This is a genomic window from Providencia alcalifaciens (genome assembly GCF_020271745.1).
GTDB lineage: Bacteria > Pseudomonadota > Gammaproteobacteria > Enterobacterales > Enterobacteriaceae > Providencia > Providencia alcalifaciens_B.
In genome coordinates, this window is sequence record NZ_CP084296.1 from 3574090 (window position 1) to 3631760 (window position 57671).

56 protein-coding genes and 1 riboswitch (2 of these 57 only partly in view) are annotated in these 57671 nt (G+C 41.8%); of the genes, 27 read left to right on the forward strand and 29 right to left on the reverse strand.

Annotation, left to right across the window (positions count from 1 at the left end; all coding sequences use genetic code 11):
• The 6 genes from LDO51_RS16425 to LDO51_RS16450 form a co-directional block, all read right to left on the reverse strand.
• A protein-coding gene (locus tag LDO51_RS16425) for a M20 family metallopeptidase (RefSeq protein WP_225575437.1) crosses the window boundary here: on the reverse strand, window positions 1-431 show its 5' end (the start). The gene continues 700 nt to the left of window position 1, outside the view; 431 of the gene's 1131 nt are visible here — the first part of the coding sequence; the start codon lies at window positions 429-431; its stop codon lies beyond the left edge, outside the window.
• Between the two features lie 876 nt (window positions 432-1307).
• Window positions 1308-2192, reverse strand: a complete 885-nt coding sequence (htpX, locus tag LDO51_RS16430; RefSeq protein WP_211885751.1) for a protease HtpX — start codon at window positions 2190-2192, stop codon at window positions 1308-1310.
• A gap of 190 nt (window positions 2193-2382) precedes the next feature.
• Window positions 2383-3186, reverse strand: coding sequence for a cell envelope biogenesis protein TolA (locus LDO51_RS16435; RefSeq protein ID WP_225575438.1), 804 nt, complete (start codon window positions 3184-3186; stop codon window positions 2383-2385).
• Window positions 3187-3400: 214 nt separating this feature from the next.
• Window positions 3401-5446 (reverse strand): carboxy terminal-processing peptidase, encoded by a 2046-nt coding sequence (gene prc / locus LDO51_RS16440; protein ID WP_225575439.1) that lies wholly within the window; start codon window positions 5444-5446, stop codon window positions 3401-3403.
• A gap of 19 nt (window positions 5447-5465) precedes the next feature.
• Window positions 5466-6152, reverse strand: a complete 687-nt coding sequence (gene proQ / locus LDO51_RS16445) for an RNA chaperone ProQ (RefSeq protein WP_225575440.1) — start codon at window positions 6150-6152, stop codon at window positions 5466-5468.
• A 110-nt stretch (window positions 6153-6262) separates the two neighbouring features.
• On the reverse strand, window positions 6263-6745 hold the full coding sequence (locus LDO51_RS16450) for a GAF domain-containing protein (RefSeq protein WP_225575441.1): 483 nt from the start codon (window positions 6743-6745) through the stop codon (window positions 6263-6265).
• Between the two features lie 131 nt (window positions 6746-6876).
• On the opposite strand from LDO51_RS16450, the gene yebS reads away from it, so the two are divergent.
• The 3 genes from yebS (at window position 6877) to LDO51_RS16465 (ending at window position 10801) form a co-directional block, all read left to right on the forward strand.
• On the forward strand, window positions 6877-8103 hold the full coding sequence (gene yebS / locus LDO51_RS16455) for a membrane integrity lipid transport subunit YebS (protein ID WP_225575442.1): 1227 nt from the start codon (window positions 6877-6879) through the stop codon (window positions 8101-8103).
• Window positions 8078-10417, forward strand: a complete 2340-nt coding sequence (locus tag LDO51_RS16460; RefSeq protein ID WP_225575443.1) for an MlaD family protein — start codon at window positions 8078-8080, stop codon at window positions 10415-10417. Before yebS ends, LDO51_RS16460 begins: the two co-directional genes overlap by 26 nt.
• Before the next feature lie 150 nt (window positions 10418-10567).
• Window positions 10568-10801, forward strand: coding sequence for a DUF1480 family protein (locus tag LDO51_RS16465; RefSeq protein WP_006658787.1), 234 nt, complete (start codon window positions 10568-10570; stop codon window positions 10799-10801).
• Window positions 10802-11135: 334 nt separating this feature from the next.
• On the opposite strand, the gene LDO51_RS16470 is transcribed toward LDO51_RS16465, so the two are convergent.
• From LDO51_RS16470 to ftnA, 4 genes are all read right to left on the reverse strand, one after another.
• Entirely contained in the window at window positions 11136-11483 is a 348-nt protein-coding gene (locus LDO51_RS16470; RefSeq protein WP_225575444.1) for a DUF2511 domain-containing protein, read from the reverse strand.
• A gap of 45 nt (window positions 11484-11528) precedes the next feature.
• Window positions 11529-12425: a copper homeostasis membrane protein CopD gene (gene copD, locus LDO51_RS16475; protein WP_225575445.1), complete on the reverse strand. Its 897-nt coding sequence runs from the start codon at window positions 12423-12425 to the stop codon at window positions 11529-11531.
• A gap of 1 nt (window position 12426) precedes the next feature.
• Window positions 12427-12813 carry a copper homeostasis periplasmic binding protein CopC gene (copC, locus tag LDO51_RS16480; protein ID WP_225575446.1) on the reverse strand — a complete coding sequence of 129 codons (387 nt, stop codon included), beginning with the start codon at window positions 12811-12813 and terminating at the stop codon, window positions 12427-12429.
• A gap of 216 nt (window positions 12814-13029) precedes the next feature.
• Window positions 13030-13533, reverse strand: a complete 504-nt coding sequence (gene ftnA, locus LDO51_RS16485; RefSeq protein WP_225575447.1) for a non-heme ferritin — start codon at window positions 13531-13533, stop codon at window positions 13030-13032.
• Window positions 13534-13824: 291 nt separating this feature from the next.
• Here ftnA and LDO51_RS16490 point away from each other — a divergent pair, with 291 nt between their 5' ends.
• On the forward strand, window positions 13825-14055 hold the full coding sequence (locus LDO51_RS16490; protein ID WP_225575448.1) for a DNA polymerase III subunit theta: 231 nt from the start codon (window positions 13825-13827) through the stop codon (window positions 14053-14055).
• Between the two features lie 66 nt (window positions 14056-14121).
• Here LDO51_RS16490 and yebF read toward each other — a convergent pair whose 3' ends face one another.
• Together yebF and LDO51_RS16500 are read right to left on the reverse strand one after the other, a co-directional pair.
• The gene (gene yebF / locus LDO51_RS16495) at window positions 14122-14493 is read right to left on the reverse strand and encodes a protein YebF (RefSeq protein WP_225575449.1); all 372 of its coding nucleotides are present in this window, start codon (window positions 14491-14493) and stop codon (window positions 14122-14124) included.
• Window positions 14494-14696: 203 nt separating this feature from the next.
• Window positions 14697-14876, reverse strand: coding sequence for a YoaH family protein (locus LDO51_RS16500; protein ID WP_036954826.1), 180 nt, complete (start codon window positions 14874-14876; stop codon window positions 14697-14699).
• Between the two features lie 138 nt (window positions 14877-15014).
• Between LDO51_RS16500 and pabB the strand changes: the two genes are divergently transcribed.
• The 8 genes from pabB (at window position 15015) to mntP (ending at window position 23364) form a co-directional block, all read left to right on the forward strand.
• On the forward strand, window positions 15015-16385 hold the full coding sequence (gene pabB / locus LDO51_RS16505) for an aminodeoxychorismate synthase component 1 (RefSeq protein WP_225575450.1): 1371 nt from the start codon (window positions 15015-15017) through the stop codon (window positions 16383-16385).
• Entirely contained in the window at window positions 16378-16938 is a 561-nt protein-coding gene (locus LDO51_RS16510) for a CoA pyrophosphatase (RefSeq protein ID WP_225575451.1), read from the forward strand. Before pabB ends, LDO51_RS16510 begins: the two co-directional genes overlap by 8 nt.
• 204 nt (window positions 16939-17142) lie before the next feature.
• Window positions 17143-18507: an L-serine ammonia-lyase gene (locus LDO51_RS16515; RefSeq protein WP_225575452.1), complete on the forward strand. Its 1365-nt coding sequence runs from the start codon at window positions 17143-17145 to the stop codon at window positions 18505-18507.
• Between the two features lie 676 nt (window positions 18508-19183).
• On the forward strand, window positions 19184-20149 hold the full coding sequence (gene manX / locus LDO51_RS16520) for a PTS mannose transporter subunit IIAB (RefSeq protein WP_225575453.1): 966 nt from the start codon (window positions 19184-19186) through the stop codon (window positions 20147-20149).
• Window positions 20150-20226: 77 nt separating this feature from the next.
• Window positions 20227-21027, forward strand: coding sequence for a PTS mannose/fructose/sorbose transporter subunit IIC (locus LDO51_RS16525; RefSeq protein ID WP_225575454.1), 801 nt, complete (start codon window positions 20227-20229; stop codon window positions 21025-21027).
• Window positions 21028-21040: 13 nt separating this feature from the next.
• Window positions 21041-21892, forward strand: a complete 852-nt coding sequence (locus tag LDO51_RS16530; RefSeq protein WP_225575455.1) for a PTS mannose transporter subunit IID — start codon at window positions 21041-21043, stop codon at window positions 21890-21892.
• 89 nt (window positions 21893-21981) lie between these two features.
• Window positions 21982-22440: a DUF986 family protein gene (locus tag LDO51_RS16535; protein WP_225575456.1), complete on the forward strand. Its 459-nt coding sequence runs from the start codon at window positions 21982-21984 to the stop codon at window positions 22438-22440.
• 151 nt (window positions 22441-22591) lie between these two features.
• Window positions 22592-22776: riboswitch (yybP-ykoY riboswitch) on the forward strand.
• 6 nt (window positions 22777-22782) lie between these two features.
• The gene (mntP, locus tag LDO51_RS16540) at window positions 22783-23364 is read left to right on the forward strand and encodes a manganese efflux pump MntP (RefSeq protein ID WP_225577295.1); all 582 of its coding nucleotides are present in this window, start codon (window positions 22783-22785) and stop codon (window positions 23362-23364) included.
• An 85-nt stretch (window positions 23365-23449) separates the two neighbouring features.
• Here mntP and rlmA read toward each other — a convergent pair whose 3' ends face one another.
• The 4 genes from rlmA to alr form a co-directional block, all read right to left on the reverse strand.
• Window positions 23450-24271 (reverse strand): 23S rRNA (guanine(745)-N(1))-methyltransferase, encoded by an 822-nt coding sequence (gene rlmA / locus LDO51_RS16545; protein ID WP_225575457.1) that lies wholly within the window; start codon window positions 24269-24271, stop codon window positions 23450-23452.
• 111 nt (window positions 24272-24382) lie between these two features.
• A complete protein-coding gene (locus LDO51_RS16550; protein ID WP_225575458.1) occupies window positions 24383-24595 on the reverse strand; it encodes an acid-shock protein in 213 nt (70 codons plus the stop codon).
• A gap of 476 nt (window positions 24596-25071) precedes the next feature.
• Complete coding sequence (locus tag LDO51_RS16555; RefSeq protein WP_225575459.1) at window positions 25072-25809, reverse strand: phosphatase; 738 nt, start codon at window positions 25807-25809, stop codon at window positions 25072-25074.
• Between the two features lie 210 nt (window positions 25810-26019).
• Complete coding sequence (gene alr, locus LDO51_RS16560; protein WP_225577296.1) at window positions 26020-27243, reverse strand: alanine racemase; 1224 nt, start codon at window positions 27241-27243, stop codon at window positions 26020-26022.
• A 612-nt stretch (window positions 27244-27855) separates the two neighbouring features.
• Here alr and LDO51_RS16565 point away from each other — a divergent pair.
• The 4 genes from LDO51_RS16565 (at window position 27856) to LDO51_RS16580 (ending at window position 30305) form a co-directional block, all read left to right on the forward strand.
• Window positions 27856-28188: a hypothetical protein gene (locus LDO51_RS16565; protein ID WP_225575460.1), complete on the forward strand. Its 333-nt coding sequence runs from the start codon at window positions 27856-27858 to the stop codon at window positions 28186-28188.
• A gap of 152 nt (window positions 28189-28340) precedes the next feature.
• Window positions 28341-28676, forward strand: a complete 336-nt coding sequence (locus tag LDO51_RS16570; protein WP_225575461.1) for a helix-turn-helix transcriptional regulator — start codon at window positions 28341-28343, stop codon at window positions 28674-28676.
• Window positions 28670-29986: a type II toxin-antitoxin system HipA family toxin gene (locus tag LDO51_RS16575; RefSeq protein ID WP_225575462.1), complete on the forward strand. Its 1317-nt coding sequence runs from the start codon at window positions 28670-28672 to the stop codon at window positions 29984-29986. Before LDO51_RS16570 ends, LDO51_RS16575 begins: the two co-directional genes overlap by 7 nt.
• Before the next feature lie 97 nt (window positions 29987-30083).
• Entirely contained in the window at window positions 30084-30305 is a 222-nt protein-coding gene (locus tag LDO51_RS16580) for a hypothetical protein (protein ID WP_225575463.1), read from the forward strand.
• A gap of 164 nt (window positions 30306-30469) precedes the next feature.
• On the opposite strand, the gene guaA is transcribed toward LDO51_RS16580, so the two are convergent.
• Together guaA and guaB are read right to left on the reverse strand one after the other, a co-directional pair.
• Complete coding sequence (guaA, locus tag LDO51_RS16585) at window positions 30470-32047, reverse strand: glutamine-hydrolyzing GMP synthase (RefSeq protein WP_036953431.1); 1578 nt, start codon at window positions 32045-32047, stop codon at window positions 30470-30472.
• A 137-nt stretch (window positions 32048-32184) separates the two neighbouring features.
• Window positions 32185-33651 carry an IMP dehydrogenase gene (gene guaB, locus LDO51_RS16590; protein WP_225575464.1) on the reverse strand — a complete coding sequence of 489 codons (1467 nt, stop codon included), beginning with the start codon at window positions 33649-33651 and terminating at the stop codon, window positions 32185-32187.
• 169 nt (window positions 33652-33820) lie between these two features.
• Here guaB and xseA point away from each other — a divergent pair, with 169 nt between their 5' ends.
• Window positions 33821-35188 (forward strand): exodeoxyribonuclease VII large subunit, encoded by a 1368-nt coding sequence (gene xseA / locus LDO51_RS16595; RefSeq protein ID WP_225575465.1) that lies wholly within the window; start codon window positions 33821-33823, stop codon window positions 35186-35188.
• 62 nt (window positions 35189-35250) lie between these two features.
• Here xseA and LDO51_RS16600 read toward each other — a convergent pair whose 3' ends face one another.
• From LDO51_RS16600 to maeB, 5 genes are all read right to left on the reverse strand, one after another.
• A complete protein-coding gene (locus tag LDO51_RS16600; protein WP_225575466.1) occupies window positions 35251-37512 on the reverse strand; it encodes a TonB-dependent receptor domain-containing protein in 2262 nt (753 codons plus the stop codon).
• A 154-nt stretch (window positions 37513-37666) separates the two neighbouring features.
• Entirely contained in the window at window positions 37667-39799 is a 2133-nt protein-coding gene (locus LDO51_RS16605) for a S9 family peptidase (protein ID WP_225577297.1), read from the reverse strand.
• A gap of 27 nt (window positions 39800-39826) precedes the next feature.
• Window positions 39827-40636: an energy transducer TonB gene (locus LDO51_RS16610; protein WP_336432172.1), complete on the reverse strand. Its 810-nt coding sequence runs from the start codon at window positions 40634-40636 to the stop codon at window positions 39827-39829.
• A 130-nt stretch (window positions 40637-40766) separates the two neighbouring features.
• Window positions 40767-41660 (reverse strand): ChaN family lipoprotein, encoded by an 894-nt coding sequence (locus LDO51_RS16615; RefSeq protein ID WP_225575467.1) that lies wholly within the window; start codon window positions 41658-41660, stop codon window positions 40767-40769.
• Window positions 41661-41813: 153 nt separating this feature from the next.
• Window positions 41814-44093: an NADP-dependent oxaloacetate-decarboxylating malate dehydrogenase gene (gene maeB / locus LDO51_RS16620; RefSeq protein WP_225575468.1), complete on the reverse strand. Its 2280-nt coding sequence runs from the start codon at window positions 44091-44093 to the stop codon at window positions 41814-41816.
• Window positions 44094-44542: 449 nt separating this feature from the next.
• Between maeB and LDO51_RS16625 the strand changes: the two genes are divergently transcribed.
• The 4 genes from LDO51_RS16625 (at window position 44543) to LDO51_RS16640 (ending at window position 47552) form a co-directional block, all read left to right on the forward strand.
• The gene (locus tag LDO51_RS16625) at window positions 44543-45163 is read left to right on the forward strand and encodes a LuxR C-terminal-related transcriptional regulator (RefSeq protein WP_187129243.1); all 621 of its coding nucleotides are present in this window, start codon (window positions 44543-44545) and stop codon (window positions 45161-45163) included.
• A gap of 207 nt (window positions 45164-45370) precedes the next feature.
• A complete protein-coding gene (locus LDO51_RS16630) occupies window positions 45371-45742 on the forward strand; it encodes an ArsC family reductase (protein WP_225575469.1) in 372 nt (123 codons plus the stop codon).
• 11 nt (window positions 45743-45753) lie between these two features.
• Window positions 45754-46884 carry a succinyl-diaminopimelate desuccinylase gene (gene dapE / locus LDO51_RS16635; protein WP_225575470.1) on the forward strand — a complete coding sequence of 377 codons (1131 nt, stop codon included), beginning with the start codon at window positions 45754-45756 and terminating at the stop codon, window positions 46882-46884.
• Window positions 46881-47552, forward strand: a complete 672-nt coding sequence (locus LDO51_RS16640) for a M15 family metallopeptidase (protein ID WP_225575471.1) — start codon at window positions 46881-46883, stop codon at window positions 47550-47552. Before dapE ends, LDO51_RS16640 begins: the two co-directional genes overlap by 4 nt.
• Window positions 47553-47612: 60 nt before the next feature.
• On the opposite strand, the gene LDO51_RS16645 is transcribed toward LDO51_RS16640, so the two are convergent.
• On the reverse strand, window positions 47613-48005 hold the full coding sequence (locus LDO51_RS16645; protein WP_225577299.1) for a DUF454 family protein: 393 nt from the start codon (window positions 48003-48005) through the stop codon (window positions 47613-47615).
• 118 nt (window positions 48006-48123) lie between these two features.
• On the opposite strand from LDO51_RS16645, the gene LDO51_RS16650 reads away from it, so the two are divergent.
• Window positions 48124-48318, forward strand: coding sequence for a YpfN family protein (locus tag LDO51_RS16650; RefSeq protein ID WP_036953252.1), 195 nt, complete (start codon window positions 48124-48126; stop codon window positions 48316-48318).
• On the opposite strand, the gene LDO51_RS16655 is transcribed toward LDO51_RS16650, so the two are convergent.
• A complete protein-coding gene (locus LDO51_RS16655; RefSeq protein WP_225575472.1) occupies window positions 48299-50362 on the reverse strand; it encodes a tRNA(Met) cytidine acetyltransferase TmcA in 2064 nt (687 codons plus the stop codon). The genes LDO51_RS16650 and LDO51_RS16655 overlap by 20 nt on opposite strands.
• An 8-nt stretch (window positions 50363-50370) precedes the next feature.
• Complete coding sequence (locus tag LDO51_RS16660; protein ID WP_225575473.1) at window positions 50371-50823, reverse strand: DUF441 domain-containing protein; 453 nt, start codon at window positions 50821-50823, stop codon at window positions 50371-50373.
• A gap of 389 nt (window positions 50824-51212) precedes the next feature.
• Between LDO51_RS16660 and LDO51_RS16665 the strand changes: the two genes are divergently transcribed.
• The 5 genes from LDO51_RS16665 (at window position 51213) to LDO51_RS16685 (ending at window position 54640) form a co-directional block, all read left to right on the forward strand.
• Window positions 51213-51638 carry a PPC domain-containing DNA-binding protein gene (locus tag LDO51_RS16665; protein WP_225575474.1) on the forward strand — a complete coding sequence of 142 codons (426 nt, stop codon included), beginning with the start codon at window positions 51213-51215 and terminating at the stop codon, window positions 51636-51638.
• A gap of 63 nt (window positions 51639-51701) precedes the next feature.
• Window positions 51702-52283 (forward strand): membrane protein, encoded by a 582-nt coding sequence (locus LDO51_RS16670; RefSeq protein WP_036953246.1) that lies wholly within the window; start codon window positions 51702-51704, stop codon window positions 52281-52283.
• An 8-nt stretch (window positions 52284-52291) separates the two neighbouring features.
• The gene (locus tag LDO51_RS16675; protein WP_225575475.1) at window positions 52292-52996 is read left to right on the forward strand and encodes an energy-coupling factor transporter transmembrane component T; all 705 of its coding nucleotides are present in this window, start codon (window positions 52292-52294) and stop codon (window positions 52994-52996) included.
• On the forward strand, window positions 52987-53853 hold the full coding sequence (locus LDO51_RS16680) for an energy-coupling factor ABC transporter ATP-binding protein (RefSeq protein ID WP_225575476.1): 867 nt from the start codon (window positions 52987-52989) through the stop codon (window positions 53851-53853). Before LDO51_RS16675 ends, LDO51_RS16680 begins: the two co-directional genes overlap by 10 nt.
• Window positions 53840-54640 carry an energy-coupling factor ABC transporter ATP-binding protein gene (locus tag LDO51_RS16685; protein ID WP_225575477.1) on the forward strand — a complete coding sequence of 267 codons (801 nt, stop codon included), beginning with the start codon at window positions 53840-53842 and terminating at the stop codon, window positions 54638-54640. Before LDO51_RS16680 ends, LDO51_RS16685 begins: the two co-directional genes overlap by 14 nt.
• A gap of 231 nt (window positions 54641-54871) precedes the next feature.
• Here the strand turns inward: LDO51_RS16685 and purC are convergent, their stop codons facing one another.
• From purC to bamC, 3 genes are all read right to left on the reverse strand, one after another.
• Window positions 54872-55585 carry a phosphoribosylaminoimidazolesuccinocarboxamide synthase gene (gene purC, locus LDO51_RS16690; protein WP_224057777.1) on the reverse strand — a complete coding sequence of 238 codons (714 nt, stop codon included), beginning with the start codon at window positions 55583-55585 and terminating at the stop codon, window positions 54872-54874.
• 309 nt (window positions 55586-55894) lie between these two features.
• Window positions 55895-56572 carry a hypothetical protein gene (locus LDO51_RS16695; RefSeq protein ID WP_225575478.1) on the reverse strand — a complete coding sequence of 226 codons (678 nt, stop codon included), beginning with the start codon at window positions 56570-56572 and terminating at the stop codon, window positions 55895-55897.
• A gap of 160 nt (window positions 56573-56732) precedes the next feature.
• Window positions 56733-57671: the 3' portion of an outer membrane protein assembly factor BamC gene (bamC, locus tag LDO51_RS16700; protein WP_225575479.1), read on the reverse strand. It continues 114 nt past the right edge of the window; only the last 939 of its 1053 coding nucleotides appear in the window; its start codon lies off the right edge, out of view; it ends in the stop codon at window positions 56733-56735.

A 57671-nucleotide genomic window follows, 5' to 3' on the forward strand; every position in this document is an offset into this window, starting at 1 on the left:
CCAATCTCTTCATCACAATTCAGAAGCACTTCAATTTTTTTATAGCGTTCGTCATTCGTGGTATAAAGCTGTTTGATCACCTGATGCACCATGACATGGCTGCCTTTCATATCGATAACACCGGGACCATAGGCTCTGTCCCCTTCAATACTAAACGGCCTTTCTGCTACGGTGCCTTTGGGAAATACGGTATCAAGATGCAGTAAAATCAAAATTTCAGGTGTGGTAGATGGGTAATAAATGCGATAGTTATTACCCAATTTTTCATTTGGGATTATCTCGACCGAAAAACCCATCGATTTGTAGCATTCACACCAAAATGCGGCGTGATTATCAACCCCCTCTTTATCGTATGAGCCGGATTCGGTATTAACCACTTGCTTTAATAAGTCCAGCATTTCTGCTTCGTGTGCTAAAAATTCATTGTGCATGTTGAGTTCCTATTATTTATTATTTTATGGCGAGATATTTCAATGAGAAAATTGACTCCCGCGCGATAAGATTTTTATTCCAAACAAAATGAAATGTTTATTACTCATAGGTGATGGTATTATCGAATATTCCATTTAACGCGCAAAAATATAGCGATATCTATGCACATTTAATGCATATACAACAATGGTGCGTAACAGAGGATTTAACCCGAGGAGAAACAACCCTATGATAATGCGACATTAACCTTGATTTAAAAGGATACTTTCGCACCATAACATAATGCATCAATAAATTACAAATAATTATTAATGCATAAGTATGCGTTATTTTTTGAATCTTTAAAAAAGTAATAGTTACGAAAATTAATGATATAAATATATAAAATCAATATATTAATTATGGTAAATAATCTTCAGGCGTTAATGGCATATTATTAATTTTAGCTAACCACAAATATGCAGCATTACACGTGGCATTTATTTTTTCGCTCGAATGATTTAACGCAAATATAGTGTATTTATCTATTTGACTTTATTTAAATTCAAATAACCATATAGGAGTATTTAGTCTATTTACTCAACATTTCCCCGATAAATAAACATCAATATCTATAAAATAGTCGTAGTTTTTAAACTGAGAGTTTAATGCCATTCAATTTGAGAGCGGTTTTCTTTCTGTATATTTATTTAACTCTCTTCGGCATAAAATGCCTTATGCCTTTCTTCTACTGGCGCACTACTTTACTGGCACTATTCGCTGAAATAGTTAGATAAAATGATAAATTACATACAGCAGGGATAGAGGTAGGATGAGGAAATAAAAAAGGGAAACATGACGTTTCCCTTTCATTTTTATCGCATTAACATTGTAGGCTATTTCAGATACTGGCCTGAACGTAATGCTTCAATACGTTTATCTAATGGAGGGTGAGATAAAAACAGTTCGCTAAATGCTTTACCACGGCCATTGATACAAAATGCCATCAAGCGCCCTTCTTCTTGCGGCTCATAGCTTGTTTTCAGGCGTTGCAGTGCAGCGATCATTTTCTCTCTACCGACTAATTTGGCTGAGCCTGCATCCGCATGGAACTCACGGTGACGAGAGAACCACATCGTAATGATGCTTGCTAAAATACCAAACACGATTTCTAATACCATCGAAACGGCAAAGTAAACCATTGGATTACCATTGCTGCTTTCACTTTCATTGTCATTATTATTTGACATAAAGCCAGCTGCAACTTGTGCCAAAATACGTGAAATAAAGATAACAAAGGTATTCACAACGCCTTGCAATAAGGTCATTGTAACCATATCACCGTTAGCGACATGACTGATTTCATGAGCAATAACTGCTTCAGCCTCATCACGGCTCATGTTTTCCAATAACCCCGTACTTACCGCAACTAAAGAAGCATCACGGCGTGCACCCGTTGCAAATGCGTTGATATCCGGTGCATGGTAAATTGCCACTTGTGGCATTTTGATACCCACTTGTTGGGATTGACGGCTGACAGTGTTAACAAGCCATTGTTCCATCTCATTACGTGGGTGTTCGATAACTTCACCACCAACAGACTTCAGCGCCATCCATTTGGACATAAGTAGCGACACAAATGCACCACCAAAACCAAACAGTGCTGCCATGATCAACAGCCCCTGTGCACTACTTCCACGTATACCGGTTAAACTTAAAATAATCCCGAACACAAACATAACAGCTAAGTTTGTGAGCAAGAATAAAGCAATTCTCATCATTTTTTATAGGTTCCTTGGTCAAAACAAACATCACGACAAATTTACTTTATAAATAAGGTTTTTTCACACCATTTCAAGCCCATTAACAGGAAAAAGTCATAAAATAACATATCTTTACACACAGGAATAAAAAATGCCGTTTTAATAAACGGCATTTTAATGATAACGATAAGACACTACGGGAAAATGGTCAGCTAACTTTGCCTTTGCTTGGTTTGTCTTTAGAGACTTTTGCTGTTGCCTTAGCGGCTGCTTTCGCTTTCTCTGCTTTGTCTTTTGCTGCTTTGGTTTTGTCTTTTTCTACCGCTTTAGCTTTGTCGGTTTTTTCCTTCACCGCTTTAGAGGTTTCTTTCTCTTTAGCCTTGGCTTTATCTGCTTTTTCTTTCACTGCTTTTGCAGATTCTTTGTCGGCAGCCTTAGCTTTATCTGCTTTCTCTTTTACAGCCTTAGAGGTTTCTTTGTCCGCAGCCTTAGCTTTATCTACTTTCTCTTTTACTACCTTAGAGGCTTCTTTGTCGGAGGATTTGGCTTTATCTACTTTCTCTTTTATCGCTTTAGAGGTCTCTTTCTCTGTTGCTTTTACCTTATCCGCTTTATCCTTCACAGCTTTATCCTTCACAGCTTTCGATGTTTCTTTATCAACTGCCTTAGCCTTATCCGTTGCTTTTGATGCTTTATCTTTTGCAGTTTTACTCATGTTGTCACCTGTCTCTTTGATAGAATCTACCGCAGATGGTTTGCTGGACTGCTTTACCACACCCGCCCCAATACCCGCACCAATACCTGCATTTTTATTGATTGAGTTTTTTAGCTCATTTGTACAGACTTGCTCCGAACGACTGGTTGTTCCGTCATTACAGATAAATTGCCCACCATCACAACGAGCAATTCCACCTTTAGCGCCTGAACAAGGGTAGTTACTTGCATTCGCAAAACCCATTGACGACATCATGACCGCCATGACAGTTAATAAACCTACAGATAATTTACGCATTGTATTGCCTCATTTATAAGGGGTATTACTAACTGAAGTGTAGGATATTTTTGAAAAAGAGAAAGAAAACCTAATATTTTTTAAAGAAAATTTAGGTTTAGTTAAAGTTAGTCTATGGATAGAATAACAGAAAAAAATAAATCACTTATAAATCAAAAAGATCAATAAATATAAAAAAGCCAGCTTGCGCTGGCTCTAGACATACTTTTTATTTTTACTGCTTGGCACCAGAAAGCATCTTAGTGTTTTGATTCGAAAGGTCTATTGCCATTTTCACCGTTTCATCTAAATACGGATCTGGCGCTTCGTAATCTTTCGGTAAATCATCAATTGATTTCAATAATGGTTTGCCAAGTTTTGTATTGCGCTCATTAATGCGTTTCAGTTTGATCGCATCAATTTCATTATCTTCTTTCTGACGCTGAGCATAGTTCAGAGAAATCAGATTCTTAGTTGCTTTCAATGATTTGTAACGCGCAATATCTTCATCGATATATTTGAATTCAGGATCAACACTGATACGGGCTAAATGCTTAGTTTTAATCGGAGATAAATCAGCATTAATGTCCCCAGATTTTGTGTAATTCGCAGCTGGGATGCTATCCCAAGGTAATGCGTTATCTTCAAAGCTTTCACCTGTTTCTGCTGGATCTTGCCCTGTTGGCATTACCACATCTGGAGTCACGCCTTCACGCTGAGTACTTCCACCATTTACACGATAGAACTTCTGGATAGTGTATTGTACTGAACCTAATGATGGCCATTCTGGTTTAAGCATTTGGTCATAAACACGACTTAAACTTCTGTGCTGCTGTACCGTTCCTTTACCAAAAGTCGGTTCACCCACAATTAAAGCACGACCATAATCTTGCATTGCTGCGGCAAAAATTTCTGATGCGGAAGCACTAAAGCGATCAACCAAAACAACTAATGGACCTTTGTAATAGATAACATCATCGTCATCCGCATCTTGGCGAACTTGACCATTATTATCACGAACTTGAACAACAGGCCCTTTGTTAATAAACAGTCCAGATAATGCAACCGCTTCTGTTAATGCCCCACCGCCATTACCACGCAGGTCAATAACGAGGGCAGAAACATTCTCTTTCGCCATTTTTTGCAGTTCAGTTTTGACATCATTGGTCAATCCAACATAGAAACCCGGAATATCTAATACTCCAACTTTCTCTTTACCTTGCTGTTTGATAGTCAGTTTTACAGCTCTATCTTCCAGTCGGATCTGTTCGCGAACAATTGTCACGATACGTGGTTTAGCACCTTTTGAATCTGAAACGACTTCTAAACGAACTTGGCTACCTTTTGGTCCCTTGATTAACGCGACGACATCATCTAAACGCCAGCCCACGACATCAACAATAGGCTTCCCAACTTGACCAACACCAATGATTTTGTCGCCGACTTTTAGCTCTTTACTTTTAGCCGCAGGCCCCCCTGCAACTAAAGAATTAATTGTCGTATTATCATCATCTTGTTGTAATACAGCACCAATCCCTTCAAGGGATAAACTCATTTCTGAGTTAAATTGCTCTGTGCTACGAGGTGATAAATAACTGGTATGTGGGTCAATTTCGCGAGCAAACGCATTCATGATTAACTGGAATACGTCCTCGCTTTGCGCCTGAGATAAACGTTTCAATGCAAAATTGTAGCGCTTAGTCAGCTTGTCTTTGATCTCTTTGTCATCTTTGCCAGTTAATTTCAAACTTAACCAATCATAGCGGACTTTTTGGTCCCATAAACGGTCTAGCTCTTCTTTATCTTTCGGCCAAGGTGCTTTAGTGCGATCAACTTCAATAGAATCCGTCGCGTTTAAATCAATCGGTTGATCTAAACGCGCCAGTGCATATTTGAAACGTTCAAAGCGACGTTGCTGAGAAAGGTTATACAGGTCATAGAACTTATCTAACTTGCCATCTTCAAGCCATTCACCCGTTTTTGCTTTATCTTTTGCATACTGGTCAACATCGGATTGAAGTAAAACATTATGTCCGTAATCAATCATATTGAGATAACGGTCAAATATTTTCCCAGAAAACTCTTTGTCTAAATCGAATTGGCGATAATGAGAACGCGTAAAACGCGATGTCACTCGCTCACTCACGGTACCGTGCTGTGTATTCTGCTTTAAAAGAGGTAACTGAGCAGCAGTGACCGGAGTCACTGCCTGAGTATTAGCCATTGCAGTGCCGAAAGTCGCTAGACTCACAACAAATGCAACTTTGAGTAATTTGTTCATGACCTGAGTGACCTCCGTATCAGAACTTTAAATGTTCCGCGCGCACAATCATTGCCAGACCAGATGGCAATTGAACCCTAACACCATCTTTGGCAATTTCCAGCACAGAGGCATCCATCATACTGCTACCCACTTTCACTTTCAGAGTTTGACCGACTTTCAGTGTGTGGATATCAGTAACTGATTTCAAATTCTCTTCAGCTGGGTTGCTACGAGGTTTTTTCGGAGCTGTATTTTGTGGGCGTTCTTTTTTGTCTGATGGACGGCGACGAGATGCGCTTTCTTTGTTCGCATCATTTTGACGAGGTGCTTTGTCGCTAGGCTTTTTCGCAGCAGGACGCTTTTGCGTTTTTTGTTGCTCTGCGCGTTGCGCTTGAACTCTCGCTTTCGCTTCAGCTAATTGTTGACGCGCATGGGCAATATGCTCTGCATCTAATTCACCGCAGTCATCTCCATTTAAGTCAACACGTTTTGCGCCTTCTTTAACACCGTAAAGATAACGCCAACTAGAGGTATACATGCGTAACGCAGATCGTAATTGCGTTTTGCTGATACCATCCTCTTCGGTCAAGTTCCCTACGATATCTTGAAAAATTCCGACTTTAAGCGGACGTGCTTCGCCTTCAGCGATAAAACAGCGTGGAAAACGCTCGGCCAAAAATGCGATAACTTCTTTACTACTATTCAACTTAGGTTGATTTTCCATGAAATTTCCTGATAACAACGATTTTGCCAACCTCACGGGCATGAACAAGCGGACATTATAATCGTGTTGCTGACAATTGCCACGTTCCTATTGATTTTACATACCAATATTTAATAATATTTTGGTATAGAACACATCGCCAAGTGCTGGCATAACTGGTCTGTAAGGTATTGAAGCCCTATTTCATCTTCTTCATCGAATTGACCGATATTTGGGCTATCGATGTCTAAAACCCCAATTATCTTGCCATTTACATTCAGAGGGAAGACGATTTCCGAGTTACTTGCCGCATCACACGCGATGTGACCTGGAAAAGCATGCACATCTTCCACACGCTGAACTCGCGCTTCGGAAAATGCGGCACCACAGACGCCTTTATCGAACGGGATCCGTACACAAGCGACTTTACCTTGGAAGGGGCCGAGAACCAGTTCCTTTCCATCACTCAAGTAAAAACCGACCCAGTTAATACCGGATAAACGTTCAAATAATAACGCGCTGCTATTTGCCAAACTGGCAATTAAATCATACTCTCCAGCGAGAAGTGCAGATAAACTATCTGAAAGTTCGAGATAATACTTCTTTTTAGCCATATTTATTTTCAATTATACATAAACAAGTAAAAAATATTAGTAAGCGTAGACCGTAGGTTAGCAAGTTGTCACTTTTACGTAAATTTTTTTACACTAGATTACAAGCAAATTAATTCATACAATGAATATATATGACCCACATTAATCATACTGCCATGAATTTGCAACGTTGTTGCCATTGTAACCAAAAAATAGTGACTCCACCTTTTCAACCACGGCAAGTCATTGTTTGTCCAAGATGTTCTACTCAGTTAAATGATGGGCGCTCATGGTCACTCCGTCGTCTTGCTCTATTATCTATCACTTTGTTGCTTCTTGCTCCCATCGCTTTTTGGCAGCCATTGATTTCTATTCATCTATTTGGCACCCAAATCAATGCCAACGTGCTTGATGGAATCCGCTTAATTAGCGAGCAAGGTGACCCTTTTACCGCCAGCATTGTGGCTTTTTGTGCGATAGCTGCACCGCTGCTTTTACCTATTTCGATTTTATCTTTGGTATTAGCGCGTTACCTGGCCATCAACATGCGCCCCATTTTGCTGATGATGAAGCATCTCAAAGAATGGGTCATGCTGGATGTCTATCTTGTCGGTTTGGGTATCGCCGCAATTAAAATGCAAGATTACGCAACAGTTTATGTCGGACATGGATTGATTGCGTTTAGTACTATGTCTGTGATTAGTATTATTATTTTAATCCACATTAATTTCGATGAACTGTGGCGACGCCTTTATCCTTTAGAGGAACATACAGATGTTCCTCATGCAGAAACCTGCCTAGCCTGCCATTTTACTGGTGCCCCCAATAAGAAAGGCAAATGTCAGCGCTGCCACCGCCCACTTCACCATCGTGAACCTTTAAGCTTACAAAAAACATGGGCCGCACTGATTGCTGCCATGGTGTTGTTAATCCCTGCTAACCTACTGCCCATTTCGACGTTTTACTTAAATGGGCGACGTCTAGAAGACACGATATACTCCGGTGTTGTTTCCTTAATTGACTCAGGAAATTGGCCGATTGCCATTATCGTTTTTATTGCCAGTATTTTGGTGCCCTTCGTAAAAATTATCATCATGATACTGTTACTATTTTCAATTCAACTTAAAAGCCATACAGACCCCGTGTTACGGATGAAATTACTGAAATTCGTTTCATGGATTGGGCGCTGGTCGATGTTAGATTTATTCGTCATCGCCTTAATGATGACCTTAGTTAACCGCGATATGCTGATGTCATTTACTATGGGGCCTGCGGCTTTATATTTTGGTACTGCTGTTATTTTAACTATCCTTGCTGTTGAGTGGTTAGACAGTCGATTAATTTGGGATTCTTATGGAAAATCAAAACCATCAAAGTGAAACTTCAGATGAAGTTTCGGAGGCTATCCGCCGTAAAAGGACGACAATTTCGCCCTTTTGGCTGCTTCCCATCATCGCGATCATGATCGCAGGCTGGCTACTATTCCAACAATGGGTGGAACGTGGCACGCAAATTACCATTCAATTTTCATCTGCCTCTGGCGTTGTCGCGGGTCGAACACCAATTCGCTACCAAGGTGTGGATGTCGGTATGGTGCAAACCGTCTCTATCAGTGGCGATATGAAAAATGTGATTGTCACCGCCAATGTGAATAAAGATATGCGGTCTGCACTCACTTCAGGAACTCGCTTTTGGCTGGTGACGCCTAAAGCCTCTCTAGCTGGTGTATCAGGCTTAGATGCTCTGGTAGGTGGGAACTATATTGGCATGCAGCCAAGCACTGGCTCACCAAAATCTCAATTTGTGGCGCTCGAAACACCACCACAGCGAAACTTAAACGAAGGTGAATTACTCATTTACCTCACTGCGAAAGATTTAGGCGCATTAAACGAAAACTCCCCAGTTTATTACCGTAAAGTTCCGGTCGGTTATATTTCTGATTATTCCTTATTACCTGAAAATAAAGGCGTATCCATCGCGGTTATTATCAAAAAACGCTACGTTAATCTCGTACGCTCGGATAGCCAATTTTGGAATATCTCAGGTATTGAAGGTGGATTCGACCTGAATACTGGCGCCAGTATCAAAATGGAAAGCCTGTCGGCGGTGATCAATGGCGCAGTAGCCTTTGATTCGCCAGAAAACAGCCTACCTGCACAAACAGGGCAACAATATGAATTGCAGCCAAGTAAAGAAGATGTCAAACCTCTCGATCAACAAGGTAACCTAGACTTGCAACTTACCCTCACCGCATTGGATACCTTTGGGGTGAATGTTGGGCAACCGGTTATCTATCGCGGAATAAAAATCGGTGAAGTGTTACAACGTCACTTAACAGATGACAATGTTCAGTTCCAAATTGCCGTATTTAATGAATTTAAACATTTGGTTAAACAAGACAGTAAATTTGTTGCCAATAGCCGTGTCGATGTACAGTTAGGTATGAGCGGAGTGCAATTCCAAGGCGCGACACCTCAAGAATGGCTGGAAGGTGGCTTACATATCATTCCTGGAAAAGGGAAAGATGCATTACCAGAATCATTCCCGTTATATCGTACTGATGAAAATGCCAAAGCGGGTATTTTAGGCTCCGCACCACCGACCACCATTACGCTAAACACCAATACCCTTCCCGACATCCAACAAGGCTCAGTTGTGTTATATCGCCAATTTGAAGTCGGTAAAATCGTTTCGATTAAACCAAACAGTGACGGCTTTGCAGTGAATGTGTATATCTCAGGTCAATACCGTAACTTATTGACCCCACAAAGCGTATTCTGGGCAGAAGGTGGTGCCAAAGTTCAGTTAAATGCTGGAGGTTTAACGGTTCAAGCATCCCCACTTAGCCGTGCGTTTAGTGGTGCGATTAGCTTTGACAATATTCAAACTGGCTCATTAGATACTTCACGTCAACATACACTTTACCCATCCGAAACGGCGGCAAAAGCAATTGGTAGTGCGGTAACGCTGACAACCTTTGATGCGTCTAAGCTATCCGAAGGCATGCCTATTCGTTATTTAGGTATTAACATCGGACAAATCGAATCGCTGAAGCTGTCTGCGGATAACCGCGAAGTGAAAGCGAAAGCGATTCTGTATCCTGAATATGTGGAAAACTTCACCAAAATTGGTAGCCGTTTCGCCATTGTAACCCCAGAGCTTTCGCCATCGGGGGTTAACAACCTCGATACACTGATCCAACCGTATATCAGTGCTGAGCCTGGGCGCAGTAATAAGAGCCGTTTCCAATTTGAACTGCAAACTGCCAACATTACAGACTCTCGTTATCTTGATGGTCTCACCATTATCCTTGATGCCAGTGAGGCGGGTTCTATCCAGGTAGGAACGCCAATTCTGTTTAGAGGATTAGAAATCGGAACCGTGACTGGGCTTTATTTGGGAGAGCTTTCCGATCGCGTTTATGTTGCAACACGGATAGGCAAAGAATACCAATATCTGATCCGTGATAATACCCAGTTCTGGTTATCTTCCGGTTATAACCTCGCCTTTGGCTTAACAGGCGGCGTAGTGAAAAGCGGTACATTCAAGCAGTTTGTTCGTGGTGGAATTTCGCTGGCAACCCCGCCAACAGTGCCTTTAGCACCTAAAGCCAAACCTGACCAGCATTTCATTCTGAAATTAGAGCCACCAGCGGACTGGTTAGACTGGGGAACACCTATCCCCAAAAAATAATCCCTAACAAGGCGTCATGTTTCTCAGCATGACGCCTTTTTTATCCCCTACTACTGAAAATATATTTTGGAAATGAATTCCATTTATACTATGCTTAATTTCGTTGGGCTGATTTTTTATTGTAAAAATAAAGAGTAAAGAGGAAATATTATGAGCATAGTTAAATTGAAAATCTCTTCCTATGAAATCAATGATGCAGTCATGGCTGATAAGCGTAGTGATACTGTGAGTATTCCTTGCGATTCCGATTCTGAATTTTGCATGCAATTGGATGGTTGGGATGAACACACGAGTATCCCTGCGACACTGAATGAAAAACCCGTTCTGCTCTATCGCCAGCGTTATGATAAAGAAAATCATCATTGGCTAATGAGAATTGCTTGATGAATATGGTGGTATTAAATAGAACAGTCAGATGGGAAATAACACAAAAAAAAGAGGCCTGGTAGATTCCGATTACCGGGCCTTGGGAAAGGGCTCTGGCAGAGCCGTGCGCTAAAATTGCCATTGAGGCGTAACAAAGTACTCCCTTATACTAGCTTTCAGCTTACGTTCTTACCACTTAAATTATCAATTAATTTACATATTTTTAACACAATTTATTGCTTAATTTTCTAAGATTGAACTATTTGCATGATAAGTTAAACCTATCTAAGCAATCAGTAAAACCTTTCAATTGCCATCTAATTGATATTTCTAACTAAAAACTAACTATACCCTATTTACTCTCACACAGTTTCTCTGCGGCTTGCTTCAACGGCAATACTCGCTCTTCAACTGATTTAGTGGTTTCGATAGGCGCTAATAACACATCAATCGGTTGTGCTTGGATTTCTTTCTTTTTCATTTGTGCCGTTGCAATATCATTCAATGGATGCTGCATTAACGTAGACGGATTGATGACCACTAATGCGCCATTAGCACGACACTCTAACATCACTTCTTCACGTTTAAGCGGCCAATCATCGCCAAACTGTTTTTTACTGACACTCGCCAATGGTGCTGCCATCGCCGTACTGAATGTTCCACCCAGTACTAACGCACAAATTATAAATTTGAATTTCATTTAAAATGACCTTGTCAAACGGGGGTTATACAAAGATATGCGCCATTATACAGGTTGATAGGTAGCAAAAATAGCCACCGTAAGGATAGCAATAGTACCGAGCAGTAATTCAGCCCAACTATTTATAATCAAATAACTGATCCGCCCTTGTTGTTGAATACGTGGTACCACCCAATAACGATTAATTAATGCCAATAGCACCATCAATCCAACCAACGCAATTTTTAGCCATAGCCAAGATTGATATTCAGATAGTGTCGCGATAAATGGCCAGTCTGGCAATAAAATCAGGCTATTAATAATTCCTGTTATTAGCACACAAACTACGGCAATATGTCCTAGCTGTGAGTAACGCTTCATCGATACGACAACTTGAGTCTCTAACCCTGCTTTTAACTTATCTTTACTACGTAAAAATTGAATGCAAATAAGGAAAGGCCACAAGCCACCAAACCAATACGCGCAACTCATTAGATGAATAAACTGATTGGTTTGATGAGCAATGCCCAGCCACCCTTCATGCATCGCCGCATGACCAATAAATGCATGCAGGCCCAGAATAATAACGGAGAAACCAAGAATGAGGTGAAGTTTTAAGGTGATCGGACGTATAAATAGAACGGCAAACAAACCGACAGCACTGAGGATTTCCCAACGCCAGATTTGACCGAAGGTAGTGCCAAGCACGCCTTGCCAAATATCCATATTCAGCGCATCCTCCCAACCATCTCCCATCAAACCAGATTGTGCAATCATCCAGCAAAATGTGGTGACTATCGAGATAACCGCGCTAAAGATAATACTTTTTTTCAGTGCACCTTGAAGTAATACGCGAAATTGCCCATAGGAAACTATCACCGCAAACATTGACATTCCACACATCAACATTGCAGCGATAAAGTGAGCAAATCGCGTTAAGGTATAAAACGCTTCCAGTGACATATTATTTCACAGTGAAGCTATAGTTCCCTTTGGTTTTGTGTCCGTCAACAGAGACAACACTCCATTGAACATCGTACTTACCTGCGGCTAGTTTGCTTTCAACAGGAATAATGACTTTTGTATTATTGCTAGGATCTAATGCAGCTTTACCCGTCTTGATAACTTGATTGTTCTCATCCGTTACATTGACTTTAGTAAAGTTAACTTCAATACCTTCAGAAAAGTTTAACGTGATAGATTCTGGTGCCTGTTCTAATGCAGCACCCTCAGCTGGTAGTTGATCTTTAAGATGCGCATGAGCAAATGCTTGTTGAAATGACATGCCTAAGAACAATACAGCGATCGCGCTTAATTTACGCCAAGAAGATTTTATTTGGTTGATTGGCATAGTAACCTCTTAATTTGCAGGTGAATTTAGATATATTACCAATCATTATACGGAAAATAATACGATACGCAGCGATAAAATCAGATTTTATCATTCAGCTTGTGAGGCTCGGCACAAAATGCGAATAAAACTCACTCGCAAAAACAGAACAAGCGCCATTCATCTCTGAATTGGCGCTTGGTAAGTAACACAAAATCGAGTTATTAAAAAGAATGATTAAACGTGCGCAGCTGCCGCTAAACCTTTTAGATCTTTATCCAGCAGGAATAATGATTTACCAGATTCACCCACCATACCCAGTTTATCCAGTACAGATTTGAACAGTTTTTCTTCTTCATGCTGCTCTGCAACATACCATTGCAGGAAGTTGAATGTTGAGTAATCCTGGGTTGTCATTGCTAAATGCGCGAGTTTATTGATTTCTGAAGTAATTAATTGCTCATGTTCGTACGTTTTATTGAACACATCAGCGATAGAATCAAAATCTTCTGGTGGTGCAGCAATCGCACCTAAGCGTGGTAATGCACCGGTATCGCTAAGATAATTAAATAAACGCTGCATATGCTCCATTTCTTCTTGTGAGTGTGCTTTCAAAAATGCAGCTGCACCTTCAAAACCTTTATCACTACACCAAGCGCTCATTTGCAAATACAGATTAGCGGAGAAAAACTCAAGATTCAGTTGTTTATTTAACGCTTCAATCATGTCAGCTTTTAACATATTTTTACCTTAATGATGATGATTTTATAAAGTTATATCTCACAGTAACATAATAAATGCATTCAGAAAACATTCTTCCCATAAAAATTAATTTATTGATTAACAATGGTTTTTTGTAAAAATAACACGAATCAGTCGCATTAGCTTTTATTCCTCATGATAATCCTAATTGCTAACTATTATCATGTTTGAATTTAATTTTATTTGCTAACCATCTCATTATTTCATCAAGATTTTCTGGATTTCAATTGCTACAATTCATGCTGATGTTGTTAACTGCTAGGATTTAAAATGAGCCATAATCTTGCCACCCTCCCAAAAGAAGAGATGGACAAAATTAACGTTGACCTGCTGGCTTCCGGTGTCGCTTTCAAGGAACGTTATAATATTCCCATTATTCCTGAAGCCATCGAACGTGAACAGCCCGAACATTTGCGGGACTATTTTCGTGAAAGGCTGGCCCACTATCGCCAGTTATCGATGAATTTCGCTCGTATGCCTTATGAGCCAAGAAATCGCTAAAAATCGAATTTTAGACGCAAAAAAAGGAGAATAAAATTCTCCTTTTTCATTCTATATACCCACAAATTATTTGTTGGTGTTATAGGTGATGGTATTGTTTTTACAATCTACAGTGACACGATAATGCAGATCGGATTTCGATCCTCTGACCACTAAAGGCAGCGAGTAGCCATCTTCTGTTTTAGTCACTTCACTGTCGTTGATCCAGGCAACTGCTTTTTTACCCACGGCCGCTTTTTCATCTGCCCAACGTGGTAACCGGCTATTCATAAAATCATTTTTAACCTGCGCCGCAATTTGTGGCTCAGTAAGATTGCCACAGCTCACAAATGCCGCTGCTTTACCTTCTTCCTTGTTAGCACTGAATGCAAACGAACTTAATGCAAGCGCACAGCTGCCTAAAACCACTGCCATTTTTTTAGTAATATTCATATTCATACCATCCTCCGGCATCTACGAGATGTAGATGAAATTGAGATCCATTTTACTCACCAAAATTACAGCATCATTAACAACGCAGTGCATATATGCCATTGTCTATCTAGTTGCAGTTGTAAAAGTAAAACCTATGAGCAAAATGACTTAACTGATATGAATTTATCAGAAATATTTTTAAATGTTAATAGGATGTTTATTAATTATTAATTTTCGTCATCAAATCGAGCTACAATTTGCTCTTTACCTTGATGGTTTTCCCTGATTTCTTGAGCGACCAGCGCAATAGCTTCTCCGCTACTCATGCCTTCTGCCATCAGTTGGTGAATGCGTTCAACCGCTTCTTGTTGCTCTGCGTGGGAAAGTGCTGGCATACCTGAAAACATAATCAACCTCTTTAAATTGCAGACTTATTTACTACGTTAAGATTTTCAGCAAATTTTAACAGCTCTTGCCTTAATAAGGTAAGATTATATGGTAATCTGGCATTATTCACTTGTGGAACCTGATTTTAATTGATTGATATGGCTATTAATAAAATACAACTCCCTTACAGCCCCAATGCGGCATTAGATTATTTTTCACCGTTATCGCACCAACCATGGGCCATGCTGCTTCATTCCGGTCAAGCTGAACACTCCCATAACCGTTACGATATGATTGTTGCTGACCCAGCTGTCACCCTATTAACTCGCGGTTTGCAAACTGAAATTCAAGTGCAAAATCAGCCCGTTCAGTTTTCAGAAAAAGATCCTTTTGCCCTCTTACAGCAATACATGGACCAATACCAAGTTACCAAATTTTCTGATGAAGCTCTGCCATTCCAAGGTGGCGCAATGGGAATTTGGAGCTATGACTTAGGTCATCGTATCGAAAAACTCCCTGAACTTGCCACCACTGAGCTGCAATTTCCTGATATGGCGGTAGGTATCTATTTATGGGTCCTTATTGTTGACCATCATGAACAGCGTGTGACTTTATTCAGTCACCAAGATGCTGAACAGCGACTCGCTTGGTTACAAGCACAAAAAACCTCTCGTAAACGTGCTTTCTCATTGATGTCCCCATGGCACGCCAACATGACCGAAGCGCAATACCATGAAAACATTGCCCGTATTCATCAATATTTACGTGAGGGGGATTGCTACCAAATCAACCTAGCACAACGCTTTAAAGCCAAATATAAGGGTAGTGAATGGGATGCATTTTTAACGCTAAATGAAAGCAATCTCGCCCCATTCTCCTCGTTTATTCGCTTACCTGATAACGCGGTTATCAGTGTTTCTCCTGAACGCTTTATTTTATTAGAGAAAGGTGAAATTCAAACTCGCCCGATCAAAGGCACACTTCCTCGCTTAGACTCACCAGAGGAAGACCAACTCCAAGCAGAAAAATTAGCCAATTCACCAAAAGATCGTGCTGAAAACTTGATGATTGTGGATTTGCTGCGCAATGATATTGGACGCGTTGCTAAGCCGGGTACAGTACGCGTTCCTGAACTTTTCAAAGTCGAGTCTTTTCCAGCGGTTCACCACCTCGTTAGCACCATCACCGCCACATTAGATAGCCAATACCAAGCCACCGACTTACTACGCGCCTGTTTCCCCGGCGGTTCCATTACGGGCGCACCGAAAATTCGTGCAATGCAGATTATTGAAGAATTAGAACCCAATCGTCGACATGGATATTGTGGCGCAATCGGCTATATTAGTTTCTGTGGAAATATGGATACGAACATCACAATCCGTACGCTGATAACTGACAAAAAACAGATTTATTGCTGGGCAGGCGGTGGTATTGTTGCTGATAGCCAAGCTGATAAAGAGTACCAAGAGACTTTTGACAAATTACACCTGATTTTGCCAAAACTAGGAAAACTGGATAGCGATGACTGAGCTGAATAGCTTTATTAACCGTTTTCAATTTACACTCCCGCTTTCTCGCCAACCCGCCACATCGGCGGGTAAAGCAGCTGCGGTCCTATTGCCGATTATTAATAAATCCAATCCGACATTATTGCTCACACAACGGTCACCGCTTTTACGTTCTCATGCTGGTCAAGTGGCATTTCCGGGTGGCTCTCGCGACCCTGAAGATTCAAACTTAATTGCGACCGCATTGCGAGAAGCCTACGAAGAAGTCGCTATTCCACCTGAAAAAGTGCAGGTCTTAGGGCAACTTTCACCTATCTCCAGTATTGGTGGCTATCAAGTCACCCCTATTGTGGGCCTTGTACCCGATAATATTCGATATCAGGCGAATCCAAGCGAAGTTTCCTCTATTTTTGAAATTCCCCTATTTGATGCGTTATCCCTACAAAAACATAAATATGTGGATATCAACCGCTCTGGTCGCGAAAATCGGGTCTTTTTCTACTGGTATAACAATCACTTAGTTTGGGGGCTCACTGCATCCATCCTGCATCAACTCGCCCTACAACTGGATTAGTCTTCACAGTAAATAATCTTTTTATTCAATCATTTTTCCACTATCCAAAATACAATTAGTGCTATTTATAACCAATCCACTTTATGTAACTACCTTATTTCAAAAAATACTTTAAACTTACTGGTTAACACTACTAAATAACAGTAAAGTAGCGCCCTTTAAAATAAATCACTATATCTTCATCTTTTGTTTAAGGAGTCCTGCGTGATAAGCGTTTTCGACATGTTTAAAGTGGGCATTGGCCCTTCAAGCTCTCATACCGTCGGTCCGATGAAAGCTGGGAAAGAATTTGTCGATGATTTGGTCAATAAGCAATTATTGCCATCCGTCACCCGTATCGCAGTAGACGTTTATGGCTCTTTATCCCTAACAGGTAAAGGTCACCATACCGATATCGCCATTATTATGGGTTTAGCAGGCAACCTCCCTGCTACCGTTGACATTGAATCAATCCCATCCTTTATCAAGAATGTGGAAGAAACAGAAAAGCTGCTGTTAGCTAATGGCACTCATACTGTTGATTTCCCACGTGAGGGTGGCATGAATTTCCGTCAAGATAACTTACCGTTACATGAAAACGGTATGACTATCCACGCCTTCGCTGGCGACGAGGAAATTTACACTAAAACCTATTATTCCATCGGCGGTGGTTTCATTGTTGATGAAGAACATTTTGGTCAAACATCGTCAGACAGCAAACCCGTCTCTTATCCGTTTAATTCCGCGAGTGAATTACTCCTCAAATGTAAAGAATCGGGCTTATCCATTTCTAGCCTGATGATGAAAAACGAGCTGGATTTACATCCTCGCGAAGAGATTGATGCTTACTTTGCCGATGTATGGAAAACCATGCAAGCCTGTATTGAGCGCGGTCTGAACACTGAAGGTGTCCTTCCGGGTCCCTTGCGCGTTCCTCGTCGTGCACCGGCACTGAACCGCTTAGTGACTTCTGCGAGTAAACTGTCTAATGACCCAATGAACGTGGTTGATTTAATCAATATGTACGCATTGGCCGTTAACGAAGAAAACGCAGCAGGTGGTCGTGTTGTTACTGCACCAACCAACGGTGCTTGTGGTATCGTTCCTGCCGTTTTGGCGTATTACAACCATTGCGTTGAACCCGTTACCCCAGAACTTTACTTGCGCTATTTCTTAGCGTCTGGCGCCGTTGGCATTCTGTACAAAATGAATGCGTCTATTTCTGGCGCAGAAGTAGGTTGCCAAGGCGAAGTCGGTGTTGCCTGCTCAATGGCAGCGGCAGGTTTAGCGGAATTATTTGGTGCAAGCCCAGAGCAAGTCTGCATTGCAGCTGAAATTGGTATGGAGCACAACTTAGGTTTAACCTGTGATCCTGTTGCTGGACAAGTTCAAGTACCTTGTATTGAACGTAACGCAATCGCCTCTGTTAAAGCTATCAATGCCGCACGCATGGCTTTACGTAGAACCAGCGAGCCTCGCGTTTCTCTCGATAAAGTTATCGAAACCATGTACGAAACGGGTAAAGATATGAATGCCAAATACCGCGAAACATCTCGCGGTGGCTTAGCTATCAAAGTCCAGTGTGATTAATCAGTAATATTAAGCTTCCCTCTTCATTGCCCATTTAAGTGGTGAAGAGGGAGTTTTATCCTCACTCTTCCTACGCTTATTTAATTTTTTTAATTAAGTCTATTGAACTCCAATACGCTCATCAAAATAACACCGCCCTACTTTGTGCTTTTCTCGTTTCAGCTTTCGATTTTTATCGTCTATGACCGTTTTATTTCTTCAGTTCTCTCACGCTGCTTTCTCTTTTTTGAATGGCTATTTTCATTCTGTTATTCCTTTAAATTCTATTGCACACTTCAATTTTTGCTCACTTTTCGCTCTTCTTGATGAATTTTTTATAAAATTAACTAATTTTTTGTTACCGATAACAGAGCATTACTCCAACATAATTGAATTATCAAAGTTATATACTGAGAATATTTATATATCCAGAATTATAGGATTATTTATCATGGATATTTGGACCTGTTTTTATTTTTCTGACGCGAAACAAGTTTTTTAGATTAATCCTAGTGATATGATCAGACTGACCATTCAGCTAATAATTGTACTTAACTAATTATTAGCTAGCCACTTAGTTTGAATTTATTCAGCTACTATTTAAGGTGCAGGGGAAACACATAGAGAAGGAGTCCAGTTTCTAACTTCTATTCTATCGTCGATGATGTTTCGATTTATCTGTTAAGAGGGAAAAATAGTGAGTATAGCTATTATGATTGGTACCCACGGAGTTGCTGCCGAACAGCTACTCCGAACCACCGAGATGTTAATAGGCGAGCAAGAAAACGTCTCGTTTATTGACTTTGTCCCTGGGGAAAATGCTGACACCCTATTTGAAAAATACACACAAAAGCTGACCACTCTTGATACCTCAGCGGGTGTGCTATTTCTTGTTGATACGTGGGGAGGTAGTCCATTTAATGCTGCTACACGCATTGCCAATGAGCATGACAATTACGAAATCATTACAGGCGTAAATGTCCCAATGCTCGTCGAGACCTTTATGTGCCGCGATGACAACCCATCCATGGATGAGTTGATCACCGTCGCACTCGAAACAGGTCGCGGTGGCATCCGTCCATTCAAATTTAAAGAAGTTGTTGCTGAAATTCCTGCGCCCGTCGCTGTCAGTGCACCTGCTCCACAACCAGTTATTGCAGGTCCGGGTGAACACATGATTATCGCTTTAGCGCGTGTTGATGACCGATTGATCCATGGTCAGGTGGCAACTCGCTGGACAAAAGAGATGCGCGTTAAACGCATTATTGTTGTCAGTGATGAAGTGTCCAAAGACACCGTTCGCTCCACCCTACTGAAGCAAGTTGCTCCTCCCGGTGTTACCGCCCACGTTGTTGACGTAGACAAATGTGTTCGTGTTTACAACAACCCGAAATATTCCGGCGAGCGCGTGATGCTGTTATTCACCAACCCAACAGATGTGCAGCGCATTGTTGAGCAAGGCGTTGAAATTGACTCGGTCAATATTGGTGGAATGGCCTATACCGAAGGTAAAACTATGGTCACCAATGCCGTATCAATTAACCAAAAAGATATCGATGCATTCAATTATCTGAATGACAAAAATATTGAGTTAGAAGTCCGTAAAGTCGCTTCAGACAGTAAAGTCCACATGATGGATTTAATTAATAAACTCAAAAAATAATGTTTTAGAAATTAGTTCTTATTGAACCGTTACTCAAAAACAGTCTTAGAAACTTGTTGGTTACAGGAGATTAAACAATGGAACTTACCGTTGTTCAAATAGTAATGGTCTTCGTTGTGGCTTGTATCGCCGGTATGGGATCGATCCTCGATGAATTCCAGTTCCACCGCCCTCTCATTGCCTGTACGCTTATTGGTATTGTTCTGGGTGATATGAAAACCGGTATTATTATCGGTGGTACGCTGGAAATGATCGCGTTAGGTTGGATGAACATTGGTGCGGCCGTTGCACCAGATGCTGCATTAGCCTCCATCATTTCAACCATTCTGGTTATTGCGGGTGGGCAAAGCATTGGTGCTGGTATTGCACTGGCTATCCCACTGGCAGCAGCTGGACAAGTACTGACCATCATCGTCCGTACTATCACCGTTGCATTCCAACATGCTGCTGACCGTGCTGCGGTCTCCGGTAATTTAACCTCCCTAAGCATCATCCACATTTCTGCGTTATTACTGCAAGCAATGCGTATTGCAATCCCTGCGCTGATCGTAGCAATTTCTGTGGGAACTTCAGAAGTCCAGCAACTGCTGAACTCTATCCCTGAAGTCGTTACCAACGGCTTGAACATTGCGGGTGGTATGATTGTTGTGGTCGGTTATGCGATGGTTATCAATATGATGCGCGCTGGCTACCTGATGCCGTTCTTCTATTTAGGCTTCGTGACTGCGGCCTTTACTAACTTCAACCTTGTTGCACTTGGTGTGATTGGTGTTGTGATGGCAATTCTGTACATCCAACTGAGCCCGAAATACAACAAATCCCAAGTTGTTGTCAGCCAATCAAACAGTAACAACAATCTTGATAACGAATTAGACTAGAAGGAACGTGAAAATGGTTGAACAAACTCAATCTACTGAAAAACGGCTGACAAAAAGCGATATTCGTGGGGTTTTCTTGCGTTCCAACTTATTCCAAGGTTCTTGGAACTTCGAACGTATGCAGGCTCTAGGTTTCTGTTTCTCAATGGTTCCCGTGATCCGTCGCTTATACCCAGAAAACAATGATGACCGTAAACAAGCGATTAAACGTCACTTAGAGTTCTTCAATACCCACCCTTACGTTGCAGCCCCAATTTTGGGTGTAACGATGGCGATGGAAGAAGAACGTGCTAATGGTGCGGACATCGACGACGGTGCAATCAACGGTATCAAAGTCGGTCTAATGGGACCATTAGCAGGTGTGGGTGACCCAATATTCTGGGGAACCGTGCGCCCAGTATTTGCTGCTCTGGGTGCAGGTATCGCGATGACAGGTAGCTTGTTAGGTCCTGTACTCTTCTTCGTTCTGTTTAACCTTGTACGTCTGTTAACTCGCTATTACGGCGTGGCTTATGGCTACAAGAAAGGGATTGATATCGTTCAAGATATGGGCGGTGGATTCCTGCAAAAACTGACAGAAGGGGCATCGATTCTGGGTCTGTTTGTTATGGGGGCGTTGGTCAATAAATGGACCCATGTCGACATTCCACTCGAAGTTTCGCGGATCAAAAACCAAACCACGGGTGTGGAAGATATCACTACCGTTCAGATGATCCTCGACCAGTTAATGCCAGGATTGGTTCCACTATTGCTGACCTTCGCCTGTATGTGGCTGTTACGCCGTAAAGTGAATGCTTTATGGATCATTATTGGATTCTTCGGTTTAGGTATTCTTGGTGCTTGGTTGAATTTCTTAGCGCCATAATTCCTGTTAAATATCAAAAAAGGGAGGTTGCAGCCTCCCTTTTTTACTTTTAAGCTTGGTAGCTCGTCCACTTAGTCATGGGTACTCAAATGACCTTAAATGATGTCGTTTTAGCCATTATCATTTTGATCATGCTTGTATACGCAATCTATGATGAATTTATTCAAGGAACACTGAAAGGCAAAACTCTATTAAAAGTTAACTTAAAACGTAAACATCGAGTGGATGCCATCATTTTTATTGTTCTCATTTGTATAGTCATTTATACAAATATTGTTCGACATGGTAGTTTATTAACCACTTATTTATTAATGATTACTATTTTTATGGCTATTTATTTAGCTTTTATTCGTCGACCAAAAGTGTTTTTTAAACAAACTGGCTTTTATTTCGCTAATACATTTATTTTATATGAGCGAATTAAAACAATGAATTTATCTGAAGATGGTATTTTAATGATTGGATTAGAGCAAAAGAAAGTCCACATTCAAGTTAACCATCTTGATGATTTACAAAGAATTTATGATTTCTTTATTAATCATAAATAACTGTTTTATATATTGGTATAAATATTAAGGTTAATTAAATGTTTAATTAACCTTAGCTTTGTTAATATCGCAAATGAAAATTATTATCACTTAAGTGTAACGGCGTTAATAATTAATATTTTGCCTTTATTAAAATCTATGATATCTTTCGTCCCACGTCATTGGGGAGTAGCCTGTTCTGGAAATATATTCGTTCCAGAAAATCCGTGTCAACATACTCGTTTGTTTTTAAACGTGGTGCGGATACCATTTATTGGTTGGCAAGACCATAGACACATAAATACGCCTTTTGGTTGGGGGTAATTTATGTGTATATGGAAACACCCAACCGAGATTATTGTTATGAGCTTTTACGCAACTCTCATCCTCGCCCTCGCGCTCTCTATGGATGCTTTCGCTGTCGCTATTTGTAAAGGTGCAGTGCTCCATAAACCCCGTTTTCGTGAAATTCTCCGTACTGGTTTTATCTTTGGTTTTATTGAAGCTATCACGCCTATCATTGGCTGGGGCATTGGTATTTTAGCCAGCCAGTATGTGATCCGTTGGGATCACTGGATTGCGTTTGCCCTACTGTTCATTCTTGGCGGGCGTATGATCTGGCAAAGTCTAACTACCAAAGATGAAGATTGCTGCGCCAAACCATCTAGTCACAGTGCAGGAAATTTAGTGCTATCTGCCATTGCCACCAGCCTTGATGCGATGGCAATTGGTTTAGGTCTGGCTTTCCTACAAGTGGATATTGTCCATACAGCCATGACTATTGGCTTAACCACGATGATAATGGCGACAATTGGCATGATGATTGGCCGTTACGTAGGCCCATTATTAGGAAATAAAGCAGAGATTTTAGGCGGGCTAGTACTTATCGCAATTGGATTTAATATCCTCTTTGAGCATCTCGAATTATTTATGTACGCATCGTAACATTCATGTTCCCCTGAGCTGTTGAGAATAATAGCTTAGGGGAACATTTCAAAATACAAAAACGTATTTATGATTGATACTGATTTTATATTTGATACTGATAAACTCGGATCAGAAAATCAGCGGTATAACCTTTCACGTTTTCCTGCTTTAATTGCTGTTTTACCTCTTCAGAAGCTCGCCATGCAAACGGCGTCATCTCTAACAATGCAAATGCCTCTTCCCCTTCGAGATCCATCACATAATTTAAGCGAGTCTCATCAGTTAATTTAAAGCCCGGAAGATCTTCGCCTTTTGCAGGGTGTAATTTCACTTCATCATAAATCAAGGCTTTTAATTCTTGCAGATGTTCTGCTGCCGGCGTTACCGTAATTAAAATTCCCATTGGTGTTAATACTCGGCTTAATTCTTGCGCTTTACAGGGTGCATAAATACGAATAATGGTGCTCACACTCGAATCCGCAAACGGCAAACGATGACTTGAAGCAACACAGAAATTAACCGATTTATAGCGCTTGGCAGCAAAACGGATTGCCACTTTCGACACATCCAGCCCATACACACTAACAGATTTAGATGCAGCTTCTAATGACTGAGAAAAATAGTCAGTGTAATAGCCTTCTCCACATCCGATATCGAGTATATTTTTGCTGTTTTCAGGTAGGTATTGAGTGAGCTTTTCAGCGACCTTATTGCGCATTGGCTGATAATGCCCAGCATCTAAAAACTGACGACGGGAAACCATCATTTCTAGGCTATCACCCGGATCTTTAGAGCGCTTGTGCTGTACTGGGAGTAAATTAACATAACCCTCTTTGGCACAATCAAACTGGTGGTTTGCTTCACAACGATAACTACTGTTAATTAAATTGAGAGGTTTAAAACACAGGGGACATTGATAATTCATATGGTTACACTGATTTAAAAATAAGGCGCAGTATACCATATAAGCTTTCAAGCAGCGCCATGGAATTATCCCCCATGGCACCGTGACGTAATCTAGAGGAGTATAACGAACTTATTTAGCTACTTTAGCCGCTTCAGGTGCTTTTACTTCACCTGATTGTTTCACTTCACGCTTTTTAACTTCTTTTTTACCCTGTTCTACTTTAGCAACTTCGTGAGTTTTCACACCATGATTTACATGTTCAGTTTTCGCCGTGGTATTTGCTAATGCAGCACCAGAAACAGCTAATGACAATACAGTTGCTATTGCTAATAACTTTTTCATACTAAGTACCTTAAAATTAATTTATTAAGCAAGGATGTTCTTGCCACACTAATAAATCATATCTGTAGATCATTTCACAATAGGAGAATATTAAAGATTTTTAAATTTTCTATAGGTTATTTTAATGAATAAATATTTTAATTTCGTTGATATTTCATTTACTTTTTTGAATTAATTTTTAATCTACCACCGACTTGAAGTTAATTTTATTTACCATAAATATCAACATGATAAATTGAAATGCATTTTGGGGTTAATTTTTTTATTTTAAATACCATTCTCAACCCAATTTATTTGATATCTATTTTTCTTCATTTTTCTTTTAAAAATTCACTTTTTATCTTGTCAACTTAATAATATTTATTTTTTGAAGATGCACTGGCTGTCATTCTTATCTAAAAACTCTTTCTGTTTACTTCAAGTAAAAAGCCATTCAACTTTGAATGGCTTTAAATTCACTATATTCAATTTAAAAATTAAAAATGAGCAAACTCGGGAATCGCTTTACGTCCATGAGCCTCTAAAAAATCTAAAACGCGGCGTGGTGTGGTATTCAAAATTCGGGACTCTGGAAAATCGATGGATTTCAACATCTCAACCACTTCATCAAAACGCCCTAAATAACTGACATGATGTGAATCTGAGCCTAATGCAACCCAACCACCGGCTTCTTTCACCGCTTTCGCTATTTCTATACAGTTCTTCTTACTACCCACTCTAGAATGCAAGAAAGAGGAATTATTCATCTCTAGTGCTACGTTGCACTCTTTGGCAGCTTCGGCAACAGCTTGAATATCAATTGGATATTTAGGGTTGCCAGGGTGAGTAATAATTTGCACTTTTCCACTGCGAATAGTGGCGATCATCGCTTCTGTATTGTCTTCTAAACTTTGTGGTTCTAAAACTGGCTCATGGAATCCCGCTAGAATAATATCTAGATGGCGAGCAATCTTTTCATTGCAGTCTGTCTCACCCTGCTTATTCTTAATGTTCGCTTCGATTCCATATAACAAACCAACGCCATTAACAATGCGCGGCAATATCGGCATATTGCCAAAATGCCATTCATGTGGGGCATCTTGCATTTCAGGGCCATGATCGGTAATGGCAAATAGTTTCATTCCTCGAGCGGCGGCTTCCGCAAAGTATTCATTAACAGTGCTAAATGCATGGGTGCTGGCAATGGTGTGCGCATGTAAATCAACTTGATACATAAAATATCCTTCTAATTCTTCTATTTGCCTTCTGACATTATTCAGATTGAAAAGGTTATCCAAGCTAACATATCACCACCAAGGATTCGATAACAATTCTGTTAAACCGCACTTATCGGATCTCTGTTATAAATTGCAGTTCATCTGACTCCTGTTGCACAAATAAAAAACCCGCTCCATTTGAGCGGGCTTCTATTCATAGGATATGGCTTAGTTCACCAAAATACGCTTATTGGTTGCACCCCATAATATGGACATTTCAGTAAACAGCGCGCCGCTAATATCTTCAACTTCTTCAGCGGTTATCTCCCCTTTCCCTTGTTTACCAAAAAAGACGACCTCATCCCCTGGCTGTACATTTTTAATATCAGTGATATCGACCATTACCGTGTTCATGGATGTTTTTCCAAGGACAGGTACTCGCTGTCCATTAATTAAAACATGCCCAGCATTACTGAATACACGGCGGTAGCCATCCGCATAACCGACAGGAATATTTGCTAATACAGAATCACGCTTCAGCGTATACGTTTTGTCATAACCGACGGTGTTTCCTTTCGGATAATGATTCACCGCCGCAATATTCGATTTAAACGTCATCACACGTTTGTAGTCTTTAGTGGCAACCGTATCACCATAAAAAATACCCCCAACACGCACCATATCTAACCATGATTCAGGCACTGTCAATGTTGCATAAGTATTCGCAACATGCAGAGTGACATCTTCACGTTTCAATCCTGTCACATTCAGAACTTGTTGGGACTCTTTTTTAAATTTGGCCAGATCTTTTCGGATTTTCGCCTCATCCTCTTCCGGATAATGGGACATAATTCCAACGATTTTTAAATTGGGTAACTGCGAGATTAGCTTAGCTTGCTCCAATCCTTCTGGGTTACTGACTTCCAAGCCATTTCGTGACATTCCTGCCGAGTTCAATGCAAGATGAATCGGAATAACTTTGCCCTGTTTCGCTGCAATCGCATTTAAGCGTTGCGCCATTTCCAAGTTACCAATCAATTCTTCTACATTAAATTCGGTGGCTTGAGCCATCTCTTTTTCTGTGGCGTTACGCACACGCATTAAACGCCCTTTAAAACCTAAATCACGAACTTGCTTCAATTCAGTGTTGCTAGTTAGCCCAATACACTGAACATTATTTTCAATCATTACAGGGGTAACTAACGTTAGGTCATGCCCATATGCATCCCCTTTTAAAACGGCACACATCCCCGCTTTATCACCCAATAATGCTTGTACTTTCTTGATGTTGTAATCCAATGCACTGTGAGAAATTTCTATCCATGCATTGTTAACGAGCGCAGGTTGAATTTGTGCTGATGGGGTTTCTATGATGTTGGTTTTCGCAGGTTGCTGACATGCAGTCGCCACCAGCAGAGGAAGAAGAGCAAGATATTTCAGACGAAATGCCACGTTATTATCCTTAGCCATGGATCAGTGAGTTTCCCCTCACCTTTATTATTATGATTACGGGGAATGAACATATACTTTCGATGTATATAGACTATTGATAATAACAATATGAATTAATTGAACAAGCAATAATTGTTATTTTTTGAATAAAAAATCATTTTTAGTGATTTTATAATCACCAATTAAGATCCCCTCTTTTTTAAGGGCTTACTGACCGCAATACAAGTATCTCTAAATGCTATCAACAATGTTTTTTACGAGGCTGCTCTCATAATCATTTTTTCTGCTTTGAATTACCTTGTTCGGGGTATGTTTTTATTTTTGAAAATTATTATTCTGGGTGCGTTTGTGTTTGGGGGATTGTGTTTTAATCCTCAGCCTTGTTGATTGTTCCGTTATCTCGTTTTTAAAGCACGTTATTTTAACTAATAAGGGAAACTATGAATTGGATAATTCAAAAGATAATGAATCCTCTTACAGGAGGAGTTGGTTCCGCCTTAGCACTCAATGGTGCTATATCGCTTATCGTTCCATCCCTGATTTTAACAACCACTAATATTTATATTCTAGCGGCTATACTCAGCGTTATTTTCATCTATATCTCGATAAAATATGATTGAGTTTTTCCATCCACAAACAACACAAGCACTCAGCATATTTTACTTTACGCTTATTCTTGCTTACTTAGTTATTCACCTTATTTGGGAGCATTTTGATAAGTTTGCCGAAGATTTTTCGTTAACTCGTTTACCTCAAAAGGTGGCAGTTATCTACACCGCCGCCACCTTCTCGAGTAATTTATTTTTAATCGTTATTATGTTTAACCTAGATAACCCACTCAAAAATGATAGCGTCATGATTTTACCGTTAAGCCTCGCAGGGCTAACTGGTCTATGCTATTCGTTAGGGGCTATTGTTCCGAGGAAGAAAATTTATCACACTTAAAGTCCGCAATTATGGACTTTAAGTGTGATAAATAATTACAATGCCCTTAATTTTGGACTTAATGCATGACGGTTTGACTATTAATATATAAAGTCCTATATTTGGTACATTATTATGCATTTTTGCATATTATGTCCATAATGGAGGGCATTATGAGCAAGAAAAAATCATCATCAGCCTATGCAGAGCAAATCGGCGAGCGGCTAAAACAAGCAAGACTGAATCAGAATTTAACCCAAACAGAATTAGCTCAATTTGTGGGTGTTTCGCGCAAAACAGTTATGGCCGCTGAAAAAGGTCATACTCAGCTAGAAATGTTTATTGCCATTATGATGGCGTTAAACCTAACTGAGCAATTAGATCTATTTTTACCTCCACAACCAATATCCCCTATTCAACTGATGAAATTACAAGGAAAGAAACGGCAACGTGCATCTGGACAACGCACCGACCACACTGATACTGAAGAGGAAGAATTAGAATGGTAATGGAAGTTATCGAAGTATGTTACAAAAGCGAAAGCATTGGAGCATTAAGTTTTGATTCCTCTACAGGTCTTGGTGCCTTTGAATATTCCACTGAATTTATTAAAAAAGGTATACAGCTGTCTCCGTTAAAGATGCCACTATCAAAACATATTTATCGCTTTCCCGAACTCAACTATCACACATTTAAAGGGCTATCTGGACTTATTGCCGATTCTTTACCTGATGATTTTGGTAATGCTGTCATGAATGCATGGGTTGCAAGCCAAGGTAAATCAATTGACAGCATTACGCCTTTACAGCGCCTGCAATACACTGGCAAACGAGGAATGGGAGCATTGGAATACATCCCTGCAACCAAACTTCATAACAACAATACAAAAACCGACATTCAAATTGAGTCTCTTGTTGCTATTGCACAGGAAGTTCTCGATTTGCGTAGCAACTTTAATGTGGAATTAAGTCGCAACCATCAAGAAGATTCAGCTTCAATGATGGAGTTACTATCTGTAGGAATGAGTGCTGGTGGAGCAAGGCCTAAAGCTGTTCTCGCCTTTAATCATGATTTTACCCAAGTCCGTTCTGGTCAATCAGATATACCAAATAATTTCACTCACTATTTAATGAAATTTGATGGTGTAAGTGAACACAATACAAACCAAGAAACATTTGGAGATCCACTCGGTTATGGTGCCATGGAGTATGTCTATCATTTGATGGCGGCACAGTGCGGAATCGATATGATGCCATGCCACTTATTAGATGAAGGTGCTAGGCGACATTTCATCACTCAGCGTTTTGATCGTATCGGTAACCAAAAAGTTCACGTACAGACCTTAAATGGTTTAGCACATGTGGATTATAAAAACCCCGGTTCATTTTCCTATGCTGAATTATTTGGTATTGCCCGTGAATTACGTGTATCTGCAAATGATGCATTTCAGCTATTAAAACGAATGACTTTTAACATTATCGCTCGCAATCATGATGACCATTCCAAAAACTTTGCATTTATGCTGAAAGATAATAAATGGACTTTAACTCCCGCTTACGATCTAGCTTATAGTTATAAACCCGGCAGTAAATGGGTAAACAGCCATTGGATGAGTTTAAATGGAAAAAGAGATGATTTTACCCGTGAGGATTTTTATTCTTTAATCAAGCTCAGTCCTGCATTTAGCAAACAGAAAATCGACAATATTATAGATGAAACGCTAGATGCCGTTTCCCAATGGAGAAAACTTGCCAACGAGTGGGACGTTCCTGCTGAATTAGCCGATGAAATAAATAAAAATTTGAGATTAGAAATCTGATTCTTAGTTAATAAATCAGTTATTTATAAACTAAAATTTCTCATTTCTAACCCGTCAGCTCATTCACAATCGTAAGCACACAACACAAGGAAGAATCATGACAAAACGATGGATAAAAACCTTTCAACTCATCAAATTAGTATTGTTATGGGTACTTTCGTGGGTTCCTTTTCCTGGTGACGGTGGCGTTCTTAGTAGTGCTATCGACCGTGCATATAAACGCGCACTCAATGATTTTCGCAATAGAAAAATTGATGAAAAGAATGCTGAAATGAAGAAAAATGGCGTTAACATCAAAAATCTAAATAAAAAGCTTTAACTTATTGCTTATCCCATCATCAACACACCAAATATTTCGGTTCATCACTAATCCTAAAAATACCGAGCAATCTCAGTCATTCCCAAAAAACAAAAAGGCACCAGTAACTAACTGATGCCTTTGAATTTATCGACAACTAAAAACTGTTATCAACAATAACTCTATCATTCCCACTCAATGGTTGCTGGTGGCTTGCCGCTGATGTCATAGACTACGCGGGAAATGCCATTCACTTCATTGATAATGCGGTTAGACACGCGGCCTAAGAAATCATATGGCAAGTGAGCCCAATGAGCAGTCATAAAGTCGATGGTTTCAACTGCACGCAGAGAAACAACCCAATCATACTTACGGCCATCGCCCATTACGCCAACAGAGCGCACTGGTAAGAATACGGTAAATGCTTGGCTAACTTTATTGTACAGATCCGCTTTATGCAGCTCTTCGATAAAGATAGCATCTGCGCGACGCAGCAAGTCACAATACTCTTTCTTCACTTCGCCCAGAACACGAACGCCTAAACCTGGGCCTGGGAATGGGTGACGGTACAGCATATCGTATGGCAGGCCTAACTCCAGACCAATCTTACGCACTTCGTCTTTGAACAACTCTTTCAGAGGTTCAACCAGACCCAGCTTCATATCTTCCGGTAAGCCACCCACGTTATGGTGAGATTTAATGACGTGTGCTTTACCCGTTGCTGATGCCGCAGACTCGATAATATCTGGGTAAATAGTCCCTTGCGCTAACCATTTGATATTTGGCAGCTTAGAAGACTCTTCATCGAACACTTCGATAAATACGTGTCCAATTTTCTTACGCTTCGCTTCTGGATCTGAAATACCTGCCAGTGCGTTCATAAAGCGGTCTTCTGCTTTCGCGTGGATGATGTTCAGGTCAAATTTGCCTTGGAACATTTCCATGACCTGGTCAGCTTCATTTAAACGCAGTAAGCCGTTATCAACGAATACGCAAGTCAGACGCTTACCAATAGCACGGTTTAATAACAGCGCAGTAACAGATGAATCCACACCGCCAGACAGTGCTAACAGAACATGGTCATCACCGATTTGTTCTTTCAGGCGAGCAACGGTATCTTCGATAATCGCGGCTGACGTCCACAGCGCTTCACATTGGCACAGATCCAATACGAAACGTTTTAAAATATTTAAACCTTGATGAGTGTGAGTCACTTCTGGGTGGAACTGAACACCGTAGAAGCGTTTCTCGACATCCGCCATGATGGCATATGGACAGCTTGGGGTGCTTGCAATTGTTTTGAAGCTAGATGGGATAGCGGTCACTTTGTCGCCATGGCTCATCCATACATCTAAAACGGGCTTACCATCTTCGTTCAACGCATCTTGGATGCCACGGAACAGGTCGCAATCTTCCAGAATTTCAACGTTCGCATAACCAAACTCACGTTCGCCAGACACTTCAACCGCGCCACCTAATTGCATGGACATAGTTTGCATGCCATAGCAGATACCTAAAACAGGCACGCCCGCATTAAATACATACTCTGGTGCACGTGGGCTATCAGCTTCTGTCGTACTTTCTGGACCACCAGACAAGATAATTCCGTTAGGATTAAACTCTCTGATTTGCTCTTCGGTTACATCCCACGCCCACAGTTCACAGTAGACGCCAATTTCACGGATACGACGCGCAATCAGCTGAGTATACTGAGAGCCAAAATCAAGAATAAGAATGCGATGCTTATGGATATTTGTAGTCATTTGAGGAGAATTCCAGCAATTCAAGTCAAAATAAAAGGTGGTGACGCCATCAATATGGGCGCCACCCTGAAACTTTTCGATTACTGCTTTAAAGGATAATAACGCCCCGATATGGCCGTTATTATCCTAAACAATAATTACTGCCCTAAGCGATAGTTAGGAGACTCTTTAGTGATAGTCACATCATGAACGTGACTTTCTTGGATACCCGCTCCACTGATACGCACGAATTCAGCTTTCGTTCTCAGCATATCGATAGTACCGCAACCTGTCAGACCCATACATGAGCGTAAGCCACCCATTTGTTGGTGAATGATCTCTTTTAAGCGACCTTTGTAAGCCACGCGACCTTCGATACCTTCTGGAACCAGTTTGTCTGCTGCGTTATCAGATTGGAAATAACGGTCTGAAGAACCTTTAGACATCGCTCCCAGAGAACCCATTCCACGATATGCTTTATAGGTACGACCTTGGAATAGGATAGTTTCACCCGGAGATTCCTCGGTACCTGCAAACATGGAGCCAACCATTACACACGCAGCGCCTGCCGCGATAGCTTTAGAGATATCTCCAGAGAAACGGATACCACCATCCGCAATGACAGGAATACCCGTGCCTTCTAATGCACCTGCCGCTTCAGCGATTGCGGTAATTTGAGGTACCCCCACACCAGTTACGATACGAGTCGTACAAATTGAACCAGGGCCGATACCCACTTTCACTGCGCTAACGCCAGCATCTGCTAATGCTTTCGCACCTTCAGCTGTTGCAACGTTACCACCAATGATTTGTAAATCAGGGTATTTTTGGCGAGTTTCACGAATACGCTGTAAAACCCCTTCAGAATGACCGTGTGAGGAGTCAATGAGCAGAACATCAACGCCTGCTGCAACCAGTGCATCAACACGTTCTTCGTTACCTGCACCAGCACCGACAGCCGCACCTACACGCAGACGGCCTTGCTCGTCTTTACATGCGTTTGGTTTACGTTCTGCTTTTTGGAAATCTTTAACCGTGATCATACCTAACAGATGGAAGTTATCATCGATAACTAAGGCTTTCTCAACACGTTTCTCATGCATTTTTTGTAAAACAACTTCGCGTGCTTCGCCTTCTTTCACGGTCACTAAACGCTCTTTTGGCGTCATCACCGCAGTGACTGGCTGATCTAAATCCGTCACGAAACGTACGTCACGACCTGTAATAATACCCACTAAAGAATTATCTTTAGAAACCACAGGATAACCCGCGAAACCATTACGTTCAGCCATTTCTTGCACTTCACGAATTGTGGTTTCTGGAGTAACAGTGACAGGATCAGTCACGACGCCGCTTTCATGTTTTTTCACACGACGAACTTCTTCAGCTTGACGCTCAATGGACATGTTTTTATGGATAAATCCAATACCACCTTCTTGAGCCAGTGCGATAGCCAGATCAGATTCGGTGACAGTATCCATCGCTGCGGAGAGCATAGGAATGTTCAGGCGGATTTTTGCGGTCAGTTGAGTGGACAGATCTGCCGTGTTTGGCAGTACAGTTGAGTGTGCAGGGACGAGTAAAACGTCGTCGAAAGTTAGTGCTTCTTTTTTAATGCGTAACATAGGCAATATCCCACCAGGCAGCGTTATGAAAGGTATAAAATATTGCCGCGGCATTATACACACCGTAATCGGTTGCTTCCAGCCTTTTTTCAAAAAAAACTTGATAAGTCCGTTGGCTACGTTAGTATCAGTCAATTAAGTCATTGTTTTAAAATTTGATCTAGCTCACATGTCGACTCAACAAAATAGCGCAATTTACTCAGTCAGCAAGCTCAACCAAACGGTAAGAGAAATTCTTGATACCCAAATGGGACGAATTTGGTTAACGGCCGAAATTTCCAATTTTTCGCAGCCGAGTTCGGGGCATTGGTACCTGACACTCAAAGATGATCGTGCCCAAGTTCGCGCGGCGATGTTCCGCGGGCAAAATACTCGCGTCACCTTCCGTCCGCAAAATGGGCAGCAAGTATTAGTCCGTGCCACTGTCACACTGTATGAGCCGCGTGGAGACTATCAGCTAATCATCGAAAGCATGCAGCCCGCAGGTGAAGGTTTACTGCAACAACGCTTTGAGCTACTCAAACAAACCCTCAATGCCCAAGGGCTATTTGATGTTATTCACAAGCAAGCCTTACCCTCTCCAGCAAAGCGCGTGGGGATTATTACCTCTGCAACCGGTGCTGCCCTACATGATATTTTAAATATCCTACATCGCCGAGACCCATCCCTCCCCGTGGTTATCTACCCGACAGCGGTTCAAGGGGATTTAGCGCCAGCACAAATCGCCAGAGCCATCGAGCTGGCAAACCTGCGCAATGAATGCGACGTGCTCATTGTGGGGCGTGGAGGCGGTTCACTGGAAGATTTATGGGCATTCAACGAAGAGATCGTAGCACGCGCTATTTTTGCTAGCCAATTACCGATCATTAGCGCCGTTGGGCATGAAACAGATGTGACTATCGCCGATTATGTTGCCGACGTACGCGCACCTACACCATCCGCAGCCGCGGAGCTTGTCAGTCGCAATCAAACCGAGATGCTGCGCCAATTGAAATCAGGGCAACAGCACCTAGAAATGGCGATGGATTATTATCTGGCAGCGCAACAGCAACGTTTCGCGCGTCTGCAGCACCGTTTACAGCAGCAACACCCGCAATTACGCCTTGCTCGGCAACAAAATCAGCTTTCAGCTTTACGCCAAAAACTGACTAATGCCATCAGCCGCCAGCTACAATCGGCAACCTTTAAATTTGATAAAAACCAACGCCGTTTGATGCAAAATGACTTGCGTCCTCAATTACAACGCCAACAGCGCCAATTACAGCAAACTCAGTATCATTTGCAAAATATGCTGACCCAGTTGGTGAATAACTACCGCCAGCGTTTTGCTATAGCCTGCTCTAAAATGGAGGCTGTCAGCCCTCTTGCGACCCTTGCCCGAGGTTTCAGTATCAGCGAAACCACTGATGGCACTGTATTGAAAAAAACCAGCCAAGTGAAATTAGGTCAACAACTCAAAACTCGCTTAAATGATGGCTGGGTCGAGAGTCAAGTTGTTAGCATTAAGAAAGTTCGAGCAAAAAAAGCAATCAAATAGCGATTTATCCCGCTTATCTATCTTGTTATTGAGAGATAAGCGGGACTCAATTGCATTATTGCTTAAAAACGCACCTGCCCACCAATCATGTAACTGCGCCCTCTTCCCGTTTCATTATTTCTGCCGCGTTCTTCCATCACAGCACCAGAATTCGCACGGTTTAGCACGTCTGTGTAATTTTCATTAGTGACGTTATTAATCGCCATCATCAATTTGAAATGCTTATTGATTTCATAATCGGCATACAAGTCAACGATCGTGGGTTGTTTTTCATACTTCTCCGTCATTGCATCCCCGTTCATGTCACCGTCAGGAACTGGGCTGATACGTTTAGATGGCCCTGTCCAAGTCACCGTCGAGCCGAGAGTCAGTTTTTCATCAAACAGGCGAACACCCGAATCTAAAGTCACATAATATTCAGGTAATTGGGTAAAGTCCCCTGCACTAAATACCGAGGTACTGTTAATTGACACCGGTTGTTTACCAGACTCTTTGGTGTAAGAAACCATGGAGTAAAACACGCCAGCATCGTAGTTAGCTTGCAACTCATAACCGCGCAAATTGACATCCCGTGGATCGTTCACATAGATATCCGCACGTTGGGAGATGGCTGGATTTTCTTTATTCCATACATCATCGTTGATTAAGCACCAATCAAACTCCTCCTGAGAAGTTGCGCGGCAGAGCAGGAAAGATTTGCTCGTTATGTAATCCTTAATATGAGTATGGAACCACAGTGCTTTTAGGTTAAATTGGTCACCCTCCACCACTAAATCTGGCTTGAAGCTATTAAAGCCAATTTGCCAAGTTTTCGATTTTTCCCCTTTTAGGAATGGATTCATGCTCTGACCACCATTTGACGAGGAAAAAGCTTCTTGCGAGTTCGGCGAACGCATCGAATGCGCGTAACTCACAAATGGCTGGAATTCTGGGATGACTTGAGCAGAGATTAATACTCCAGGGTTAATACCACTGTCTCGTAGATTTAACGTACTGGCTTCTTGAGGGAAGCATTTTTCGGTTTTATCACAAGCATATTTGTATCCTTGAACGCGATAATTTAAATAATTGAGGTCGAATGTCGCCGTGTAAATATCGTACTGCGCCTCAAATTGGGTATACAAACTCAGAATATCTTGTGTGCCACTTGGTGAGAATGGATTATTGATAATCGTATTTGGGTCTTCAACAGGCTGCGTGATTTTTTGGTATTTGGTTTTCATGAGTTTCGAACCAACCTGCCACTTAAAATCTGCATCACCATAAGAAAAACGACTCGTGTTAGAGAGGTTTATACTGTTTGATTTATTTTCAGATTCTGCATTTTTTAGTGCCCCACCAATTGGTTCACCTTGGAATTTTTGGGTATTAAATCCATGGCTCGCCAGCACTTCCACATCAATCAATTCATTGATTGGCGTGTATTTATATTTAAGGTAATAATCTTCGCTATTAATCTTACGGCTGGTTAATTTATTTTGTAAAAATCGCCCGCTGAATTCGACTTCATGGCTATCATTCGGTTTATATTTTAATTTAGTTAATTGAGATTGCGGTTTTTGTTTGAATGTCGGATCCGTTGCAAATTCATCCGTATCAAAGCCATCACCATTTTTATAACTGCCCGGAATATTGTGCCCACTCACAGCAATTAAGCCGCCAAAATAGCCATCACCCTCATTTAATAACGTTTTCCCCGCAACCGAAACCATGCCGTTATAACCAAGTCCATTATCTCCCCAACTCCCTTTGCTTCGTACTCCCCACAAATTATCTTTGAAAATCACATCATCGATAGATAGAGTTCGAAAGTTTGCGCTTCCCGCTAAGGCGTTAACACTGTTACTGCCATTCAACTGCCCCTTTTCAACTTCAACCTCCACAATAAAGTTGGGGTCGATAAGTGAACCAAAATCATTACTTGGCTGCATACCATGAGTAAATTTACTCGGCGATATTCCGTAATAGCTTTGTGTGACACCATCCACCATCATGTTCACGCGCCCAAAGCCACTCAGCCCACGAATATTCACGTTGATGGTTCCTTGGCTCGCATCCATTTGGGTATAGGTTCCGGGCATCGAACGGATAATTTTATCCATCGATTGTAATTTATTCTCGGTGCCGACCGCGCTATAAGCACCTGGTTTTTCTAATGCTTTCACTAACGGCGTTTGTTTTTGTGCACCCGACACTTTTAATTGGCTAAAATTAACCACATCATCTTTCTGCTTATTTGTCTGCTGTGTGTTTTCAGACAAAGCGAAGCCGTGGAAGCCAGCGGAAATAGTCCCAGCTACCATGATTATTATTTTATTATTCATTAAACCATTCCTGTAAACGTACTGATAAAACAGCCGCTCACATTGCAAACGCAGAATAAAAATAGTGTCTGCGAATAGGATCAACTGCCCGTATTAATAAACCGTACAGCTGATCCTTAATAGCCTTATTTTTGGCTAATTATTATGGGTAACGCTATTTTAAATCTGGGAAATATTTTGCTTTATTTTCTAACATCAGAATAAAGCTATATTCTCTTGCAATATCATCTAACGCATTAAAACGACCAGATTTTCCACCGTGTCCGGCATTCATATTGGTTTCTAATAACAATAAAGAATTGCCTTGTTTCAAATCACGCAGTTTTGCCACCCATTTTGCAGGCTCCCAATATTGTACTTGGGAATCATGCAGCCCTGTGGTGACCAAAATATGCGGATAGTGCTGGGCTTTGATATTGTCATACGGGCTATAGGCTTTAATGCGCCAGTAATCTTCCTCATTCTCTGGATTACCCCACTCATCGTATTCACCAGTGGTCAGCGGAATAGATGGGTCCAGCATTGTCGTGACAACATCCACGAATGGTACCGCTGAAACTACGCCCTCATATAGGTCAGGCGCCATATTCACGACCGCCCCCATTAATAAACCGCCTGCACTTCCGCCCATCGCATAAACGTGGCCTTTTTCACCATAACCTTGTGCCAATAGCGCGTTAGTCACATCAATGAAATCCGTAAACGTGTTCATTTTGTGGATGGTTTTGCCTTGGATATACCAATTTTTACCTAGATCGCCACCACCACGAATGTGAGCAATCGCATACACGAAACCTCGGTCAAGCAGAGATAAACGAGAAGAGCTAAATGATGGGTCGATACCATATCCATAGGCACCGTAGCCATAAACCAGAAGTGGATTTTTACCTTGTTTGAAGCTATCTTTGTGATAAACCAATGAAACTGGTACTTTCACCCCATCTTGGGCCGCTACCCAAATACGTTCACTTTGATAATTCGCTTTATTGAAATCCTTCACTTCCTCTTGTTTTAATAGCTGTTTCTCATGAGTCAGCATATTAATTTCATACACCGAGGATGGTGTTGTCATGGAGGAGTAACCGTAACGTAATTTATCGGTATCTGGCTCCGGGTTATTGCCAATCCACGCCATATACGCCGGGTCATCAAAGCTCACAGAATGTTCTTTATGGGTTAACCAACTAATTTGGCGAATATTCACTAAGCCGTTTTGACGCTCTTCAATCACCAACCAGTTATTAAATAACGCAAAATCTTCAAGGTCGACATCATCGCGAGGCGCGATAAAACTCACCCACGGTGCCGTGGTATTATCCGCAATATACAGCCCAAATAACGGATGCTGATGATTAGAACGAATATAGAATTTGCCATTAAAATGGTCAGGGTAATATTCCACACCCGTTTTACGAGGTTGTAGTACTATCGCATCACGTTCAGGTTGGTTCGCATCCAGAAGACGATATTCTGACGTTTCGGTGCTGGTGATCCCGATCAGAATATAATCTTTGGAGGTGGATTTCGCTAAACTCACATAGTAAGTATCATCTTTCTCTTCATACACCAATTTATCAGCAGATTGGGCTGTTCCATATTGGTGTTTAACCACTTGATAAGGCAGCAGTGTTTGTTTGTCTTTATTAACATAAAACAATGTGCAGTTGTCATTTGCCCACACAATATTGCCTGAAGTGTTAGTCAAGACATTTTCTTGCCACTTAGCATCATCAACTTTACGGAACGAAACTGCATAATCATTACGACCTTGGCGGTCTTCAGCGATAGCAATCGTGGTGTTATCTGGGGAAATTGCTAGCGCCCCCATTCGGTAATATTCAGTGCCTTCCGCGCGTTGGTTACCATCAACTAACACTGTCCATTCGCCATCACTATTAATAGGGCGCCTTTCATAGATAGAATAGTTTTTACCCGCGACAACCCGAGAACGGTATGAATAGCCATTGTAATTGTAAGGGACTGATTCATCATCTTGCTTTACTCGGGATAATAATTCGTCGTAAATTTCCTGTTTTAATGGCTCGCCCAATTCAAGCTGCTGCGTGGTATAGGCATTTTCTTGATTCAGATATTCAAGAATTTCCGGTGCTTCACGGTTATCGTCTCTTAACCAATAATAGTTATCAACGCGCTGATCCCCGTGGATAGTCATGGTATGGGGCTGTTTTTTCGCTATTGGTGCTAGCATTTTTTCCTCCGCAGCACTGCTGGCTGCATATAACCCAAGTAGTGTGATCACACAGTAAGTGGTAATTTTATTACGCATGGTTTTATTATGCATAGTGAGTCCAATCTATTTATCATTAAGAGTAAAATCAATAGGTAACCTGACTGTTATCCGTCCATTCTTGAGTATTTCTGCTGGCGGTACGGGTAACGGCGCCGCGCGAGATAACACCTGCTGCGCTTCTTTGTCTAAAGAACGTGTGCCTGATGAATTCGCTAAACTGCTATCAAGTAAAAAACCTTGGCTATCGACCGTAAACATCACCACTGGTTTACCTACGCGGTTACGCCTTCCTGCATCTTCAGGGTAACGTTTATATTTATTCAATTTTCCAAGTACCATCGCTTCCCACTGTTTTTGTAGGCTATCAAGGGCTTCGGACTGGCTATTGAGTTCTGCAGCAATTTGCTGGCTTTGGACGAGTGCAGCTGCATCGCTAGTCACTGGCGCATCGCTGGCTTTCGAATCTGTGGTTTGCACCTTCTTCACTTGCTGCTGTTCTTGTTTCTGTTTTTTCAACTCAGGCTTTGGTTTTTTAGCCATTGTTTTCGTGAGTTGCACTTCCGCTTGATCATTAACAGGCAGTGTGGGAATAATGGCTTCCTCTGCTTGCGCTTTATGGGATTCACTCGCTACAGCCAGCTCTTGGGTTTGACCAATGTTCACTTCTGTTAATTGTTTGGCTTGTGCTTCGATAGATAACTGCATCACCACCGAGGGTGGCGGCAGTGACTCCTCCCATCGCGCATTGTGTGTTATCCAGATAAAAAAACCCACAATGGCAATATGCAGCACCACGGCTAAAACCAGCCACCCGCCCATCTTGGAGATTTTACTTACATACCCACTTTCAAACGTTATTGTGCTCATATTCATCTTACGTGCCCTTACCGAGTTGCGAATGATAATCAATAACGAATGCAAATGGAAATTATTTGTAAATAGGTGTGATGATTGCCTCACAAAATTAACAGTTTAAAAACATCGTATTGCTCGTATTTGTTGATTATTTCGGCGTGTACCAGACATAATCTGCATTCAAGTTATCGATTTCCTCGCCTTGTTCCGAAATAATCAATACTTTTAATGGCTCATCTGGCGCTAAATCAAGCACATGTAACGGCACTCCAATCGCTCGCGTTGCATGATAACCGCCTGCAAATAACAATGCCGGTGCTGGAGCATCTAATAAGCCCTTCGCCATCGCTCTATCTCTTAGTTGCTGGATCACCAGCATCTTTTTCGCTTGTTTATCATCCAACTCACCGTTGTGTGAGCGCTTAATAGTTTCGCTGATCATTTCCTGAATAACAGGCTGCGTTGAATGTATTCCTGTGAGCGTAGGCGGGTTGTCATAAGCCTCCATCACTGTATCTCGATTAATATTCGCCGCTAAAACTGGGGATGGTTGAGCCAGTAAATACTTTACAAGCTCCCCGTATTGCTCCCATGGCCAACCATTATTCCAATGTAAAACCTCTTGCAGTTTTTCATCTCGAATATACGGGTTCCCCTGCATCTGTTTTTGAACATTGTTAACTCGACTTTGTTGATCTGGGGTGAGAATTTCCAATAGTACTGCACCTTGGGGGCGTATTTGCTGCATTTCTTGAGCAACCCACTGCTCGATTTGATGATGGTAAATATTGTCGTGTTTTTCCCCGACAATCACGCGAGGAGAGGCTGCAAGCTTTTGAATTAACTGCTGTGGAGTGATGGATTTACCGGAGTCCAACTCAATGATTTTGCCTATTTGCGTTAATTGAGGGTCCAATTGCTGAGCTGTTTTTGGTATTTGCGAGGTACATCCTAACTGCATGAAACTCAAAACGAAAAGTATCCCTAAACTTAACAGTGGTGGTTTTTTCGTTAAATAATTCAAAGAACGTGCTGATATCATTATCTTTTCCATATAGTGACTTTGAAGTCATTCAAAATACAGATAATGAGAATCATTTTCAAATGAAAAAGACTCCCATTAACAACAATGGAAGTCTTTATGCGGGGCTCTATGATTAATCAATCATTCGAGAAACTATTATAATGAATCTAATTACAGTGGGTTCGTTTGAGCTTCCACTGCAGCTAACGCCACCATGTTAACAATACGACGAACAGATGCAATTGGCGTTAAGACGTGGACAGGTTTCGCAACACCCATCAGCACAGGACCCACAGTGACACCATCAGAACTTGTCACGCGCAGCAAGTTATAGCTAATACGCGCCGCTTCCATGTTTGGCATAATAAGTAAGTTTGCTGAGCCTTTCAGTGGGCTATCTGGCATCACATCTTTGCGGATTGATTCAATCAACGCCGCATCCGCATGCATTTCACCATCAATTTCCAAATTTGGTTCACGCGCTTTCACTAATGCCAGTGTATCACGCATTTTTTGTGCTGAACCGCAATCTGAAGAGCCAAAGCTAGAGCGAGATAACAGAGCCACTTTTGGCTCAATACCAAATCGACGAACCGTATCCGCAGCCATTAAAGTGATTTCGGCTAACTCTTCTGGCGTTGGATCTTCGTTCACATAAGTATCTGCAATAAAGGTATTACCAGTTGGTAATAATAAGGCATTCATTGCCCCAGCAGTATGTGCACCTTCGCGGAAACCAAACAGATCTTTGACGACTTGGTAGTGTTCACTGTAGCTACCGATTGAACCGCAGATCATCCCATCAGCTTCACCACGCAGAACCATGATACCGCCGATAATAGTTGGGTTAGCAACTAATGCACGACGCGCCATTTCTTGAGAAACGCCACGGCGTTTCATGATTTGATAATATTCTTGCCAGTACTCTTTAAAGCGTGGGTCATTTTCATTGTTGACCACTTCAAAGTCTTTTCCTAGCTCAATATGCAGACCCAGTTTTTGGATACGCATTTCAATCACGCTAGGGCGACCGACCAGAATAGGGAATGCTAGACCAAGGGAAACCAGCTCTTGAGTTGCGTGTAATACGCGCTCTTCTTCCCCTTCCGCTAATACGATGCGTTTTAGCTCTTTTTTCGCTTGAGAGAAAATTGGCTTCATAAATAAGTTTGTTTTATGGACAAACTGATTCAGTTTTTCAACATAAGCATCCATATCTGCAATTGGACGTGTTGCGACGCCTGATTCCATTGCCGCTTTTGCCACTGCTGGTGCAATTTTCACGATAAGGCGCGGGTCAAATGGTTTTGGAATAATATATTCAGGGCCGAAGAACAAGTCTTGGTTTCCGTACGCTGAAGCCACTTCTTCACTTTGTTCCGCCAGCGCTAAGTCAGCGATAGCATAAACACAAGCCAGTTTCATCTCTTCGTTGATTGTCGTTGCGCCTACATCCAGCGCGCCACGGAAGATGAATGGGAAGCATAGAACGTTGTTCACTTGGTTCGGATAGTCAGAGCGCCCTGTACAGATAATCGCATCTGGGCGAACTTCTTTCGCTAATGGTGGCAGAATTTCCGGCTCAGGGTTAGCTAATGCTAAGATCAGCGGATCTTTCGCCATGGTTTTCACCATTTCTGGTGTTAATACGCGAGGGCCTGAACAACCTAAGAAAATGTCAGCATCAGGAATAGCATCCGCTAGTGTGCGTTGACCATTATCCTCAATGGCATACGCGGCTTTAGTCGCATCCATTCGCTCATCACGACCTTTATAAATCACCCCTTTTGAATCGCAAACGGTGATATTTTCGCGCTTTAATCCTAACGCCACTAATAAGTTCATACAGGCAATCGATGCGGCACCCGCACCAGATACGACTAAACGAACATCGCTAATTTCTTTTTTAACGATGCGTAGACCGTTAATCACCGCCGCAGTACAGATAATTGCGGTTCCGTGTTGGTCGTCATGGAACACAGGAATATTCATGCGTTCACGTAATTTTTGTTCAATATAGAAGCACTCTGGCGCTTTAATATCTTCGAGGTTGATACCGCCAAATGTCGGTTCCAGCGACGCGATGATATCAATCAGTTTATCAGGATCAGTTTCATCGACTTCAATATCGAAAACATCAATACCCGAGAATTTCTTAAATAGTACCCCTTTCCCTTCCATGACAGGCTTACCTGCCAATGCGCCGATATTCCCTAACCCTAGCACCGCAGTACCGTTAGAGATAACACCCACAAGGTTACCTTTCGCTGTGTAACGATATGCTTTTAGTGGTTCTTCTGCGATTTCTAGGCAAGGTACTGCAACACCTGGTGAATAGGCTAAAGCTAAGTCACGTTGAGTCGTTAACGGTTTGGTTGGTGTGACAGTAATTTTCCCAGGATGAGGAAACTCATGAAAATCGAGAGCACTTTGTTTTAATTTATCATCCATCATCAAGTCCTTTCAAAATTTGGTAAGGTAAGAGCCATCACAGTATAAACACATCTTGTTAGCAAATCATGATCACACCTATGATTTCCAGAAAAATCTTTCATTTACAAGGAATTTACACAGATTTCCCACAAAAATACAATGGCGAATTTCTAGACATACACAATATTGTTATTATTTTTATTCATATCATTTTTTAAATCACTTTAATTTTTTTCAATCTTAGTTATTATTTTCATAAAATTAATGTATTATTCGAAAGCTTGTTTCTTTTTAGCCTTAAATATATCCAGCTCCATAATTTTCGCTTCCATTATTCATGCTTTTATGCGGCTAATTAATTTATCAATTAAGAATAATGACTTCATGCAATCTTAAATACATTATATTTTAACTATATCAATTCTAGTTAATCTAATAAGTTGTCAGACATAAAAAAGGAACCCACTATGTCTAATCACACGGTTATGATTATCGATGAACATCCTATCTTTCGTTTTGGATTATCCCATTTATTAAAATCAAAAGCTGACTTTGACGTAACGGCGGAGGTTTCAAATAGTAAAGAAGCGTTGAATATCGCCACTAGCAAACAACCCAATATGATACTGATAGATACTATTCTTCATGGTAATAAAACATTCGAAACAATTCGATTACTACGTAAGCATTGCGCTAACAGTTATTTGCTGGTTCTTTCACTCTCGACGATGAAAACCGATATCTACGCCGCTATCGATGCAGGCGCTCAAGGTTATTTATTAAAAAATAGCGAACTCGATATGCTGCTTAATAGTATGAAAAAAGCGATGGAGGGGCACCATGTATTTAGCGAAAAAGTTTATCAGCATCTTATTACTCGACATCAATCTAAAGATCCACTTTCCACATTAACTCGCCGTGAATGCGAAATATTGCATGAAATGGCTGCTGGTTTAAAAAACAGAGAAATCTCTCAACTATTATTTATTTCTGAAGAAACCGTTAAAGTTCATATCCGAAATGTCTTAAAGAAATTACGAGTCCGCTCTCGTTTAGAAGCCAGTTTAATATACATGCGTTCAAAATAATTTCATCTGATTTAATTTAATTAATGTAAGTTATCTAAATTAATTATTTTATTATTTATATATAAAATTATGAATATTAATTCTGCCTTAGTTATTATTAAATCGCTTGTTATATTAATAAATCTTTTCGATTCAAAGGGGTAGACCATAATTGCATTTTCCCGCATTATGTATGGCATACATTGTTCGCCATCAGAGGAAAATCATATGTCCAGCACCCCTGCATCCCCTTATATCATGTACGGAATTAAAAACTGCGATACCATTAAGAAAGCTCGCCGTTACTTAGACGATAACGCTGTCGGCTACCAATTCCATGATTACCGCATTGATGGCATCACTGATGAACTCCTCTCTACATTTTTGCAACACATCGATTGGGAAACCTTGGTAAATAAACGCGGTACAACTTGGCGTAAACTCAGCGATGAAGAAAAAAATGCAGTTGTCGATGCAGATAGCGCGAAAAAAGTCTTACTGGCTGAACCTGCGATGATCAAACGCCCTGTTCTTGTTTCTGCTAATGGTCATTATCTTGTCGGGTTTAACGCCGACGATTACCAAAAATTCACAAAATAAAAGGTGACTCAATGAACTGCCCTGTCATTGAACTTGCAAAACAACTTATCGCCCGTCCCTCTATTAGCCCAGATGACCAAGGTTGCCAAGATTTACTCACCGAACGGTTGAATAAAATCGGCTTTACCGTAGAAAAAATGCCATTTGGGGATACTCTCAATTTTTGGGCTCACCGTGGTGATAATGGCAAAACTCTCGCCTTTGCAGGTCATACCGATGTCGTCCCTGCTGGCGACCACAGTAAATGGCAAACTCCGCCATTTACGCCAACAATTATCAATCAACATTTATATGGTCGTGGTGCTGCCGACATGAAAGGCTCTATTGCCGCCATGGTCGTTGCCGCTGAGCGCTTTGTAGAAAAACACCCTGCCCATACTGGCCGTCTCGCGTTTTTAATTACCTCCGATGAGGAAGCTAAAGCGACCCACGGTACCGTAAAAGTGGTCGAAACGTTACAAGCCCGTCATGAGCCAGTCGATTACTGCTTAGTGGGAGAACCGTCCAGCCAGTCTTCGCTTGGTGACATCATTAAGAATGGCCGTCGCGGCTCTATCACCGCTCACTTAACTATTTTGGGAACACAAGGGCACGTTGCCTATCCACATCTTGCTGATAACCCAGTACATCGCGCAACAGGCTTTCTGCAAGAATTAGTTTCGACTAAATGGGACGATGGCAACCAATATTTCCCAGCCACCAGCATGCAAATCGCCAATATTAATGCGGGTACAGGTGCCGATAACGTCATTCCCGGTGAACTAAAAGTACAATTTAATTTCCGTTTTAGCACCGAACTGACAGATACCATGATCCGTGAACGCGTGGCTGACATGTTAGAACGCCACGGGCTGAATTATCATTTAGATTGGTTCTTATCGGGTCAGCCATTCTTGACGGGTGACAGCGAATTAGTGAGTGCAACGGTGCAAGCCATCCAAGAAGTGACGGGGCGCACAACCACCTTATCCACCAGCGGTGGGACCTCTGACGGACGTTTCATCGCCCAAATGGGTACCCATGTTATCGAGCTAGGTCCATTGAATGCGACGATCCATAAAGTGGATGAGTGCGTTAGCGTTGATGATTTACAACAGCTCGCCGTTATCTACGAACGTATTATGGAGCTGCTATTACTATGACTCTCTCCATCGAGATGCTAACGGGGCGCTCCACCGACCATTTAGTGACATTGGGTGGTAATCACCGCCTACAGTTTAATACCACTAAAGCGTTTCTTGCCATGCAGCAAGCTGCGGCACGCGCGGGCTTTAAGCTACAATCTGCCAGTGCTTTTCGTGATTTTGCTCGCCAGCAGATCATTTGGAATGAAAAATTTGCAGGTAAACGCCCGGTTCTTGATACCCATAGCCAACCGTTAGATATTTCAACATTAACGGAAGGGGAATTATGTGAGGCGATTTTGCATTGGTCAGCACTACCAGGAGCGAGCCGCCATCACTGGGGTACTGAGATTGATGTTTACGATCCCCTACGCATTCCTGTGGGTCAAACCTTGCAACTAGAACCATGGGAATATCAAGAAGGAGGTTATTTTGCTGAGCTTAATCACTGGTTAACCGACAATATGGCTACCTTTGATTTCTACCGCCCTTTCACCGCTACCAATGCAGGTGTTGCGGAGGAACCTTGGCATATTAGTTATTGGCCGTTATCCCATGAAGCTGAGCAGCTATTGACGCCAGAAATTGTTAGACAAGTGCTCATCGAAGAAGATATTAGTGGAAAAGCCTGGTTATTAGATAACCTTGAGTATGTTTTTAACCGCTATATCAAAGCGCCTGAATAATTTATCTGTCACTCAGTCTCTTACTGAGTGACAGCTTTCCCCATTACGCCCATCACGCCATCATAAATCTGCATTATTCTTATCCGAATTTGACATATCCACGACAGGCAAGCGGTACATAAAAATCAGTAACCAACACATTCCTAAAAATAATCCGATTTTTAACCACCCATAGCTGACCACCCAAATCGAAAAGGTAAACGTAATCACGATTAACGTCATGGCTTTCGGCTTTACACCTTTTGGTAACGCACGATGTGCTTGCCAGTGACGTAAATACCCGCCAAACCATGAACGATACAGCAGCCAATTATGAAAGCGTGGAGAAGAACGGGAAAAGCACCATGCCGCCAATAATAAGAAGCAGGTCGTTGGCATGACCGGTAAAATGGCCCCAAGAAAAGCTAAGCCAACCGCAATCCACCCTACTGTAATGAATATGATTTTCTTTATATTCATTCAGACTCTCCCGTTACAACAAAAAACATGGTTAAATTACCCCACTAAAGCCAGCAAACTGCGTCATGTGAGCATGGGCACACATTATTATGATTAAAATAAGAAGGCAAATATGCATTGGTTAGCCGATTACTGGTGGATCATTTTACTGTTGTTAGTCGGGGTCATTTGGAACTCAGTAAAAGAGATGATGCGACTCGACCCCAAAAAGTATTTAGATGACAAACCTGAAATTCCGCCTCACAAAGATAATAATCACCTCTGGGATGATGAAGACGACGACTGGCCTAAGGACAAAAAGCGCTAATGTGTTGCCTTAACCCTCGCACCTCTTCAGGGTAATAGTTATTCAGCCACTGCGCGACTTCGGCTCTTGCGCGTTTTAACCACTGTTTTTGCCCTGCTAAGCCGAGTTGCATCGCAATACTTTCAACAGATAGCCCTTGATAAAAATAGGCCCCAAGGGCAGAGCCTGTCATTTCGTCCGAGTGTTTTTGCCGTAAAACCGTTAAAAAACGCTGTAATGATGGCTCACTTGTGGCTAACGAACGGTGATAATCGCTAAAACCAACTAATTCTAGCCAATCTCCGTCATCCAGTAGCTGCTCAGATGTGCTTTTCAGACAAAATTCATTAAGGTCATGACGCCAGAATAGATCCCGCTGTAATCGCTGTTGCCCTAAATGGCAAATTGACTGAGCTTCCGCGGATAATGGCAACATCGCCATCGCCGTAAAACAACCACTACTCGCCTCAACATGCCGTCCAATTCGCACGATTTGGAACCCTGATGATTGCCAAAAAGCCAATAATTCTGGCGTGAAACCAAAGCTGACCGAAAGGAAATCTAATCCGTCCAGAATACCTTGTTCAATTTGCGATTCTAATAACCGATAACCAATTTTTTGGCGACGATAGCCAGCATTTACAGCGATGCGCATCACTCGCCGAGAACGTAATGTCGGGGCTTGAGGAAAATAGCAATGCGCAGCGAGGGATTGTGCAACTAGATTTCCCCGTGGACGCCGTTGTCCTGCCCAAATTTGCCAACTCAGCTTCTCATCTAAACCACCTTCATCCACCATCCATACAGCGCCGATAACGTCCTGATTATGATGGCTTGCGACGGCAAAATGCTGGTGCTGTGCATCCAATAATCGACGTAAATCCAACGGCGAAGTCCGATAATGTGCCGCAGTTAATAAACCATAAAATGCGTGGAGCTGTTTGGGATCATGAGCCAGTTGCTGCTGGCTAAGTGACTTGAGAATAATCGGTTCTGACACGACATTTACCGATGTAGAGCTTTCCAATAATAAACTTTGGTTAATAACCCTTTCGAGTGGATCATGTTCTGCAAAGCGGATCGGCTGAGTGAGCGACAGCGAGGTGAAATTTTTGAGGCTATCGCAAAATTTCATCATAAACCCACGCCCCGTACCCTCATAACCTTCCACCGTCGTGGTCATGAGTACCCGTGGGAAAAAGGCGATAATCTGTCGCAGAATATGGGAAGGAATGGCGGCAGCTTCGTCAATAATTAACCAATCAGCATCAATCTTCTTCCCTGATTGGCAATAGTGCAAAAGTACGTCAGGCGCCCAAAATTTGAGTTCATGTTCCGCATATTCGGCAATCACGCCGGTGGTCACTTTCGCTGGCGCACAACACCAACACACACCTTTCCATGCCTTTATCAGCATACCTGCAACGGTGGACTTACCTCGTCCGCGAGGGGCTATCAATCCCCATATTCCGTTTTTTGCGGACAGCAATTGTCCAAGCGCATCTTGTTGCTGTTGGGTCGGCTGACCACTGGGTGCTATCCATTTGGGGTGATCGGGTAACAAATTCAGTCTACGCGGTTGATTTTTTTCCTCTCCCTGTTGCTCCATAACCTGTTGATCAATAAACAGCACATCAGGGCAATTCCGGAAAGTGCGCTGTAAATGGTGAATAAAATTCGGCGTGGGAATTTCACCAAATTGCTCATTCCACCTCACACTATCCACATCATTTTGCTGCGCCCATAAGGATTGGGGCGGGGTGCAAAGCACCAACAAGCTTCCTGCTTTTAGGGTCCCCGCTAAAATAGCCAGCGCTTCGCTATGTAACCCTTTACGTGCATCAAAAATACCATGAACAAATTCACGTCCAAGCAGGAGCTGGGCTTTTTCCGGTGGAATACTATTGGGTAATTCTGGTGAGAAACAGAGCCAATCCCCCGCTAAGAAACTTTGCAATTGCTGAAGCACAGATGTGACCCACTCATGCTCCCCAGATAAAACCAGTAAACGACGGAAACCGATATGATGTAGCTGCTCAACAATCGCTTGTAATGAATTTTTCATCGCCAAGGTTACAATTTACCTATGAGTAATGACAAAATACCTGCGGCGATCAATGGCCCAACAGGAACACCTCGGAATAAAGCAACACCAATCACCGTTCCCACCAATAACCCCGCCACCGTCGAGGGCTGGCTCCCCATAAGCGCGACACCCCGACTACCTAACCAAGAAACCAATATACCAATCACTATTGCCAATAACGATTTCCAATTCAAAAAGGAACTTAATACATCACTCGCTGAGATTTTTCCGCTCGCGATAGGCGCCATGACACCTATCGTCAAGATTAAAATCCCGATGGTTAGCCCATATTTTTCTACCCAAGGGAAGAAATTATTCAGCGGCGTGATCCGCACCACCAATAGAAATAGCATGGCTAACGTCACTGTCATGTTGTGGCTGATAATGCCTAATCCGGCCAATACCAGCAAAATGATCAGTGTAGGATCCACTTGGCTCATAATTTTTCCCCTGTAAAATAAATGCATTGCGGCAACACAGTTCCACCGTGTCAATTGAGTTAGTATGTTATTGATCTTGCGTTGAAGAGGCAAATCATCCTTCACCTTTAAACGCTATTTTCTGTAGTCTATCTGAAAAAAGATTATCTTAGAAAATAGGTTCCCTTTCATTCACTGAACCCCGAAAAAACTTAAGCCAAATAATTAGAATATTCGATACTCCAGATTGTTTTTTCACCCATCATTCCGACCTTCTTGATCAATATTTTTTAAGACACAGAGTGTTTCACTAAAAAAAACCCAAAAAAATCCTTTTCCCAGACAGCAAGTTATCTATTCGTATAATAGATTACCGTAATCTATAAACACGGTTCACTAGGATCTTGGCTATGTCTCAATCTTTAAGCATTTATTCAAATGCTCGCTTTATCGCGCTGCGTTTACGTCCAGGGGAAGATGTCATTCTTGCCTTACAACAACAGGTCAAACACCATCAGTTGCAAGCCGCATTTATTGCTGGCTGCGTGGGTAGCTTGACCGATGTCGCCTTGCGTTTTGCTGGACAAGAAAATACCCATCTTACCTCAGGTAAGTTTGAAATTGTTTCACTGATAGGCACCCTTGATGCTCAGGGTGAACATCTGCATTTGGCGGTTTCCGATGAAAACGGACAAATGAGCGGTGGACATATGATGCCAGGTTGTACCGTCAGAACCACCCTCGAATTGATTATTGGCGAACTGGAAAATAAAACCTTTACCCGCGAGCCTTGTGCGCTCTCAGGATATGAAGAATTGGTCGTCACCTCTCGTTAATTTTCGTTCTATTTTGATTTTCATTCTGGCTTTAATTTACAACTTATTAGGGATATTTAATTCATGGCAAACTCGTCAATAATTTCTAGCCGAACGTTGGCTTTAATTGTTTTTTCCATTGCAATCAACATGGTAGTTGGGCAACTAAGCTCCATGTTAAAACTGCCTATCTTCCTTGATTCTATTGGCACTATTATCTGCGCATTGCTCGCAGGTCCTTGGGCAGCTATTTTTAGTGGCTTAGCGACTAACTTACTTTGGGGTCTTTTAACGGGGCCTATCGCGGCAGCATTTGCCCCAGTGGCGATGATGATCGGCTTAAGTGCAGGTTTGCTAGCACGTGCTGGTGGTTTTCGTACTCTACCACGCGTTATTTTATCGGGAGTGGTGATCACTATCGCACTGATGATTGTCGCCGTGCCTATTCGTACCTACTTATTTGCAGGCACCACCGGTAGCGGAGCAGACTTTTTTGTGGCTTATTTCCATGCCGTTGGTGAAAACTTATTAGAGTCGGTGGCTATCACCGTTTTAGGCGCTAATATTGCAGATAAGATAATTTCAGCCATTGTGGCTTGGTTGCTTGTCCGTCGTTTACCTGAGCGCGTTCAGCGTACTTTCCCAAATATGGCTAAAGTGCGCTAGGGGTTAGAATGCACCCTTTTACCTCGCTAACCTTATGGGGGTGGCTGAGTGCCACTACCCTTTTTTTACCTTTTGGGCTACCTCTAATCATCGTCGCTTGCAGTATTTTTTTGGCGGTTATTTTATGGCCAGCCGCCCGCTATCGCTGGAAATTTATTGTCTGGTTTATGGTACCTATGGCCGCAGGGCTTTGGTTGGTGCATGGTGGCTGGTTAAGCCAATTACTTTCTGGTCCCCATCCTTCTGATATTCAGCAGCAAAAAGCCCTCGCATTATGGTTTAGGTTGCTAGCGATTATTAGTGCCTCTCAATTATGGCTACAATATGTGCCCACTGAGCGATTTATCCGGGCGCTATTTGCCAGTCGTCTCCCTGCCAGTTTTGCTTATGTGCTTGCAGGTCCACTTTTACTTGTTGAACAACTTCGTCAGCAGCTTACTACGATTCGTGAAGCTCAGCTTGCCCGAGGGGTTCCCTTAGATGGCCATTTTTGGCAACGGTTAACCACGTTACCCGCCTTATTATTTCCCCTAGCAAGCCAAGCACTCAGTGAGCTAACCGTCCGAAGTGCTGCTCTTGATATGCGCGGTTTTCGCTACACTCGCCATCGCACCACATTGAATAAACCTGCGGATAGTCGCCTTCAATATGCATTGCGTCTTGGCTTATTAGCACTGATCGTGATTGAAGCAGGGGTGACGCTATGTTGGTAAACATGACGGAAAATAGGATGGTAAGTCTACAGCAACTAACGTTTACGCCTCAAGGCAGCGAGAAACCTATCCTGTCAGAGATTAACCTAGCCCTATCACACGGAAATTGGCATTGTGTGTTAGGCGGAAATGGTAGCGGTAAAACCACATTAGCCCAACTGTTAGCGGGTTGGTTACCTGATCAGTTAACCGGAAATGTCACTGGTAATGGCATGATCCTTGCTCAACCATTAGGTGAGCAATCTTTAGTTGAACTCTCTATTGAACGTCAACTCGTGCAACAATCGCCGCAGTTGCAACTTTCTGGCTGTACATTTACCGTTGAGCAAGAAGTGGCTTTTGGACCCGAAAATTTGGGGCTTCCACCTGAAGAAATCGTTCAACGGGTTGAACAGGCTCTTGAGTTAACCTTCAGCCAAAATTTGCGCACTCGTCACCCTGCAACACTCTCTGGCGGGGAAGCTCAGCGCGTTGTATTGGCGAGTGCTCTTGCTATGCAACCACGATTATTACTATTGGATGAAGCCTTTAGCCGCTTAACACCCGCAGCCATACATCGATTACTCACTCAATTAAAAAATTACAGTGAACACACCGGTTGTTGTGTGGTCCTGTTTGAACGGCATTTACTCCCCGCGCTGCATTTTTGCGATAATTTTTCGTTGCTTGAGCAAGGCATTATTACCGCTCAAGGGGATATTGACGCCGTATTTTTACCCGCACAACAGACAATCAATATGCCGGATGCGTGGCGTGTTGTCGGGAAATTAATGGAACGTGGCTGTTGGCATTCTCCAGTGCCTCGCAATGAGCAACAACTGATTCAAGGTATTGAGGCTTGTTATGCTGCAAATTAATCAATTAAGCTTTCAATATACTCCGAAAACCACACATGCCATTGAGGATCTCACACTTACACTGCACACAGGGGAATGGGTGGCGTTGGTGGGTGATAATGGTGCAGGAAAATCCACCTTGTTGCGTTTAATGGCTGGTTTATTACCGCCGTCTTGTGGGGAGGTTGATTTTAATCAACAACCTATCAGTGGATTGAAAGCAGCTGAACGCGCTCAACAGATTGGGATTTTATTCCAAGAAGCTGAAAAACAGATTTTTCACAGCTCGGTGAAAGATGAGATTATGTTTGGATTACGCCGCCAAAAATTATCCTCATCGGATACTGCTGAAAAATTAGAGCGAGCTTTAACTCTCTGCCATTTAACGGATGTTGCGGATAAACATCCACTTGATTTACATTCAGCTCAGCGGCGAATGGTCGCCGTGGCCTGTTTAACCGCTGTTCAGCCTAAATTACTGCTGTTAGATGAACCAAGCCGAGATTTCGATATACAGTGGTTAGGGTATTTTGAACACTGGCTCGATTATCAAAAACAATTGGGTACTACGGTTGTCACTATCAGCCATGATTTGGATTTTGCAGCCCGCCATTTTTCTCGTGCAATACATTTATCCCAAGGTCGCTTAGTAGCAGATGGTAATATTACGACGGTATTACGCCACCATGAGTTACAGCCAGATTCCGTTTTGCCATCCCCTACTTTGCATTCACTCAGTCATCAGCTAAATCTACCTATCGAAAGCCAAGCTGATCATTGGGTTCAGCAATTTTTGGCACACTCATGATTTAAAAATAAAAAAATAGCCTGCGATTGGCAGGCTATCAGACCATTGACAAACCCATCAGGTTTGGAAATGGCTCGTTTGGGTTGTAAAATTAACGAGGAAAATCAATTTATTGATTTTCGCCTGATAACACAAAGAGGGAAAAACCACGCTTTTATCCCTCTTTGTCATCAACCTCATAGCCTGCGATTGGCAGGCTATCATTGTTTATCTCAATAAGATTTTAGAAACTTAATCGAGTTTAACACCGATACGACGAGCGACTTCTTCGTAAGCTTCAATCAAGCCACCGAGGCTTTGACGGAAACGGTCTTTATCCATTTTGTTCAGGGTTTCTTTATCCCATAAACGGCTACCGTCTGGTGAGAATTCATCACCCAGTACTACTTCGCCATTAAATAGACCAAACTCCAGTTTGAAGTCAACTAAGATCAAACCTGCGTCCGCAAAAATCTTGCTTAAAACATCGTTCGCTTTGTAGCTTAGCTCGCGCATTTTTGCTAAGTTTTCTTTGCTCACCCAACCAAACGTTTCACAGTAAGATTCGTTCACCATTGGGTCATGTTTAGCGTCATCTTTCAGGAATAAGTCGAACAGAGGCGGGTTTAAAATCATCCCTTCTTCAACACCAAGGCGCTTAACCAGAGAACCTGCCGCGCGGTTACGGATAACACATTCAACCGGCACCATATCCAGTTTTTTAACCAATGCTTCAGTATCAGATAATAAGGCTTCCATCTGTGTAGGAATGCCAGCTTCTTGCAACTTAGTCATGATGAAATGGTTAAATTTGTTATTAACCATTCCCTTACGGTCAAACTGTTCGATACGCTCGCCATCGAGTGCTGATGTATCATTACGGAACTCCAGAACTAATAAATCTGGATCCTCTGTGGTATAGACCGTTTTTGCCTTGCCACGATACAACTCAGCTTTCTTTTGCATCTTAAACACTCCAGGGATGTGATTACACTCAATAGAAATCAACCTGCACAGCAGATTCAGATAAGTAACAGTAGAATAAACCGCAAAAAATAGCGGATTCATTGTTAATTTTCTGCTCTGATTCAGTCAGTTATCCAAAAATTATTGATACAGAGCTAACTAACTGATATTCAATATTTTATGATTAACTGCTATTTATGATAATAAAATTCTCGCGCATACGCAAACGATTACTTGGCTGCAAATACTGATTTTTTGTCCATTTGTTTCACTGAGAATTTTATGATTGATAGGTGCGCAGGTGGGTAGTTAAAGTAATGGATATTTGCTGATCACAATCAGTTTGTGGGTATATACGTCGATATCTCTACCCCAAAGTTGATTGACCCATTGCTCAAAGAATTCAGATTCAGTATGGATTTGTGTTAGTGGCCTGTCTTCGAGCGTGTCATCGGAAGCATAAATATAATAGCCTTGATAAAATGCCCAAGAAATCATGATTTCCCAGAAGCGTTGCCCATCACGAGTATGCTCTTCATCCGTTACCATGATGCTATGATTATCGAGCAAATGAATGAAAAATACTCGAGGTAAATCTCCAATATTATTCCGGTGTAGATGGGATATAGTGCGCCAAACTTTAATCTGAGTACATGTGGTTTCACCAAAGACAATATCCGTACGGAATCTCAGCTCCAGCAAGTAAACTGTTTCTGGTATTCCCTCCATCGCTAATAATCGATATTGTTCTTTTTTGAGTGACTTAACTAACCGATATCCCTTAGGGATAACATAGCCCGGTAAATCAAAGTCCACAACTCCATCTCGAATAAAGCTTTCCGTATGGCTCTGATTATTTTCGGTACTGCGTAATTTATAATTAAATTCAGCTCCTGATATTTGTCTTGGCATCGAAGTACTATCACTCTTAGTCGTTGGTTTAGATGCGTTATTATCCACGACTTTTCCCTCACTGTTAGACTTCATTGACTGACGTATATCCGAAAAATAGCCTCTAATACATTCACCGTTAGAGTGACTATTAAGCGGTTTTATTACGTTTACATCACGTTTTTACCTGAAAAAAAACGCCATCCCATAGGACGGCGTTTTCACTTGATAGAACAAATAAGTTAGCTATGTAAACTTATTTTTTAGTCGGTGCTTTACTGAAAGCGGCTTTCAGTGCGGCGACCATTTCATCATTCTGTTTCTGAGTCAATGGCACGCCTTTGGTGTTGATAAACTGTAGGCTACTACGGTTATTCAAATCACCCACTTGGACTTTATAGTCATCTTCCGATACCGATGGGTCATCAATACCCAGCGCTTGCCATTCGGAGCTGCTCAAGCCTTTGTAAGTCACCATGACGGAACCTGCTGAACGGCTACGGTCGCCCACTTTCATACCAACGCTTTCTAATGCGTGTGGTAAACGCTCCCAAACTGCATCGTACGGCGCACGTACGATAACTACTGGTAAGCCAGTATCATTGCTGCCGGTTTGAACATCAATGATGCCATAGGCGCTTTGCAGGCTATTTTTACTTGAAGTGTCACGCAGGGTGTACAGAGCGTCGGTTAAATCGTTTAATAACAGTTTGTTATAACGTTGAATTTCCGCTGCATCTGTCACCGTTTCATCACCTTGGCGTAAGCCTAAGTTAGTCACCGTTAAAGCAATCATGCCATTTTCTGGCTGAACAGTGACTTTATGACGGCTCTCTAATGGGACGTTTTCGTCTGCACGATCCCATTTAATCCAGTCAGTCTCGATAAAGCGAGAACCATCGTTCTTCGTAGAGACTGGGATCCCACGCTGTTCTAAAATCATGGTCACTTGTGACCATAACGCATTATTTTCAGGAGTATTATCTAGCAACAAACGGCTGGCTTCTGCGCTGTTTTCAGTGCGTGAACCGGCTAATTGTGAAATCGTCAGTACTGGTGGGCGAATATCTAACGCTTTCCCAACCGCCCCTGTTGAGGTGGTTTTAGGAATATCATATTCACCATTAGTTGCTGGTAAAGTGATCCCCTGCGGCGCATTCAGCACTTTCAATGGCGCAGCATTAAGATATTCCTC

Excerpts from the sequence above, each read along its gene's own strand:
- htpX (WP_211885751.1), bottom strand. The coding sequence starts at position 2,192 with ATGATGAGAATTGCTTTATTCTTGCTCACAAACTTAGCTGTTATGTTT.
- LDO51_RS16435 (WP_225575438.1), bottom strand. The coding sequence starts at position 3,186 with ATGCGTAAATTATCTGTAGGTTTATTAACTGTCATGGCGGTCATGATG.
- prc (WP_225575439.1), bottom strand. The coding sequence starts at position 5,446 with ATGAACAAATTACTCAAAGTTGCATTTGTTGTGAGTCTAGCGACTTTC.
- proQ (WP_225575440.1), bottom strand. The coding sequence starts at position 6,152 with ATGGAAAATCAACCTAAGTTGAATAGTAGTAAAGAAGTTATCGCATTT.
- LDO51_RS16450 (WP_225575441.1), bottom strand. The coding sequence starts at position 6,745 with ATGGCTAAAAAGAAGTATTATCTCGAACTTTCAGATAGTTTATCTGCA.
- yebS (WP_225575442.1), top strand. The coding sequence starts at position 6,877 with ATGACCCACATTAATCATACTGCCATGAATTTGCAACGTTGTTGCCAT.
- LDO51_RS16460 (WP_225575443.1), top strand. The coding sequence starts at position 8,078 with ATGGAAAATCAAAACCATCAAAGTGAAACTTCAGATGAAGTTTCGGAG.
- LDO51_RS16465 (WP_006658787.1), top strand. The coding sequence starts at position 10,568 with ATGAGCATAGTTAAATTGAAAATCTCTTCCTATGAAATCAATGATGCA.
- LDO51_RS16470 (WP_225575444.1), bottom strand. The coding sequence starts at position 11,483 with ATGAAATTCAAATTTATAATTTGTGCGTTAGTACTGGGTGGAACATTC.
- copD (WP_225575445.1), bottom strand. The coding sequence starts at position 12,425 with ATGTCACTGGAAGCGTTTTATACCTTAACGCGATTTGCTCACTTTATC.
- copC (WP_225575446.1), bottom strand. The coding sequence starts at position 12,813 with ATGCCAATCAACCAAATAAAATCTTCTTGGCGTAAATTAAGCGCGATC.
- ftnA (WP_225575447.1), bottom strand. The coding sequence starts at position 13,533 with ATGTTAAAAGCTGACATGATTGAAGCGTTAAATAAACAACTGAATCTT.
- LDO51_RS16490 (WP_225575448.1), top strand. The coding sequence starts at position 13,825 with ATGAGCCATAATCTTGCCACCCTCCCAAAAGAAGAGATGGACAAAATT.
- yebF (WP_225575449.1), bottom strand. The coding sequence starts at position 14,493 with ATGAATATGAATATTACTAAAAAAATGGCAGTGGTTTTAGGCAGCTGT.
- LDO51_RS16500 (WP_036954826.1), bottom strand. The coding sequence starts at position 14,876 with ATGTTTTCAGGTATGCCAGCACTTTCCCACGCAGAGCAACAAGAAGCG.
- pabB (WP_225575450.1), top strand. The coding sequence starts at position 15,015 with ATGGCTATTAATAAAATACAACTCCCTTACAGCCCCAATGCGGCATTA.
- LDO51_RS16510 (WP_225575451.1), top strand. The coding sequence starts at position 16,378 with ATGACTGAGCTGAATAGCTTTATTAACCGTTTTCAATTTACACTCCCG.
- LDO51_RS16525 (WP_225575454.1), top strand. The coding sequence starts at position 20,227 with ATGGAACTTACCGTTGTTCAAATAGTAATGGTCTTCGTTGTGGCTTGT.
- LDO51_RS16530 (WP_225575455.1), top strand. The coding sequence starts at position 21,041 with ATGGTTGAACAAACTCAATCTACTGAAAAACGGCTGACAAAAAGCGAT.
- LDO51_RS16535 (WP_225575456.1), top strand. The coding sequence starts at position 21,982 with ATGACCTTAAATGATGTCGTTTTAGCCATTATCATTTTGATCATGCTT.
- mntP (WP_225577295.1), top strand. The coding sequence starts at position 22,783 with ATGAGCTTTTACGCAACTCTCATCCTCGCCCTCGCGCTCTCTATGGAT.
- rlmA (WP_225575457.1), bottom strand. The coding sequence starts at position 24,271 with ATGAATTATCAATGTCCCCTGTGTTTTAAACCTCTCAATTTAATTAAC.
- LDO51_RS16550 (WP_225575458.1), bottom strand. The coding sequence starts at position 24,595 with ATGAAAAAGTTATTAGCAATAGCAACTGTATTGTCATTAGCTGTTTCT.
- LDO51_RS16555 (WP_225575459.1), bottom strand. The coding sequence starts at position 25,809 with ATGTATCAAGTTGATTTACATGCGCACACCATTGCCAGCACCCATGCA.
- LDO51_RS16565 (WP_225575460.1), top strand. The coding sequence starts at position 27,856 with ATGATTGAGTTTTTCCATCCACAAACAACACAAGCACTCAGCATATTT.
- LDO51_RS16570 (WP_225575461.1), top strand. The coding sequence starts at position 28,341 with ATGAGCAAGAAAAAATCATCATCAGCCTATGCAGAGCAAATCGGCGAG.
- LDO51_RS16575 (WP_225575462.1), top strand. The coding sequence starts at position 28,670 with ATGGTAATGGAAGTTATCGAAGTATGTTACAAAAGCGAAAGCATTGGA.
- LDO51_RS16580 (WP_225575463.1), top strand. The coding sequence starts at position 30,084 with ATGACAAAACGATGGATAAAAACCTTTCAACTCATCAAATTAGTATTG.
- guaA (WP_036953431.1), bottom strand. The coding sequence starts at position 32,047 with ATGACTACAAATATCCATAAGCATCGCATTCTTATTCTTGATTTTGGC.
- guaB (WP_225575464.1), bottom strand. The coding sequence starts at position 33,651 with ATGTTACGCATTAAAAAAGAAGCACTAACTTTCGACGACGTTTTACTC.
- xseA (WP_225575465.1), top strand. The coding sequence starts at position 33,821 with ATGTCGACTCAACAAAATAGCGCAATTTACTCAGTCAGCAAGCTCAAC.
- LDO51_RS16600 (WP_225575466.1), bottom strand. The coding sequence starts at position 37,512 with ATGAATAATAAAATAATAATCATGGTAGCTGGGACTATTTCCGCTGGC.
- LDO51_RS16605 (WP_225577297.1), bottom strand. The coding sequence starts at position 39,799 with ATGCGTAATAAAATTACCACTTACTGTGTGATCACACTACTTGGGTTA.
- LDO51_RS16610 (WP_336432172.1), bottom strand. The coding sequence starts at position 40,636 with ATGAATATGAGCACAATAACGTTTGAAAGTGGGTATGTAAGTAAAATC.
- LDO51_RS16615 (WP_225575467.1), bottom strand. The coding sequence starts at position 41,660 with ATGATATCAGCACGTTCTTTGAATTATTTAACGAAAAAACCACCACTG.
- maeB (WP_225575468.1), bottom strand. The coding sequence starts at position 44,093 with ATGGATGATAAATTAAAACAAAGTGCTCTCGATTTTCATGAGTTTCCT.
- LDO51_RS16625 (WP_187129243.1), top strand. The coding sequence starts at position 44,543 with ATGTCTAATCACACGGTTATGATTATCGATGAACATCCTATCTTTCGT.
- LDO51_RS16630 (WP_225575469.1), top strand. The coding sequence starts at position 45,371 with ATGTCCAGCACCCCTGCATCCCCTTATATCATGTACGGAATTAAAAAC.
- dapE (WP_225575470.1), top strand. The coding sequence starts at position 45,754 with ATGAACTGCCCTGTCATTGAACTTGCAAAACAACTTATCGCCCGTCCC.
- LDO51_RS16640 (WP_225575471.1), top strand. The coding sequence starts at position 46,881 with ATGACTCTCTCCATCGAGATGCTAACGGGGCGCTCCACCGACCATTTA.
- LDO51_RS16650 (WP_036953252.1), top strand. The coding sequence starts at position 48,124 with ATGCATTGGTTAGCCGATTACTGGTGGATCATTTTACTGTTGTTAGTC.
- LDO51_RS16655 (WP_225575472.1), bottom strand. The coding sequence starts at position 50,362 with ATGAAAAATTCATTACAAGCGATTGTTGAGCAGCTACATCATATCGGT.
- LDO51_RS16660 (WP_225575473.1), bottom strand. The coding sequence starts at position 50,823 with ATGAGCCAAGTGGATCCTACACTGATCATTTTGCTGGTATTGGCCGGA.
- LDO51_RS16665 (WP_225575474.1), top strand. The coding sequence starts at position 51,213 with ATGTCTCAATCTTTAAGCATTTATTCAAATGCTCGCTTTATCGCGCTG.
- LDO51_RS16670 (WP_036953246.1), top strand. The coding sequence starts at position 51,702 with ATGGCAAACTCGTCAATAATTTCTAGCCGAACGTTGGCTTTAATTGTT.
- LDO51_RS16675 (WP_225575475.1), top strand. The coding sequence starts at position 52,292 with ATGCACCCTTTTACCTCGCTAACCTTATGGGGGTGGCTGAGTGCCACT.
- LDO51_RS16680 (WP_225575476.1), top strand. The coding sequence starts at position 52,987 with ATGTTGGTAAACATGACGGAAAATAGGATGGTAAGTCTACAGCAACTA.
- LDO51_RS16685 (WP_225575477.1), top strand. The coding sequence starts at position 53,840 with ATGCTGCAAATTAATCAATTAAGCTTTCAATATACTCCGAAAACCACA.
- purC (WP_224057777.1), bottom strand. The coding sequence starts at position 55,585 with ATGCAAAAGAAAGCTGAGTTGTATCGTGGCAAGGCAAAAACGGTCTAT.
- LDO51_RS16695 (WP_225575478.1), bottom strand. The coding sequence starts at position 56,572 with ATGAAGTCTAACAGTGAGGGAAAAGTCGTGGATAATAACGCATCTAAA.